General features: G+C 43.5%; 56 protein-coding genes (1 of these 56 cut by a window edge). 26 read left to right on the top strand and 30 right to left on the bottom strand.

From position 1 onward, the window contains the following. Positions 1-115 precede the first annotated feature (115 nt). On the top strand, positions 116-1,768 hold the full coding sequence (gene recN, locus ACFQZS_RS19335; protein ID WP_377102690.1) for a DNA repair protein RecN: 1,653 nt from the start codon (positions 116-118) through the stop codon (positions 1,766-1,768). 146 nt (positions 1,769-1,914) lie between these two features. After that, positions 1,915-2,727 carry an enoyl-ACP reductase FabI gene (locus tag ACFQZS_RS19330; RefSeq protein WP_377102689.1) on the top strand — a complete coding sequence of 271 codons (813 nt, stop codon included), beginning with the start codon at positions 1,915-1,917 and terminating at the stop codon, positions 2,725-2,727. A 73-nt stretch (positions 2,728-2,800) separates the two neighbouring features. Here the strand turns inward: ACFQZS_RS19330 and ACFQZS_RS19325 are convergent, their stop codons facing one another. From ACFQZS_RS19325 to ACFQZS_RS19305, 5 genes are all read right to left on the bottom strand, one after another. Further along, positions 2,801-3,196 (bottom strand): hypothetical protein, encoded by a 396-nt coding sequence (locus ACFQZS_RS19325; protein ID WP_377102688.1) that lies wholly within the window; start codon positions 3,194-3,196, stop codon positions 2,801-2,803. A 143-nt stretch (positions 3,197-3,339) separates the two neighbouring features. After that, a complete protein-coding gene (locus ACFQZS_RS19320; RefSeq protein ID WP_377102686.1) occupies positions 3,340-5,874 on the bottom strand; it encodes an ATP-dependent Clp protease ATP-binding subunit in 2,535 nt (844 codons plus the stop codon). Between the two features lie 394 nt (positions 5,875-6,268). Further along, complete coding sequence (locus tag ACFQZS_RS19315; protein WP_377102685.1) at positions 6,269-7,594, bottom strand: ATP-binding protein; 1,326 nt, start codon at positions 7,592-7,594, stop codon at positions 6,269-6,271. 5 nt (positions 7,595-7,599) lie between these two features. Beyond that, positions 7,600-9,162 carry a hybrid sensor histidine kinase/response regulator gene (locus ACFQZS_RS19310; protein WP_377102684.1) on the bottom strand — a complete coding sequence of 521 codons (1,563 nt, stop codon included), beginning with the start codon at positions 9,160-9,162 and terminating at the stop codon, positions 7,600-7,602. Positions 9,163-9,415: 253 nt separating this feature from the next. After that, the gene (locus tag ACFQZS_RS19305) at positions 9,416-10,102 is read right to left on the bottom strand and encodes a hypothetical protein (RefSeq protein ID WP_377102683.1); all 687 of its coding nucleotides are present in this window, start codon (positions 10,100-10,102) and stop codon (positions 9,416-9,418) included. Positions 10,103-10,317: 215 nt separating this feature from the next. Here ACFQZS_RS19305 and ACFQZS_RS19300 point away from each other — a divergent pair, with 215 nt between their 5' ends. Continuing rightward, on the top strand, positions 10,318-11,571 hold the full coding sequence (locus ACFQZS_RS19300) for an alpha/beta hydrolase (RefSeq protein ID WP_377102682.1): 1,254 nt from the start codon (positions 10,318-10,320) through the stop codon (positions 11,569-11,571). 248 nt (positions 11,572-11,819) lie between these two features. On the opposite strand, the gene lepB is transcribed toward ACFQZS_RS19300, so the two are convergent. The 4 genes from lepB to ACFQZS_RS19280 all read right to left on the bottom strand — a co-directional run bounded on the left by lepB (position 11,820) and on the right by ACFQZS_RS19280 (position 15,020). After that, a complete protein-coding gene (lepB, locus tag ACFQZS_RS19295) occupies positions 11,820-12,929 on the bottom strand; it encodes a signal peptidase I (protein WP_377102680.1) in 1,110 nt (369 codons plus the stop codon). A gap of 201 nt (positions 12,930-13,130) precedes the next feature. Further along, the gene (locus tag ACFQZS_RS19290) at positions 13,131-13,910 is read right to left on the bottom strand and encodes an exodeoxyribonuclease III (RefSeq protein WP_377102679.1); all 780 of its coding nucleotides are present in this window, start codon (positions 13,908-13,910) and stop codon (positions 13,131-13,133) included. 52 nt (positions 13,911-13,962) lie between these two features. Beyond that, entirely contained in the window at positions 13,963-14,679 is a 717-nt protein-coding gene (locus ACFQZS_RS19285; protein ID WP_377102678.1) for a peptidylprolyl isomerase, read from the bottom strand. After that, a complete protein-coding gene (locus ACFQZS_RS19280; RefSeq protein WP_377102676.1) occupies positions 14,676-15,020 on the bottom strand; it encodes a hypothetical protein in 345 nt (114 codons plus the stop codon). The genes ACFQZS_RS19285 and ACFQZS_RS19280 overlap by 4 nt, the downstream gene beginning before the upstream one ends. 93 nt (positions 15,021-15,113) lie before the next feature. Between ACFQZS_RS19280 and ACFQZS_RS19275 the strand changes: the two genes are divergently transcribed. After that, positions 15,114-16,229: a DUF1624 domain-containing protein gene (locus ACFQZS_RS19275; protein WP_377102675.1), complete on the top strand. Its 1,116-nt coding sequence runs from the start codon at positions 15,114-15,116 to the stop codon at positions 16,227-16,229. Between the two features lie 16 nt (positions 16,230-16,245). On the opposite strand, the gene ACFQZS_RS19270 is transcribed toward ACFQZS_RS19275, so the two are convergent. The 7 genes from ACFQZS_RS19270 to ACFQZS_RS19240 all read right to left on the bottom strand — a co-directional run bounded on the left by ACFQZS_RS19270 (position 16,246) and on the right by ACFQZS_RS19240 (position 21,280). Continuing rightward, a complete protein-coding gene (locus tag ACFQZS_RS19270; RefSeq protein WP_377102674.1) occupies positions 16,246-16,917 on the bottom strand; it encodes an SGNH/GDSL hydrolase family protein in 672 nt (223 codons plus the stop codon). Between the two features lie 4 nt (positions 16,918-16,921). Continuing rightward, complete coding sequence (rbfA, locus tag ACFQZS_RS19265; protein WP_377102673.1) at positions 16,922-17,293, bottom strand: 30S ribosome-binding factor RbfA; 372 nt, start codon at positions 17,291-17,293, stop codon at positions 16,922-16,924. 77 nt (positions 17,294-17,370) lie between these two features. Beyond that, positions 17,371-17,745 (bottom strand): hypothetical protein, encoded by a 375-nt coding sequence (locus ACFQZS_RS19260; RefSeq protein ID WP_377102672.1) that lies wholly within the window; start codon positions 17,743-17,745, stop codon positions 17,371-17,373. A gap of 9 nt (positions 17,746-17,754) precedes the next feature. Further along, positions 17,755-18,981 (bottom strand): FtsX-like permease family protein, encoded by a 1,227-nt coding sequence (locus ACFQZS_RS19255; protein WP_377102671.1) that lies wholly within the window; start codon positions 18,979-18,981, stop codon positions 17,755-17,757. A gap of 124 nt (positions 18,982-19,105) precedes the next feature. Next, positions 19,106-19,744 carry an MBL fold metallo-hydrolase gene (locus tag ACFQZS_RS19250; RefSeq protein WP_377102670.1) on the bottom strand — a complete coding sequence of 213 codons (639 nt, stop codon included), beginning with the start codon at positions 19,742-19,744 and terminating at the stop codon, positions 19,106-19,108. 142 nt (positions 19,745-19,886) lie between these two features. Further along, positions 19,887-20,507: a gliding motility lipoprotein GldD gene (gene gldD, locus ACFQZS_RS19245; RefSeq protein WP_377102669.1), complete on the bottom strand. Its 621-nt coding sequence runs from the start codon at positions 20,505-20,507 to the stop codon at positions 19,887-19,889. Next, a complete protein-coding gene (locus ACFQZS_RS19240) occupies positions 20,480-21,280 on the bottom strand; it encodes a shikimate dehydrogenase family protein (protein ID WP_377102668.1) in 801 nt (266 codons plus the stop codon). Before ACFQZS_RS19240 ends, gldD begins: the two co-directional genes overlap by 28 nt. A 201-nt stretch (positions 21,281-21,481) precedes the next feature. On the opposite strand from ACFQZS_RS19240, the gene ACFQZS_RS19235 reads away from it, so the two are divergent. The 3 genes from ACFQZS_RS19235 to ACFQZS_RS19225 all read left to right on the top strand — a co-directional run bounded on the left by ACFQZS_RS19235 (position 21,482) and on the right by ACFQZS_RS19225 (position 23,376). Continuing rightward, a complete protein-coding gene (locus tag ACFQZS_RS19235; RefSeq protein WP_377102667.1) occupies positions 21,482-22,291 on the top strand; it encodes an SDR family oxidoreductase in 810 nt (269 codons plus the stop codon). 98 nt (positions 22,292-22,389) lie between these two features. Beyond that, a complete protein-coding gene (gene trmB / locus ACFQZS_RS19230; RefSeq protein ID WP_377102666.1) occupies positions 22,390-23,040 on the top strand; it encodes a tRNA (guanosine(46)-N7)-methyltransferase TrmB in 651 nt (216 codons plus the stop codon). 3 nt (positions 23,041-23,043) lie between these two features. Beyond that, positions 23,044-23,376: an MGMT family protein gene (locus tag ACFQZS_RS19225; protein ID WP_377102665.1), complete on the top strand. Its 333-nt coding sequence runs from the start codon at positions 23,044-23,046 to the stop codon at positions 23,374-23,376. Positions 23,377-23,523: 147 nt separating this feature from the next. On the opposite strand, the gene ACFQZS_RS19220 is transcribed toward ACFQZS_RS19225, so the two are convergent. Together ACFQZS_RS19220 and ACFQZS_RS19215 are read right to left on the bottom strand one after the other, a co-directional pair. Next, on the bottom strand, positions 23,524-24,000 hold the full coding sequence (locus ACFQZS_RS19220) for an SRPBCC family protein (RefSeq protein WP_377102664.1): 477 nt from the start codon (positions 23,998-24,000) through the stop codon (positions 23,524-23,526). A gap of 74 nt (positions 24,001-24,074) precedes the next feature. Continuing rightward, a complete protein-coding gene (locus tag ACFQZS_RS19215; RefSeq protein WP_377102663.1) occupies positions 24,075-24,548 on the bottom strand; it encodes a ribonuclease H-like YkuK family protein in 474 nt (157 codons plus the stop codon). A gap of 509 nt (positions 24,549-25,057) precedes the next feature. Here ACFQZS_RS19215 and ACFQZS_RS19210 point away from each other — a divergent pair. Next, positions 25,058-25,264: a hypothetical protein gene (locus tag ACFQZS_RS19210; protein ID WP_377102662.1), complete on the top strand. Its 207-nt coding sequence runs from the start codon at positions 25,058-25,060 to the stop codon at positions 25,262-25,264. 53 nt (positions 25,265-25,317) lie between these two features. Here ACFQZS_RS19210 and ACFQZS_RS19205 read toward each other — a convergent pair whose 3' ends face one another. From ACFQZS_RS19205 to ACFQZS_RS19195, 3 genes are all read right to left on the bottom strand, one after another. Beyond that, complete coding sequence (locus tag ACFQZS_RS19205; RefSeq protein ID WP_377102660.1) at positions 25,318-26,067, bottom strand: zinc ribbon domain-containing protein; 750 nt, start codon at positions 26,065-26,067, stop codon at positions 25,318-25,320. Next, positions 26,067-27,164: a Nif3-like dinuclear metal center hexameric protein gene (locus tag ACFQZS_RS19200; RefSeq protein ID WP_377102658.1), complete on the bottom strand. Its 1,098-nt coding sequence runs from the start codon at positions 27,162-27,164 to the stop codon at positions 26,067-26,069. The genes ACFQZS_RS19205 and ACFQZS_RS19200 overlap by 1 nt, the downstream gene beginning before the upstream one ends. A 304-nt stretch (positions 27,165-27,468) precedes the next feature. Next, a complete protein-coding gene (locus tag ACFQZS_RS19195) occupies positions 27,469-27,831 on the bottom strand; it encodes a TM2 domain-containing protein (RefSeq protein WP_377102656.1) in 363 nt (120 codons plus the stop codon). A 261-nt stretch (positions 27,832-28,092) separates the two neighbouring features. On the opposite strand from ACFQZS_RS19195, the gene ACFQZS_RS19190 reads away from it, so the two are divergent. Further along, positions 28,093-29,106, top strand: coding sequence for a dipeptide epimerase (locus ACFQZS_RS19190; RefSeq protein WP_377102654.1), 1,014 nt, complete (start codon positions 28,093-28,095; stop codon positions 29,104-29,106). Here ACFQZS_RS19190 and ACFQZS_RS19185 read toward each other — a convergent pair. The 3 genes from ACFQZS_RS19185 to ACFQZS_RS19175 are packed head-to-tail and all read right to left on the bottom strand — an operon-like array spanning position 29,099 to position 31,013. Continuing rightward, positions 29,099-29,548, bottom strand: coding sequence for a 3-oxoacyl-ACP synthase (locus ACFQZS_RS19185; protein ID WP_377102653.1), 450 nt, complete (start codon positions 29,546-29,548; stop codon positions 29,099-29,101). The genes ACFQZS_RS19190 and ACFQZS_RS19185 overlap by 8 nt on opposite strands. 3 nt (positions 29,549-29,551) lie before the next feature. Beyond that, positions 29,552-30,334 carry a molybdopterin-dependent oxidoreductase gene (locus ACFQZS_RS19180; protein WP_377102652.1) on the bottom strand — a complete coding sequence of 261 codons (783 nt, stop codon included), beginning with the start codon at positions 30,332-30,334 and terminating at the stop codon, positions 29,552-29,554. After that, a complete protein-coding gene (locus tag ACFQZS_RS19175; protein WP_377102651.1) occupies positions 30,315-31,013 on the bottom strand; it encodes a cytochrome b/b6 domain-containing protein in 699 nt (232 codons plus the stop codon). Before ACFQZS_RS19175 ends, ACFQZS_RS19180 begins: the two co-directional genes overlap by 20 nt. 293 nt (positions 31,014-31,306) lie before the next feature. On the opposite strand from ACFQZS_RS19175, the gene ACFQZS_RS19170 reads away from it, so the two are divergent. Continuing rightward, entirely contained in the window at positions 31,307-32,695 is a 1,389-nt protein-coding gene (locus tag ACFQZS_RS19170; protein WP_377102650.1) for a hypothetical protein, read from the top strand. An 81-nt stretch (positions 32,696-32,776) separates the two neighbouring features. Here ACFQZS_RS19170 and radA read toward each other — a convergent pair whose 3' ends face one another. Continuing rightward, positions 32,777-34,258, bottom strand: a complete 1,482-nt coding sequence (radA, locus tag ACFQZS_RS19165; RefSeq protein WP_377102649.1) for a DNA repair protein RadA — start codon at positions 34,256-34,258, stop codon at positions 32,777-32,779. 169 nt (positions 34,259-34,427) lie between these two features. On the opposite strand from radA, the gene ACFQZS_RS19160 reads away from it, so the two are divergent. Next, positions 34,428-36,368 carry an SMP-30/gluconolactonase/LRE family protein gene (locus tag ACFQZS_RS19160; RefSeq protein WP_377102647.1) on the top strand — a complete coding sequence of 647 codons (1,941 nt, stop codon included), beginning with the start codon at positions 34,428-34,430 and terminating at the stop codon, positions 36,366-36,368. A 442-nt stretch (positions 36,369-36,810) separates the two neighbouring features. Here the strand turns inward: ACFQZS_RS19160 and ACFQZS_RS19155 are convergent, their stop codons facing one another. Beyond that, complete coding sequence (locus ACFQZS_RS19155; protein WP_377102645.1) at positions 36,811-37,272, bottom strand: hypothetical protein; 462 nt, start codon at positions 37,270-37,272, stop codon at positions 36,811-36,813. Between the two features lie 134 nt (positions 37,273-37,406). Between ACFQZS_RS19155 and ACFQZS_RS19150 the strand changes: the two genes are divergently transcribed. The 3 genes from ACFQZS_RS19150 to ACFQZS_RS19140 all read left to right on the top strand — a co-directional run bounded on the left by ACFQZS_RS19150 (position 37,407) and on the right by ACFQZS_RS19140 (position 39,527). After that, positions 37,407-38,498 (top strand): Mrp/NBP35 family ATP-binding protein, encoded by a 1,092-nt coding sequence (locus tag ACFQZS_RS19150; RefSeq protein ID WP_377102644.1) that lies wholly within the window; start codon positions 37,407-37,409, stop codon positions 38,496-38,498. A gap of 24 nt (positions 38,499-38,522) precedes the next feature. After that, positions 38,523-38,801: a NifU family protein gene (locus ACFQZS_RS19145; RefSeq protein ID WP_377102643.1), complete on the top strand. Its 279-nt coding sequence runs from the start codon at positions 38,523-38,525 to the stop codon at positions 38,799-38,801. A 99-nt stretch (positions 38,802-38,900) separates the two neighbouring features. Then, the gene (locus tag ACFQZS_RS19140) at positions 38,901-39,527 is read left to right on the top strand and encodes a hypothetical protein (RefSeq protein WP_377102642.1); all 627 of its coding nucleotides are present in this window, start codon (positions 38,901-38,903) and stop codon (positions 39,525-39,527) included. On the opposite strand, the gene def is transcribed toward ACFQZS_RS19140, so the two are convergent. Together def and ACFQZS_RS19130 are read right to left on the bottom strand one after the other, a co-directional pair. Continuing rightward, entirely contained in the window at positions 39,528-40,100 is a 573-nt protein-coding gene (gene def / locus ACFQZS_RS19135; protein WP_377102641.1) for a peptide deformylase, read from the bottom strand. It lies immediately after the preceding gene. Between the two features lie 44 nt (positions 40,101-40,144). Beyond that, on the bottom strand, positions 40,145-41,419 hold the full coding sequence (locus tag ACFQZS_RS19130; protein WP_377102639.1) for a M16 family metallopeptidase: 1,275 nt from the start codon (positions 41,417-41,419) through the stop codon (positions 40,145-40,147). A gap of 57 nt (positions 41,420-41,476) precedes the next feature. Between ACFQZS_RS19130 and ACFQZS_RS19125 the strand changes: the two genes are divergently transcribed. The 9 genes from ACFQZS_RS19125 to ACFQZS_RS19085 all read left to right on the top strand — a co-directional run bounded on the left by ACFQZS_RS19125 (position 41,477) and on the right by ACFQZS_RS19085 (position 49,506). Beyond that, the gene (locus ACFQZS_RS19125) at positions 41,477-41,683 is read left to right on the top strand and encodes a hypothetical protein (protein ID WP_377102638.1); all 207 of its coding nucleotides are present in this window, start codon (positions 41,477-41,479) and stop codon (positions 41,681-41,683) included. Between the two features lie 22 nt (positions 41,684-41,705). After that, a complete protein-coding gene (gene hpt, locus ACFQZS_RS19120) occupies positions 41,706-42,245 on the top strand; it encodes a hypoxanthine phosphoribosyltransferase (RefSeq protein WP_377102637.1) in 540 nt (179 codons plus the stop codon). A gap of 159 nt (positions 42,246-42,404) precedes the next feature. Beyond that, the gene (locus ACFQZS_RS19115) at positions 42,405-42,788 is read left to right on the top strand and encodes a transmembrane 220 family protein (protein ID WP_377102636.1); all 384 of its coding nucleotides are present in this window, start codon (positions 42,405-42,407) and stop codon (positions 42,786-42,788) included. 4 nt (positions 42,789-42,792) lie between these two features. Then, positions 42,793-43,650 (top strand): EboA domain-containing protein, encoded by an 858-nt coding sequence (locus ACFQZS_RS19110; RefSeq protein ID WP_377102635.1) that lies wholly within the window; start codon positions 42,793-42,795, stop codon positions 43,648-43,650. Positions 43,651-43,669: 19 nt separating this feature from the next. Further along, complete coding sequence (locus tag ACFQZS_RS19105) at positions 43,670-44,659, top strand: TatD family hydrolase (protein ID WP_377102634.1); 990 nt, start codon at positions 43,670-43,672, stop codon at positions 44,657-44,659. A gap of 1 nt (position 44,660) precedes the next feature. After that, complete coding sequence (gene eboC, locus ACFQZS_RS19100; protein ID WP_377102632.1) at positions 44,661-45,566, top strand: UbiA-like protein EboC; 906 nt, start codon at positions 44,661-44,663, stop codon at positions 45,564-45,566. A gap of 146 nt (positions 45,567-45,712) precedes the next feature. After that, positions 45,713-46,879, top strand: coding sequence for a 3-dehydroquinate synthase (locus tag ACFQZS_RS19095; protein ID WP_377102631.1), 1,167 nt, complete (start codon positions 45,713-45,715; stop codon positions 46,877-46,879). Positions 46,880-46,941: 62 nt separating this feature from the next. Continuing rightward, positions 46,942-48,147 (top strand): metabolite traffic protein EboE, encoded by a 1,206-nt coding sequence (gene eboE, locus ACFQZS_RS19090; RefSeq protein ID WP_377102630.1) that lies wholly within the window; start codon positions 46,942-46,944, stop codon positions 48,145-48,147. 9 nt (positions 48,148-48,156) lie between these two features. Next, positions 48,157-49,506, top strand: a complete 1,350-nt coding sequence (locus ACFQZS_RS19085; protein ID WP_377102628.1) for an alkaline phosphatase family protein — start codon at positions 48,157-48,159, stop codon at positions 49,504-49,506. A gap of 3 nt (positions 49,507-49,509) precedes the next feature. Here ACFQZS_RS19085 and ACFQZS_RS19080 read toward each other — a convergent pair whose 3' ends face one another. Together ACFQZS_RS19080 and ACFQZS_RS19075 are read right to left on the bottom strand one after the other, a co-directional pair. Beyond that, a complete protein-coding gene (locus ACFQZS_RS19080; protein ID WP_377102627.1) occupies positions 49,510-51,477 on the bottom strand; it encodes a tetratricopeptide repeat-containing sensor histidine kinase in 1,968 nt (655 codons plus the stop codon). An 82-nt stretch (positions 51,478-51,559) separates the two neighbouring features. After that, positions 51,560-53,494, bottom strand: a complete 1,935-nt coding sequence (locus ACFQZS_RS19075; protein WP_377102626.1) for a tetratricopeptide repeat-containing sensor histidine kinase — start codon at positions 53,492-53,494, stop codon at positions 51,560-51,562. A 244-nt stretch (positions 53,495-53,738) separates the two neighbouring features. On the opposite strand from ACFQZS_RS19075, the gene ACFQZS_RS19070 reads away from it, so the two are divergent. From ACFQZS_RS19070 to ACFQZS_RS19060, 3 genes are all read left to right on the top strand, one after another. After that, entirely contained in the window at positions 53,739-54,263 is a 525-nt protein-coding gene (locus ACFQZS_RS19070; protein ID WP_377102625.1) for a hypothetical protein, read from the top strand. 184 nt (positions 54,264-54,447) lie between these two features. Continuing rightward, the gene (locus ACFQZS_RS19065) at positions 54,448-55,119 is read left to right on the top strand and encodes a response regulator (RefSeq protein WP_377102623.1); all 672 of its coding nucleotides are present in this window, start codon (positions 54,448-54,450) and stop codon (positions 55,117-55,119) included. Positions 55,120-55,327: 208 nt separating this feature from the next. Further along, positions 55,328-56,844, top strand: partial view of a PAS domain S-box protein gene (locus ACFQZS_RS19060; protein WP_377102622.1) — the 5' portion only. The gene runs 814 nt beyond the window's last position; 1,517 of the gene's 2,331 nt are visible here — the first part of the coding sequence; its start codon is at positions 55,328-55,330; its stop codon lies off the right edge, out of view.

The raw sequence follows: 56,844 nt of genomic DNA, 5'->3' as shown, positions 1-56,844 counted from the left end.
TGATAAGGACCGGCCCGTACGCCGGTCCTTTATTTTTTAGATTTAATTTCTGCATCACCTGAACAAAACAGAGGTTTTTGTACTTTAGTAACCTAAAACACAGAAGCCGTTTTATATGCTGCAAAAGCTAAGTATCAGTAATTACGCTTTAATTGATGACCTGGAAATTGTTTTCGACAAGGGCCTGAATATCCTTACCGGTGAAACAGGCGCGGGTAAATCAATCGTGTTGGGAGCACTGTCGCTTATTTTAGGTCAGCGGGCAGAGAGTCGTTACTTTTTCAATCAGCAAAAAAAATGCATTATTGAGGGTTTGTTCAAGATAGACCAGTTCCATTTAAAGGCTTTTTTTGAGGAGAACGATCTGGATTACGAGGCAGAAACCGTTTTGCGCCGTGAGATCTCTGCCGATGGTAAATCCCGTTCATTTGTAAACGATACGCCTGTTAATCTTACCGTTTTAAAAACATTAGGCGAGAAACTCATAGATATCCATTCGCAACATGCTACGCTGGACATCAACAACCCGCTGTTTCAATTAATGGTGGTAGATGCTGTAGCTAAGCACCCTGCTTTGCTGGATGATTATCGTACAAAATTCAGTCAGTATAAAAAAGGCGGTAGCCGCTTAAAGCAACTGATAGAAGAAAGTGAAAAAGCAAAAGCTGATCTGGATTACTATCAATTTCAGTTTGATGAATTAGAAAAGGCGTCGCTTGTTGCCGATGAGCAGGAGAAATTAGAAAAGGAACTTTACACGCTTAACAACGCCGAAGAAATTAAGCGCAACCTGTTAAGCGCAGGTTTTTTATTGCAGGATAGTGAGACCGCAGCGCTATTGCAACTACGCGAGGCGATGAACCAGTTAGCAACGGCTGGTAAATATAATGCAGATATAGATAGCTTGCGTGAGCGTATAAATAGTTCAATTATTGAATTAAAGGACATAGCCGCCGAAGTTGAGAATATTGAACAGCGCACCTACACTGACGAAGCGAGAGCAGAGGAGATCAACACCCGGCTTACCATTATTTACAACCTGCAAAAAAAGCATCGCGTAAGCAGCAATGCAGAGTTGCTGGAATTACAGCAAGAGCTATCAGCCAAAATACAACAAGCTGTTTTTGGCGATGAAGCCATTGAAAAACTACAGCAGCAATTAGCGGCTGAAAGAAAAGAGCTGGAGCGGCTGGCGGGTCAGTTATCAGCTAATCGTGCTAAGGCCATACCCGGGATAGAGAAGCAGGTGGTACAAAGCCTGTCAGAAATGGGCATGGGTAACGCCGCGCTTAGTATTAATTTAAGCGATACCGAGCTGGATAAAGATGGCGCTAATGCCGTTCGTTTCCTGTTCTCGGCCAACAAAGGTCATGCACTGGCCGAGATGAGTAAAGTTGCTTCGGGCGGTGAGCTTTCGCGATTGATGCTGGCTATCAAATCGCTCATTGCAAAAAATACAGCCCTACCTACTATCATTTTTGATGAGATAGATACAGGAGTATCCGGCGAGGTTGCTAACCGGGTAGGCATTATTATGCAGCAATTGGCCCACAACTTACAGGTAATTACCATTACCCACCTGCCACAAATAGCCAGCAAAGGCGAGGCGCATTATTACGTATATAAAGATGATAAGGCAGCAAGTACCTACACCCGCATAAAGCAGCTGAATAATGATGAACGTGTGATGGAAATAGCCAAAATGCTGAGCGGCGATAAACCAGGTGAGAGCGCATTGCAAAACGCGAGGGAACTGTTGGCCCCCTAACCCCCTGTAGGGGAAACGATGGCGGCTTAGTGTTTAACTTGTGCTCGTCTGCTACGGGCTTTTAATATCGTTAAGCGGCCACAATTGCCTATTATACTATTTAAATAATTACATACATTTGCCCCATTATAATCAAACTTAAATAAATGGCTTATAATTTATTAAAAGGAAAAAAAGGCATCATTTTCGGTGCATTGAATGAGCAGTCTATTGCCTGGAAGGTTGCGCAACGCGCGGTTGAAGAAGGTGCACAAATTGTATTGAGTAACGCTCCAATTGCATTACGTATGGGCGAACTGAATAAACTTGCTGAAGAATGCAACGCCCCTGTTATTGGTGCCGATGTTACCAATAATGACGACATTAACAATCTGCTAACCCAAACCATGGACCATTTTGGTGGCGGCGTTGATTTTGTCCTGCACTCTATAGGCATGAGCGTAAACGTGCGTAAGGCTATCCCTTACACCCAAAACAATTATGATTTTACCCACAAGGGTTTTGATATATCGGCATTAAGTCTGCACCGCGTATTGCAGGCCGCCATGAAAATGGATGCGATAAACGAATGGGGATCTGTAGTGGCGCTAACCTACATCGCGGCCCAGCGTGTATTCCCTGATTATAATGACATGTCTGACAACAAGGCTGTTTTAGAGAGCATTGCACGCAACTTCGGTTACTTTTATGGTACACAAAAGAAAGTGCGTGTAAACACAGTATCACAGTCGCCAACCCGCACTACTGCAGGCTCAGGCGTTAAAGGTTTTGACGGCTTTATTAACTACGCAGAGAAAATGAGTCCGTTGGGTAATGCCGATGCAGATCAATGTGCTGATTACTGCGTGTCGTTGTTCTCAGACCTTACCCGCATGGTAACCATGCAGAACCTGTTCCACGATGGTGGTTTCTCTTTTACCGGAGTAACTAAAGAGGTAATAGAAAGAATGGGAGAATAATTGTATATCAATTGATAAAGAAAAAGCCCTTTCGATGATGAATCGAAAGGGCTTTTTCTTTGTGCAGTGCAGGTTAATAGACAGAATCTATCAACACAATTTTAACGTTAAAATCTGTAGACGGTTTTACAGGCGTGTTACCCGGTGTTTGGGAATAAAGCACAATTTTACCTGTTTTGTGATAATAGCTATAAGATATACCATCATAAACCTGCGGAATTTGCTCGTAAACACCAGTGCCAAATGATCCATAAACCAAAACGGCCCCATCATTATTATAATAGTTATCCAGGTCGGCTACCAGGATCTCGGATTCATACGATTTACCGTCGGCACTTAAAACCCACGAACTCGCCTTTACCGTACCCTTTACTGTTACATTTGTATTAGGTGTAACGTACTTCTTTGTACAAGATGATATAGCCACAACAAACATCATGGCTATTGCTATAAATAAACTTCTTTTCATAGTATGTGCTATTATTTAACTGTATGATTTAATTTGAACCAAAAGGTTTAGCCATTGGTTTTAATTTTTTAAATTTTGTACAACCGGACAAAAAAAAGCCCTCCCGCTATGCGGGAAGGCCTGGTAGTATATTATCAGTTAACTTAATTCTGTTCTTCCTGCTTAGGCTTTTTGCCCGAAGCTTTTTTGCCGGTCACTTTTATCTCGTTGGCTTCCTTGTCGTAGTCAACCACCATTATCTCGGCATCACCCAACTCGCCTTTTAAAATTTCTTCGGCAATTGGATCTTCCAGGTATTTCTGGATAGCTCGTTTAAGCGGGCGGGCGCCAAACTGCGAGTCGTAACCCTTATCGGCAATAAACTCTTTTGCCTCATCGGTCAACTCAATTTTGTAGCCCAAGCTATGAACACGGCCAAACAACGCAGCCAATTCGATATCAATGATCTTGAAGATCTCTTCTTTACCCAATGAGTTGAATACGATCACATCGTCAATACGATTCAAAAACTCCGGAGCGAAGGCACGTTTTAAAGCATTTTCAATCACTCCCCTTGCATGCGCGTCGCTCTGGCTGTTTTGCGCGTTGGTACTAAAACCTACGCCCTGGCCAAAATCTTTCAACTGGCGTGCGCCGATGTTTGATGTCATAATGATGATCGCATTCCTGAAATCAACCTTACGGCCCAATGAGTCGGTCAGCTGTCCTTCATCCAATACCTGTAATAGTATATTGAACACATCCGGGTGAGCTTTCTCAATCTCATCCAACAACACAACAGCGTATGGTTTACGGCGTACTTTCTCTGTTAATTGTCCGCCTTCTTCATAGCCAACATAGCCCGGAGGCGCTCCCACTAAACGAGACACCGCGAATTTCTCCATGTACTCGCTCATATCAATCTGTATCAGCGCGTCCTCGGTATCAAACATAAAGCGTGCAAGCTCTTTTGCCAGCTCGGTTTTACCCACGCCTGTAGGGCCCAGGAATATAAACGAGCCGATAGGCTTTTTAGGATCTTTCAGTCCGGCACGCGTACGTTGTATGGCACGGGCCAGCTTTTTAACCGCATCATTCTGACCGATAATTTTCTCGCCTATCTTTTCAGACATGTTGAGCAATTTCTGGCTATCAGCCTGGCCTACCTTCTGTACCGGTATGCCTGTCATCATAGATACCACCTCGGCAACATTTTCTTCTGTTACGGTGTAACGCTTTGATTTTGTTTCGGCTTCCCAAACGCCTTTGGCTTGCTCTAATTCTTCAAGCAAATGCTTTTCGGTATCCCGCAATTTGGCCGCTTCCTCATACTTCTGGCTGCGTACCACCTTGTTCTTCTCTACCTTTATTTGCTCAATTTTATTCTCAATATCCAATATTTCCTGCGGAACGTGGATATTGGTTAAGTGCACACGCGAGCCTGACTCATCCAACGCGTCAATAGCCTTATCAGGCAAAAACCTGTCGGTAATATAGCGTGTGGTTAAAGTAACGCAGGCTTCAATAGCTTCCTGGGTGTAAGTTACACCGTGGTGCTCTTCGTATTTATCTTTTATGCGGGTCAATATCTCTACCGTTTCATCAGGTGTGGCCGGTTCAACCATTACCTTTTGGAAACGACGGTCTAATGCCCCATCTTTTTCAATGTACTGACGGTACTCATCTAAAGTAGTAGCACCGATGCATTGTATTTCGCCCCTGGCCAAAGCCGGTTTAAACATGTTTGATGCATCTAACGAGCCTGAAGCACCGCCTGCACCCACAATAGTGTGGATCTCGTCAATAAATAAGATAACATCCGGAGATTTTTCAAGCTCGTTCATAACGGCTTTCATACGCTCCTCAAACTGGCCGCGGTATTTTGTGCCCGCTACCAGCGATGCCAGATCCAGCGTAACTACACGTTTGTTAAACAAAACGCGCGATACTTTACGCTGCACTATACGCAAGGCCAAACCTTCTGCAATGGCGCTTTTACCAACGCCGGGCTCACCTATTAAAATAGGGTTGTTCTTTTTACGGCGCGATAAGATCTGCGATACCCGCTCAATTTCTTTCTCTCTTCCAACAATCGGGTCCAGTTTGCCATCTTCGGCAGCGCGGGTTAAATCGCGGCCAAAATTGTCTAATACCGGTGTTTTTGATTTTATGTCTGATACCTTCTTAGGCTGATTAAATGCTTCTTCTTCTTTAAAGTCATCATCACCACCTGTAGGTGATCCCGGCATTTCATCGGTTACGTTATTTTTGTGCGATTCTACTTCGCCTTTAAATATCTCGTAATTAACATTAAACTGCATCAATATCTGCGAGGCGATATTATCCTCATCGCGAAGAATAGACAACAGCAAATGCTCTGTACCTATTACATCACTTTTAAAAATTTTAGCTTCAAGGTAAGTTATCTTCAATACTTTTTCGGCTTGCTTGGTAAGCGGAATGCTTCCGATATGTACGTTAGTTCCTATAGTTCCTTTAACTGCATCTTCAACAGAACGGCGCAGTCTTGCTGTATCAACAGCCAGTTCCTTAAGCAGCTTAATAGCCACCCCGTCGCCATCCCTTATAAGCCCCAGTAGCAGATGTTCTGTACCTATATAGTCGTGCCCAAGGCGCAAGGCTTCCTCTCTGCTGTATTGTATTACATCCTTTACCCGCGGCGAAAATTTAGCTTCCATATATACTCCTATGTTAATACGCCCTAATATACCAAAATGTTTTTAGATGTTATGACGCGTGTTTCCAACTTATCAACAATATTATTGCCAGCTTTTTTAGTCAACCAAAAACAGACATTATTATGATGTGCAATCTATTAAAAGTTAAACTTTGTGCAATAGTATTTACGTTAAAAATAGTTAACGAGTGTTGATTTTTTACATTTAATACATGTTAACTGCTTGTTTGATACATATTAACACGTAAAGTTTAACACATACGGCATTATTTGCCTGCTTTGGGGAATAACAGGGCAAATAGTCAGTAGTATGACAGAAAGGCGGTATGCTTAAGTTTGCAGTGGGCGGCTGGCGGTGGCAGTATTAAGCGGAATGAAATAAACGAATTTTACCGCTAATTCTCTTCCTGATTAAATACGATATTTACCTCGGCGCCATGATCTACACCCGGGCTTGCTATATTAAACTCCCCGGCATGGCTTTCAATAATTGAGCGGCAGTTGTATAAACCGAGGCCCGTACCGTTGCTTTTAGTGGTAAAGCCCCGCTCAAACAGGCGCGCGCCTGTTTCGGGCGAAAAGCCTTTACCATTATCTTTAACTTTTAGCTCAATTAAAGTGCCGTCTGCCCGCAGCGATATATTGATATCTTTTTCATCCGCTTCCATATCAATGGCTTCAACGCTGTTTTTTAGCACGTTTAATATCACCTGCATCAATTTGGTATGATCGCCTTTTATAATAAAAGTGCCGGGCGCTATGTTGGCATGCAGCTTTATGCGTTTCTTTTCTAATGATGCCAGCAACATTGAACGGCAATCGCTAATGATGTTAACCAGGTTTACCGGCTTGCGCTGCTGCTGCCCTTCGCGGCCTGCTACAAATTGCCGCTGGATATTTAATATCTCCTGAATGTGCGCGGTAATATTAAGCAACTCATTCACCGAGGCCGAAAACTCGGCATTATTTTCTGTTTGCGTTTTGGCTATTCCTTCGGTAAGTGCAAGTAAAGCATTGGCCTTATCGGCACCTAACGCGTTGGCAAGCACCCCTTGCTGGTTGCCAATAAACAACGACAGGTTAGTTACCGCTTTAAGATTGCCTTTTTCTAAAATGCGGTTAATGCGATTAAGATATGCTCCAAAGCCTACCAATGCATTACCAATATCGTGCAGTATTTCTGATGCGATCTCAAACTTACCTTGTGCTATCGCCTTCTCTGTTTCCTGTTCTTTTTGCAGGGTAAGCTGTTCATTCAGCTTGGTTAGCTCTTCTGTCTGACTGCTTAATTCGTCATTCAGTTTCCTCAACGATTCCTCGTGCTGTTTTCGCCGGGTAATGTTATGCCCTATTCCCAGTATATGGCTTGTTTTGCCACCCGCGTCCTGTACGGGTATCTTTGTGGTTAACAGCCATTGTTGTTTGCCATCGGCATCAAAAAAAAACTCCTCTTTATTAACTATAGGCTTGCCGGTGCTTATAATATCCATATCATCCCGGTAACACCGTTCGCCTACACTCCCCTCCAACAGTTCAAGGTCAGTTTTACCTATTACCTCCTCTTCGCCTGATAAGCCTAAAGAGGCTACATCAGCGTGGTTAGCAATTATTTTTCGTCCCTTATCATCCTTTACATAGATCACGTCGGGCAAGCTATCTATCAGGGTGCGCAGTAGCGCACTTTCTACCTGGCCTGCATTGTTTTCAGAAGTTTGGCTCATTTGGTTTACAGGGGCAGGGTTAAGGTAAATACAGCGCCCGGATCATTCTTAACCTCAATACTACCGCCGTGCGCTACAACAAATTGCTTTACTATCGCCAGGCCCAAACCTGTGCCCTTTTGCTTCTCCTTGGTAACAAAGGGGTCAAAAAGTGTCCGCTGAATTTCTGCAGGAATACCGGGGCCATTATCCTGCACCTGTATGCTTACACTATTCCCAGCAACATTGGCGCTTATGCTTACTTTTCCATTCGCCACTTTACGGTCATGCAGCGCATCTACAGCGTTGGCAGTTAAATTGCTAAATACGCGGCGTAATTTGCTCTCATCGCCTTGTACCATAAGGCCATCAGCAACATCAACCTGTATGGTAACGGTTTCCAATCCCGGGCGGCCTTCGTTGGTGGCTACGGCATCCTTTACAATTTTAAGCAAAGGGATAGCAGATTTTTTTACCGGCTCGTTTCTTATAAAATCCAGAAAATCATCAAATATTTCTGATGCCTGCTCCGCACATTGGTCTATTAAACCTACCCATTGGCTCTCCACGCCATCGCGTCGTAAAAAATCTGTAAGCGTTGTAATACTTTTTATAGGCGACCGCAGATCGTGCATTACCATACCTATTACCTGCCCTACGGCAGAAAGCTTTTCATTCTGAATAAGTTTTTCATTCAGTTCGGCATTGCGTATGGCCTGCGCGGCATTTTGTACAAAAAGCCTTAGCAGGTACATTTTCTCCACCTTTAGCCTTTCCTGTTTTTTCAAAATGGCAAACACAATATAGTCGTCCATTCTGGCTAAAAACAATTCATCTATCTGCACAACCTCGTCTTCGGGCACATCTATCTTCTGTACCCTCGCTATCAGCTCATCAATATTCACATTATTTTCCAACGCGCCTATAGACAGTATCTTTTCGTAGGTAAGGTTATCATGCAGCTTACCTATTAATGCAATGTCTGTATCAACAAAACCCGCCAATTGGTCCAGTATGTTTTTTAACAGCGAGTTTAGCTGGTTTTTGTTAAGGCCGATGGTAGAAATAGATTCTATCAGTTTCTCCAGATTACGCAGCTTATTATAATCTGTTACCGCTTTGGTTGCTATCTGTATAATCTCTTCGGGTGCGTAAGGTTTGCAGTGGTAACCCACGTTTTGACCGGCCTGCTCCACTATCTCATCAATAGACCGGTCGCTGTAAGCGGTAATGAAGATGATCTCCACCTTCATATCGTGTTTTCTTATCTCTACTGCCGCTTCCAGTCCGCTTATGCCGGGCATGCGCATATCAAGAAAGATAACAGCGTACGGGCGCCGCTCTTCAACCGCTTTTTTTACCATTCTTATCCCCTCGGTGCCGTTGGAAGCCTTATCTACAGTAAAAATGGGAATGGCGGGCGTTCGGGTTGCCAATATGGGCTTTGGCGCGTCAAATAACACGTCAAGGGCGTCGTTCATGTTATCGTAATCTTCAAAAGACGATTGCGGCATCAATATATCGGCAATATTGTCCCGCACCATTTCCTCATCATCTATAATGAGAATGGAAGTGTTCACTTCGTTCATAATTGGGTTTAAAAAACAGCTTACTAGGTTATTTACGAAATTGGCGGCGCGTTAGTTTCGTAATAAAAATGTTGCCTAAGTTAATAAACTATCTGAATATTTATTATAGTTTACAAATTTCAGTTTGCAGTAGTAAGTCTTCAGTGGGCAGTTTGCAGTGGGCACGGCAGTACTAAGGCCGTTTAATAGTGATATCCACCTGATTATGCAAATTAAAATTGGCATCTGCGAACTAGATACTGCAAACTGCAGGCTACCTATACGCCTCGTGGCGGATCTTTAATATCTTAAGTGATAAGCCAACTAAAAAGATCAGCGCGATGCAGTAACGTGGCAGTGTATGGGGTGTACTATCCGGGGCTTGCTTTTTCAAACGCTCTTTTTCACGTTCACTATTTTCCAGCTTATCGGCAAAAAGCTTTATGTTCTCTTTAAATGCAATGTCATCACTTTTAAAATCGGGGTTTGCCGGCCAGGCATAGCGCAACGCTTCTGAACGGGGTTTAACCGGGAACTCCTTGCTTTTAAAAACAAAACCCTCGGTGTAATTTACAAACCCTTCCCAGCGTGGCGACTCATAGCCCTCATCCATCAGGTCGGCTACTTTATGGAACCATGCTAAACCTACCTGCTGCCCTTCTGATGCCTTTGTTAAATTAAACATAGGGACATGTTCTCCTAATAGGATCTGCGCTTCCTGAAATTCCAAACGGGCAACATCCAGTCGCTCGTCGTACTCTCCCTTTTTATCTATACCCAACACCTCTATAGTGCCATAAATTACACCCATAAATGATATCAGCACCCAAAAAAGCTCAACCTTGGCCCAAAATACTACCGGGATGTTTTTAGGTATAATGGTATAAAAAAACAGCAGTAGCAGAATTTCTGAAACAATCGCGACGAGTATAATTATCATTATGCGAACCAGATTTAGCATGAAAATTAATTATTTCTTATCAGCATAAACACAGAACACGTAAACTTAACCTATTAATAACATTAAGATAATATATTGATAACCTTAGGTTTAAAAACCGACACCCGTCTTTCGCTCGCCTAACTTCTACTAATTAAATTGTAATAAAGCTATCATGCATTATCGTTATTAATATAGGCGGGATTTTGCTAACTTTATTTATAAACCTGATTTAAATGAAATTTTCCCGATTGTTATTTGCTGTGGCTATTACAGCAATTTCGCTTAACGCCGCTGCCCAAAAACTGGCCGATCCGATACTTTTATGGCCCGCCGGCGCACCCGGCGCTACAGGCTCGAGCGATGAAGATAAACCTGCTGTAATTCCCTTTATCCCTGAAGCGGCAAAACGTAACGGCGCTGCCGTGCTGGTGGTACCCGGCGGTGGTTTCACCATCCGCGCGGTTGACCATGAGGGTGTGCTAATTGCCCAATGGCTAAAAGAACACGGCATTACCGCGTTTTTACTACGCTACAGGTTAAGGCCAATTTATACCCGTAACGAATGGGTATTAGATGGGCAGCGGGGTATGCAATATATCCGTGCCCACGCCGATGATTATAAAATATCGCCTGACCGTGTTGGCGCGATAGGCTTTTCTGCCGGCGCTACATTAATAGCCGATATGGCACTGAACCCTATAAAGATCAACGCGCCAGATATGTTAAGCACAATGCCATCAAAGCCCAACTTTTTGATCCTGGGTTATGGCTCTACCCGCATTACCGACAATACAGATCAGGCCGCATTAGCCGCTATGCCGCCAACATTTATGTATGGCACGGTGGAAGACCGGGGCAGCCAAACCGGCATGCTGGATATGTACACCCGTTTGTATAGGGCAAACGTACCTGTGGAAGCGCATTTTTTCAGGAATGGCATACACGGCACCGGCTTCGCCCTGGGCGACCCAGTGCTTGGCCAATGGACAACCCTGTTGCATAACTGGATGACCGGAGGCGGTTACCTTAGCGTAAAACCGCAGATCAGCCTGGCGGGTGTGGTTAAATTAGATGGCTCACCTTTGCTGGATGGTATGGTGATATTTACTCCTGTAGATAATAAAGATGCCCCACCAGCAATTGTTTTCATCAGAAATACCGGAACGGGCGAATTGGGCCGGTTTTTAGTACCCAAAAACCAGGGACCAGCTGAGGGCCGCTATAAAGTTGAAGTCAGGCAGGATGCTACCCGTTGGACCAGCAACTCGCGCGAACCATTTATGATCAGCATGATGGATAAACAGAGTCGCAATACTTTGACAGACGACGATAAAAAAGCCTGGGCAGACTACATCCGCAAACGCGACCTATCGCCAAGTATTTATAAGCAGCGCGTTTTTTCGCATAAACGCCCGGGTGATAAGGGGGATTATATAGTTGATATAAAGAGCGGCAAGGAAGTTTTGATAGAGGTGTTTAGTAAGTAAGAGGAAGCCGGCGCTTATTGCGCTTGCTTAGGCAAATGCTCGTTACAATGCGGCTGGCTGGATGCATAAACCCGATAGTCCGATGTGATTACGTTAACGATAAGTCAGCGAGAATGTCATCTCGACCCAAGGAGAGATCTATACACCTGCTAAGCATGGCGGAGTAAGTGTGTATAGATTTCTCGCTATCGCTCGAAATGACAAATCTTAACTTACTAACATTATGGTAGCCCCTATTATGCTATACTTCAATTTATAGGACGCAGCAACCTGTCCCAGCGGATGCCGCCGTTTAGAAGATTTTTGGTTGAGTCTGTACTGAGCCAGGTTACCTTTGCCTTGCCTATTATATGGTCTTCGGGCACATAGCCCCAGAAACGCGAGTCTAACGAGTCGTGGCGGTTATCGCCCATCATCCAGTAGTAATCCATTTTAAAAGTGTAGGTGCTGGCCTTCTTACCGTTGATGTAGATGTCTTTGCCTTTTACGTCCACCGTGTTATTTTCATACATTTCAATGGCGCGGCGATACAAGGCAAATGTGGAGTCGTTAAGCGCTATGGTCCAGCCTTTTGCAGGCATTTTAAGCGGACCGTAATTATCCATATTCCATTTAAAATGGTCGTTATGCGGAAATATTTCAGCATCATACACCCCAGCTGGCTGCACAATAGGTTGAACGCCTTTTATATTGGCTATACTTTTAAAAGCCGCCATCTGCTCGCCGGGAATGATCATCTCGAACGTATTAGCGCTGAATTGCTGGCGTACGGTAATGCGCATATCGGCTAACATTTGGGGGTTAAGCTCTGCTCCATCCGTAACTACGGCGTAGGATGTTTGGGCCTTAGGCGCGTTAGCCATGGGCTTGCCATTAATATAAACCTGAGAATTTATAATCGTCAGTACATCGCCGGGTGTGGCCTGGCAGCGCTTTATTAAGGTGGTGCGCTCATCAATAGGTATGTTATATTCCGGCCCGGCTTCGTCGGGTTTGTTAAAAACCACTATATCGCCTTTTTGGGGTGATGAAAACCCCGGCAGGCGCATGTAAGGTAATTGTATGCCGCCCCAATAAGTTTTTACGCCGCCAACAACAGGCTCGGTAAACGGAAATGCAATTGGGGTAATGGCAATCCGCGGCCCATAGCTTATCTTACTAACAAACAAATAATCTCCCGGAAGTTGCGTGCCTTCCATAGATCCCGATGGGATAGCATAGGCCGAAAATAGCAGTCCCCTTATTACAGTTGATGCCACCAGCGCGAACACCAAAGCATCTACCCACTCGCGGGTTTTGCTTTTTTTGGCCTTAGGTTGAGTGTTATTTTTCCTGAAAAAATTGAGCTTCCAATTCATAAGCAAGGGTTTGGTTAGAGATTGGACTGCGGGCGGGAGGAATTGTTACAAGTAAAAAGCTGTCATTCAAACGATAATGCAGAATGACATAACAAAAAGTGTCATTGCGAGGTACGAAGCAATCGCGAACTTTGCATAGCCGCTTTTCTACGTGCGATTGCTTCGTACCTCGCAATGACAAAACAGATATTAGCTCCCCCTTTAGGGGGCTGGGGGGAACTCCATCTCCAGCAAAACCGGACAATGATCTGAATGCCTGGCTTCCGGTAAAATGGCTACGCGCTTTATGTTCTCCTCCAGCTCTTTGCTGGCCATGGCATAATCAATGCGCCAACCCAGGTTTTTAGCGCGGGAGTTAGCACGAAAGCTCCACCATGTATAATTATGCGGTTCCTTATTCAAATGCCTGAAAGTATCTACAAATCCCGATTCGATAAAATTCTCCATCCACTCGCGCTCCTCGGGTAAAAAGCCTGATGAATTAGCATTTGATTTTGGGTTATGAATATCAATAGGGCGGTGACAAATATTATAGTCGCCACAGATGATGAGGCGGGGATGCTCTACCTTAAGCAGTGTTAAATATTTACCAAATTCATCCAAAAAGCGGAACTTAAAGATCTGCCGCTCCTCGCCGCTTGATCCCGATGGGAAATAAACGCTCATTACAGATACCTCGTCAAAATCAACGCGAATACAGCGGCCCTCGAAATCAAAATCAGCAATGCCACAACCGTACTCAATATGATTGGGGATTCGCTTGGTTAAAATAGCCACACCGCTATACCCTTTTTTCTGCGCCGGGAACCAGTAATGCTGATAGCCTAAAGCCTCAACCAGGTGCAGATCGGTAAGCACATCGGGCGTAGCCTTAATTTCCTGCAGGCAAACCACATCGGCATTGGTAGCCTGCAGCCATGCCAGCCAGTCTTTGCTGATAGCCGACCGGATGCCGTTAACGTTATAGGTAATGATCTTCATGCCCCCTGACCCCCTAAAGGGGGAATTTGTTTAGCGGGCTAATATAAGAAAACTATCGCTCCGCCTTTAGGGGGTTGGGGGGCAATATTTTATCCAGCTGTCTGCGCTCCCGCTTTTTCAAAAGGGATACCGTCATAGCTACATCAGCCAGTGGGCGGTCATTTTTATCTTTCTTCACCGCGGCAATCAGGTCAACCATATCCAGCCCGCTCACCACTTCGCCGTAAACGGTATAGTTTTGGTCCAGGTGAGGCGAACCTCCCACCGATTTGTAAACCTCTCTTTGCGAAGCAGGGATCTGCCTTCCTTTTAAACGGGTTTGAATAAGCTTATCCAACTCCTCATCAGTAAAGCGCTTACCTTCTATAATATAAAACTGGCAACCGCTTGAAGCTTTGCTCGGCAGGTCATCGCGCGCGGCAGCCAATACGCCACGTTTATGGAAAAGGCTGTCTCTAAACTCGGCAGGGACGGTATAACCAACATCGCCGTTACCCAGCTCCATGCCGGGTTTGTTTTTGGCCGGGTTGCGCGAGTCGGGGTCGCCGCCCTGTATCATAAAGTTTTGTATCACCCTATGAAATAGCGTGCCGTTGTAATGCCCTTTTTTAATCAGTTTAATAAAGTTATCGCGGTGCAAAGGCGTTTCGTTATATAGCCTTATAATACATTCGCCATAAGTAGTTTTTATACGAACATAATAGTTGGGCCTTTTGGCAAAGCTGTTAAATGCGATGAATAACAAACAAAGGGCAAATACCTTTTTCATCCTTCTAACTCTTCAAAATAGCTTATTATTAACGATTTCATCATCATCTCCTGCTCCAATAGCGTGTAGTTGGGTATGGTTTTAATCAGTTTCCAGTGTGGCCAGCCATCCTGGTCAAGCCCCTCTAATTCATAAAACCCCATCATGCTCATTAATTTGCAGGTGGCAATATGCATCAGCTCTTCCTTTTGCCGCTTGCTGAATTTTTTGGGGCCCTGCCCCAACTCCTGCACGCCAATTAAAAACAGCATCACTTTAACATCAGGCGTATCGCTGTCAAAATCAAGCGCTATGCGTTCCTGTAATTCTTTCCATTTCTTGTTGATCTCCGCGGGTGTCATGGTGGCAAATATATTGATGTTTTGTGCAACATTTAGTAAACGCCCTACAATACTAAACCAGCTGTAAATATTATATTTGTTAAAACCACACCGATGAACACAATTGCCGCTGCTGCCAAAAAACGTATTAATTCTATTGACGTTATGCGGGGCATTGTAATGGTAGTTATGGCGCTGGACCATACCCGCGATTTTTTCAGCGATTCATCTTTTGATCCGAGTAATTTGAGCAGAGCTTCTACCGCGCTGTTCCTTACGCGGTTTATAACACATTACTGCGCGGCTACATTTGTTTTTTTGGCAGGAACCGGCGCATTTCTGTCTATTAACCGGGGCAAAACCAAATGGGAGGCATGCAAATTTTTAGTATCAAGGGGCATCTGGCTCATCATTTTAGAGCTTACCATAATTAACTGGGGCTGGGGCTTTGGCTATTTTTTACAGGTGATATGGGTAATTGGCCTAAGTATGATCATTTTGGGCATACTGGTTTATTTGCCCTTGCCGCTTATTACCGGCCTTGGCTTGCTGTTGATTTTTGGCCACGATGCTTTTGATAAGGTAAGGCCGGATAATTTTACGGGTTGGGCAAGCACGCTTTGGTATTTTCTGCATGTGCAGGGCTTGATAAAGCTATTTGGCCGGGATGTGTTTGTGTTATACCCGCTGGCACCATGGGTAGGCGTAATGATGGCGGGATATGGTTTTGGCAAATTATACACCTTAGATGCAGCAATACGTAAAAAATATTTAATAGGGATAGGCTTATCGGCTATAGTCTTATTTATTGTTATCCGCTTTTTTAATGGTTATGGCGATGTATCTCATTGGGCGGTACAGGGAAGCCTACACCGCAGTATTTTGTCATTTATTAATGTATCAAAATACCCGCCTTCGTTGGATTATCTGCTGATAACTTTAGGTCCGGTTATTTTGCTTCTGGCTTTTTTAGAAGATGTGCAAAACGGCTTAACCAATTTTTTTGTACTATTTGGCCGGGTAGCACTGTTTTACTACATATTGCACTTATATCTGATACATGGCCTGGCCCTGCTGGCAGCAAAAGTTACGGGCACGCAGAATTTGTTATTTAGCTTGCCTGTAGTGTATGCTTTATGGGCGCTGGCAATATTTATACTTTACTTTCCGTGCAGGTGGTTTATGCGTTATAAACGCGAGCACAGTTATTGGTGGTTAAGCTATTTATAGCGGGTAATAGCCGGGGCTATTTACCGTACAACGTTTGTTGCACTGATTTAAAAATAACATAAGCGATAGTGGCCATCCCTTTGTCTGACGGATGGCTGGCAACGCCCGGGTCAGTAAATTTCCCAAAGGCATAATTAGACAGATCGTTCTGCATAAAAACCAGCGGAACAAATTCAGAATACTTCTTCATTACATTAGTAGGCATATCCCTGTCGGGCCATACAGAGCCTACTGCCAGTATTTTAACAGATGGATTGTCTGTTTTGAAATAATTTAAAAGCTCCTGGTATTTTTGCTCAAAAAGCGCGGCTTCGGTGTTGCGGGTAACGTTCTCGCCAATGCGCAGTACTATAAGCGCGGGTTTAGCGTCGCGCAAAGTTTTAAGATTAGCATCAAAGTTATAGGTGTCAAAATTAACCTCAAACTCGGCAATGTTTTTTGACAATACTTCGTTAGCAGGATTAATTTCTTTTAAGCGTTTTGTAAATACATGCACAAAATCACTGTCGGCTACGCTGGCAGCCATACCCCAGCTGCCATGCCAACCGATTGACGGGTTAGCGGGTGAGTAGGTTATGCTGTTGCCTAAAACAAGTATTCGATAAGCGGGGGGAAAGGGCGGCGCGGGTTGTTTATTGCAACCTGCAAAGGTTAGCAAAAGCAAAACAGCCAGCAAAATGCGTTGCATAATTCTATTCACTATCCGGTTGACGCTCTTCTTTGCTTATTTTGTCGAAGATCTTATCCATGCGCTCAACATACTCGCTGGTGTCATCAACAAAAAACTCCAATTGCGGTACAATCCTTACCTGGTCTTTAATACGTGCGCCCAATTTATAGCGAATTTCTGACGCGTGCGATTTTATAACATGCAGCGCCTGCGCGATGTTGGCGTTATTAAAAAAGCTTAAAAAAATGCGGGCAATGGCCAAATCCGGTGTAACACGCACTTTGGTTATAGTTACCAGCGTGTTTGGCAAATAATTCATGCCTTCGCGCTGAAATATGGCCGCAAGATCTTCCTGAATTACCCCGGCAAATTTTTGTTGACGTTTAGATTCCATAGTACATTATTTAACGCCAAACAGGCAAATGAGTTTTTACACAAGTAAAGCAAATAAATCCAATTTTAAAAACAGATTTACTTACAAAGGCCGTTTGGAATGTCTTTTTTTATAGCGATAAGTTTTCTTACGGTTAGCGTGCTATCAAAAGCTGATGCCGGTCCGTTTTTTATCGACGGCTTTATTTCGCCCTCTACTTCTATATAAACTGAGGCATAAGGTTTATCTGTGTTTAACTGCGAATATTGCAGCTCTAACTGTGCCGAACTATCGGCCGCCCAGTATTCCTTGCCGGTTTTACAATTAATAAAAAGCGCCGCCTCCGGCCCAAAGGTGTAAAGGCCCTTTATAAAAACCGGCTTTTTTTTATCAACCTTTTTATCACTATGGCATGCAGCCAACAGCGTTATAAAAAAAGCTATACCCAAATAACTAAAACGTATACCGCGCATAAGGTAAAATTACAAATCGTGTTTGATATCGTCTAATCCTTTAACGCTTAAACGTGCGCTAACTGCAGATGCTATTACAGAAATAATGCTTACAGTAAATAATACTAATACAAAGTCGCGTGCTAATAACTTAATAGGATAACCATCTATCAGCGCCACATTCTGGCTCATCTTTATAAAACCGAAGTGTTGCTGCAATAAACAAAAAACAAGCCCTACTGCAAGCCCGGCCACACAACCTATCATGGCTATCATCATACCTTCAAAAAAGAATATGCGCTTTATAAGGCTTTTGTCGGCACCAATACTGGTTAAAATGGCTATATCCTGCTTTTTATCAATAACCAGCATGGTAAGCGTGCCTATTATATTAAAAATGGCAACTATCAGCACAAAAGTCAGGATCATGAAAATAGACCAGCGTTCAAAATTGAGGGTTTTGTATAGTTCAACATTTTGTTGCTTACGGTTCTTTACGGTAAACGCTTCGCCCAGTTTTTCCTGTATTTCATCCTGCATCTGGTCTATGCTGGTGCCTTGCTTATAGGTGAGTTCTATAGACGATACCTGGTTGGGCTCTCCTAACAGATCGCGCGCAAAATCCAACGAAACAACAACGATATCATCAAACTCCTGTTGTATGGCAAATACGCCCGAAGGATAAATAAAAGCTTGTCTAAATGCATCCATGGGATTTATGGAGGAGCCCATTGTGGGCCGGGGCGAATAGATGACCATAGGTGTCAGTTCATCGTGAACGTTAACAGACAGGCTGGTTTGCACAGCAGTACCAATTACGGCAAATGGTTTATTGCCCGCCTTTAAAATAAATCCCCCGTCTTGTATGGCGCTGTCAAGATTGCTGTTTTTTAAAAAATCATCGCTCATACCTTTTATATTGGCTATAAAGGTTTTATCGCGATACTTGACCATCCCTTTCTCTTCTAATGCCTCGGTAAAGGAGTAAATACGCTTATCTTTTCTGAGCGCGTTAAAATATGGCGTTTCAGGATTAAACGTTTTACCCAGGCGGGCTTCGATTTTTATTTCGGGAGTAAAATTGCTGTAGAGTCTTAAAATAACATCTTCAAGACCGTTAAATGCCGACAGGATGATAAAAAGTGTAGCGCTGCCAATAAACACCCCAACCATTGAAATACCCGAAATGATATTTATAGCGTTGGTTTTCTTCTTCGCAAAAAGATACCGCTTGGCTATGTAGATGGAGGTGTTCAAGTTTTGTTGTAAGTTGTGGGTTGTAAGTTGTATGTATCAGAGCAGGGTTGAGCCTAAAGCTAAATAACATGAACCTTAAGTGGCAAACCTACAACTTATAACCTACAACTTACAACCCTCTATGCTAAGAAAAAAACGGATTGTATTGTTTTTCAAAACCGATAGTGGTTTCAGGCCCGTGACCGGGGTAAACCACGCAATCATCGGGCAGGGTAAACAGTTTCTCGCGGATATTGGCGAGCAATTGCTCGTGGTTACCGCCGGGTAAGTCGGTGCGGCCTATGCTACCCCTGAATAAAACATCGCCGCCTATCAGTTGATTCGCCTTTTCATCATAAAAACACAAATGCGCAGGCGAATGGCCCGGACAGAAAATAAGCTGCAACGCGGCATTCCCGAAAGTTATCCAGCCTTCTTCTGATAAAAACTCATCGGGCACGGGCGATGGCTCGTAATACAGGCCGAACTGCGGGGCATAAGCAACAACAGCTTCCAGCACCTCCAGTTCGCCATGATGAAATTGTGGTTTAAGTCCGTAAAGGTCAAAAACCAGCTTGTTGCCTAACACGTGGTCTATATGGCAATGGGTATTAAGCAGCCCTACGGGTTTTAAAGCATTATCCTTAATAAAATTAACCACCGCGTTTTGCTCCGGCGCTGTGTACATACCCGGGTCAATAATTACACATTCGTTGGTCTCGTCGTATAAAATGTAAGTGTTTTCTTCGAAGGGGTTGTTGGGGAATACTTGTATGGCAGCCATATTTTATTTCGGATTTCGAATGTTCGATTTCGGATTTGTGATTGTATGCTTAACTACTGTTTATAGCTAATAAATTATAAATTTTTTTGTTGCGTTAAAAAGAAAATAAATCCGAAATCGAACATTCGAAATCCGAAATCATTCATTTCCATTTAAAACTCTTTATCATCCTATCCACATCCTGTTTTACAAAATTGAGTACAGGCTGTATAGAATCCAGCCGGGGTTCGCTGTTAAAATACAAGGCACCCCTTAAGTAGTTTTTAACGCTGTCTGTTAAAAAGAATTGTACAGACGATGCCGCATTGCCATCAATAGTATAATAAATGCCGTAAACCTTGCGGTCGGGGTAGTGTATTACGCCCTCGTCAATACTGGTTGCCTTAACAGTATGCTTAAAGGCAAATTTGTGGGCATCTTCTACCAGCTCATTAAATATTTTTTTGTTGGGGATGGTCTCGTAGCTAAGGTGAAGGGTAGCATTAAACTGCTTAAACTGCATATTAAGCAGCGTTTGCATGTTTACCAGTTTTCCTGTTGGGCGGGATAGCGTATCACGTTCCATTACAGCATATTTAGGATACTCAAACGTAAACGGATTGTTGGATACATACTGCTGATAGCCCCGTTGCGGAAAGTTTATTCTGTAAAAACCCCGCGGTTTAGGCGCATAGTTTTCTTCGCCGCTGCATGCGCTTATAAAAAGCACCCCTATAAATATCAAAAACGCCCACCTCACGGGTGTTTCTCCTCCGAGTTCCATATCTCCCATGATTTTTCGGCCTGCAACAGCAGCATCTCATAGCCATTTTTGGTAGCAGCGCCCTGCTCCCGGCCATTTTTTAAAAAAACCGTTTCTTCCGGATTGTAGATCAGATCATACAGCAAATGGTCCTCCGTTACACCTTCATACGGAATAGGCGGAAACTCATCAACATTAGGATAAGTACCCAACGGCGTGGTGTTGATAATGAGCTTATGGTTTTTTATATCGTTCGGCGTAAGGTCCTTAAACAAAATATTACTGCCGGCCGCCTTACGGGTAACTACCCTAAAAGGTATCTCCAGGTTCTCTAACACACATTTTACGGCTTGCGCCGCGCCGCCATCGCCTAATATCAATGCCGTTTCGTGGTGCCTTTTAAGCAATGGCCTTAAAGACATCTCAAAACCATACAGATCTGTATTATATCCCTCGATCCTGAAGTCGTGATCTTTAACGCCAACCTCGCCGGAAAAAGCTGCCAATACCGGGCTTTCTTTTTTAATGCGCAGGCAATTAACCGCGCCGGCCTTACGGGCATCGTGCTCTACCCAATCCAGGTATTTTAATACATTTTTTTTATGCGGAACGGTAACGTTTAAGCCGCTAAGCTGGGGGTGATCATCCAGCAGGTCCTGTAAACCTTTAATGTCCTCCAACGGATAATTATCGTAAACAGCATCGGTAATATTTTCCTGCTTGAATTTTTCAGCAAAATACTTTTTTGAGAAAGAATGCGAAAGCGGAAAGCCGATCAATCCGTAATATTTCATGCCGTAATATTAGTGATTTTAGTTGGCAGTTTTTCAGTGGGCGGTTGGCAGTTAGCAGTAGGCTGTTGTTTGATGTCTATCTTAAAAAAGAAATATTGCCACTACTAACTACACATAGCCAACTAAATTTACTGCCAACTATTTACTGCCCACTGCAAACTCATATATTTGGGCCACCAAACATCAAACAACACCTCCAAAATGAGCAAAGTTATCCTGGTTACGGGCGCATCATCGGGCATAGGCCTGGCCAGCGCTACCGCGCTGCACAACGCAGGCCATACCGTTTATGGCACTTCACGCAATATTGCCAAGGCAAAAAACGTCCCTTTTAAGCTAATAGAACTGGATGTAACCAGCGATGAATCTGCAGACGCGGCCGTAGCGGCTATAATTAAAGCAGAAGGTAAAATTGATGTGTTAGTTAATAATGCCGGCAACGGCATTGCAGGCCCTGCTTACGCTATGCCTGTTGACAAGGCCAAACAACAGTTTGAGGTGAACTTTTTTGGCGTTGTACGCATGTGCAGCAAAGTAATACCCGAGATGCTGAAAAAGAATAGCGGCACGGTAGTTAACATCAGCTCGTTAGGCGGCTTGTTTGGTTTGCCTTATCAAAGCATGTACAGCGCATCAAAATATGCTATAGAGGGTTACTCAGAAAGTATGCGTATGGAACTGGTTAAAACCGGGATAAAAATTGTTACCATTAACCCCGGCGACTTTAAATCAGACTTTAGCAGCAACCGCGAGAAGATAGCTTTTACGGTAGATAACTCTGCCTTAAAAAGCCAATACGATACAGCTGTTGCCAGCATGGAGAAAGATGAAGCCGCAGGCGCCGACCCGGAGGCGATAGGTAAGCAACTGGTTAAAATTGCGGCCAAATCAAGCCCATCGCATCAATATTTGGTGGGTGCTATAGGGCAAACTATTGCGGTAACGCTCAAAAAGGCATTGCCGGGCGGTTTGTTTGAGAAATTGATGGCTGATCATTACGGGATAAAGTAAGGGCCCCTCCAACCTCCCCTAAAGGGAAGGCTTTTGATGAGGCTAATAATATAACATTTAAATAAAAGTCTCCCCTTTAGGGGAGATTTAGAGGGGCTATGGGAAAAGACAAACTAAGGCGCTTTGCTGAGATAGAAGATTTCAGCAACGTTTTTCAGTTAGATGAAGGTAAGCCGTTAAAAGGCGCGTGGGCCAAGACATTTTTTAAGAACGATCATCCGGTTGTATTAGAACTGGCCTGCGGCAAAGGTGAATATACCGTTAACCTGGCCCAGCTATTTCCTGATAAAAACTTTATTGGCGTTGATTATAAAGGCAACCGCATTTGGCGCGGCGCCAAAACCGCTTTGGAAGAAGGCGTTAATAACGTTGGCTTTCTGCGGATACAAATAGAAAACCTTATCGATTATTTTTCAAAAGGAGAGGTGGACGAGATCTGGATCACCTTCCCCGACCCGCAGCCGCAGGTAAGCCGCGAAAAGAAGCGCCTTACGTCGCCGCGCTTTTTAGATCTGTACCGCGAAGTACTAAGGCCCGGGGGCTTTATTAATCTTAAAACCGATAATGACGGCTTTTATGCCTACACGGCCGAAAAGATTGATGAGTTAGGTTTAAAGCTACATGTAAACACAAACGATCTTTACAATTCTGAGTTTGCCGACGAGGTTTTGTCAATAAAAACCTATTACGAGAAAAAATATTTGGCTCATAATAAAAATATTAACTACCTTAAGTTTTCCTTTCAATAACTGATGCCTGATTACGGGTTTTTTGATAATGTATATGATGTGGCCCGTCAGATACCGGCTGGTCGTGTCACATCCTATGGGGCAATTGCCAGCTATCTGGGCACAAAAGGCTCATCGCGTATAGTAGGTTACGCCATGCAGGCAGCAGGCGCAGCCCACCCACCCGTACCGGCGCACCGGGTAGTAAACCGGCAGGGTTTATTAACAGCAAAATTTCATTTTGGCGGCGATACTATGCAGCGCCTTTTAGAAGCCGAAGGCATTAAAGTAAAAGACGACCAGGTGCAGGATTTTAAAGCCGTTTTTTGGGACCCGAATATCGAGCTGGCGCTGTAGCCATTTTAGGTGTATACACTCTTGTATACCGGCTACACCATTTTCACAAATTCTTGCTAATCAATAAATTGAATATCAGACTTATCCAGCAATCCGGCTAAAAAACCGCCAAACAACCTTTAGTTGTATACACTTATAGTGGGGTAGCTACACCTCTTTATACAGTCCAAACAGGTCATTTATTGCCTTTTCCCGGTAGGTAAAAATTTTATTTACCTCATTACCCACAAACAATGTATTTGCCAATCTGCCTATCGGCCCATAGGGGATAGCGTAGTTTAAAATATCGGTCATGTGTACACCACCCTTAATTTCTTTAAAGTGATGCTCATGGTGCCACATGGCATACGGCCCAAAGCGTTGCTCATCTACAAAATACTCATGCTCTTTAACCTGGGTTATCTCCGTCATCCAATTCAATTTAATACCGAAGAGCGGCGCCACCTTATAGGTAATAAGCATGCCGGGATAAACCTTAGTCTCCGGCGCAAAAACCGAGGTTACCTTAAAGGCCATATCGGGCGGCGTTATTTTAGCGAGATTTAAAGGCGAGGTAAAAAAATCCCAGGTTTCGGCTAATGGGATAGGCAGTTTCTGCTCAAATTTTAGATGGTACGTTTTCACGGCCGAAAGTGCACAAAAACTCAGCCACTAATACCCTGTTACGGCAATAGCAATAGAATAAAGATCAAATAAAATTACTGCACTATCTTATTTGCACAATAACTGCTGGCAAATGCCTCCGGTTTAGCCTTAAACACAAAGCCCATACTTAAAATGTAACCCATTGCCTCGTGCAGGGCCTGGTTTGATTTAAACATAGGGTTGGTGTTAATGTCGGCGTGCACTTCCAGGTCCACATCATACAGATCAAGCAGGTCGCAAAGGCTGTAGGCGGTGTCAATTGATTTTTGCACTTCTGATAGCATGCGCTCTTTAATGCTCATTTTTTGGCTGGTACGTTCCTGCTGAATAAACATAAAGCCGCCACGTGCTTCGCGTAAAAAAACAATTACGGTGGCAAAATCCGTTACGGTGCCTTTCACCTGCGAGTCTGTGCCAATGCATACCTTAAGTTTGTTACCTAAAAGTGTTTCGCGTTCAATAGCTGCTTCAACTTCTTCAATAATTGGCGCTTGGATAATCTCGCCGCTAAATTTTCTCCAGGTCATAAAAGATGATTTTAACAAACCTTGGATTGAGGTTTATAAAAATAAGGCATAACAATCCGTATTAACGTAATGCCTACATCATTTATTTGTTAACATTGCGCTAAATGTCAACAGTTTAGCAGGTTTATGGCATTGGTAAACTTTAAATTCCGATTGCAAAAAGTGTTTGCCGTGCATTATTATCTTTGTATACAGATCTAAGCAATGATTAAAATAGATGCTATTACTTCTGGTGATGTTATTACTTATTTAGCGGCTGACGGCAAATACAAAGCATTTATATGTACCAGTATACATAACGAGCTTAGCTCAGCCCATTATATCTTTGCCCTAACTACATATGATGATAATGTAAAGCCTCGTTTAGAAAATATTACCAGCTCGGGTTTTTATGGCGTAATAAATATGCGAAACGAATACTTCCCTTATTCCGAATCGGAAGTAGACGTAATGTGGAAGATGCATCCTGAAATTAAACCGAATATTTTAGGCTCGTACGGATTTATTATATGGAAAAAGATTTTAAGGGTTTTAAAAACAACCTTGAAATTATAGGAAATATCAAAATAGTAGCTAATCTTGACAATAATGGTAACGGCAGTGTAAACGCCGGTAGTTGGGAATACCTTAATGGAATATCTGCGGAAAGCAAAGAAAAAATAGTCTACAGAGGGCAGACGGTTTACCACATAAAAGCTGTTATAAAACAAGATTAACAAAAAAGGCGATAAGTTTTCACTCATCGCCTTTTATAAAATGCATTTATCGCTTATGCGTTAGCTTCTTCTGCTTCTAAAGCCATTTGCTCATCAATCAATATACGTCCGCAATGCTCGCAAACGATGATCTTTTTACGCTGACGGATGTCTGACTGGCGCTGAGGCGGGATCTGATTAAAGCAGCCTGAGCATGAGTCGCGCTGAATGGTTACTACAGCTAAACCGTTCTTAGCGTTTTTGCGCAAACGGTTGTAAGCAAATAATAAACGCTCCTCAATATTCGGGATAGCCTTATCAGCTAAAGCTGTTAATTCGTTCTCTTCTTTCTCAGTTTCAGCAGTGATCGTATCCAATTCTGCTTTTTTAGCGTCAAGGTCGCTTTTGCGCGCCTCTAATTCCTCTAAAGCTTTTTCGTAAACCTGGGTTTTTGAAGTGATCTCAAAACCAAACTCACGTATTTTTTTCTCGCTCACCTGTATGTCAAGGCCCTGGATCTCTACTTCTTTAGAGATAGCATCGTACTCGCGGTTATTCTTTACCTCGTTAAGCTGAGTTTCGTATTTTTTAATATTGGCCTGCGCATCACGAATAACGTTTTTGCGGGTAACTATATCATCCTCCAGGTCATCCAGCTCACTTTTAATTTTTTGAATGCGGGTTTCCAAACCGGCAACGTCATCCTCAAGGTCGGCAACCTCCATAGGCAGCTCACCTCTTACCTGGCGTATCTTATCAACTTTGCTGTGGATGGTTTGAAGTTCGTATAAAGCTTTAAGCTTTTGTTCTACGGTTTGTTCCATTAAATATAATATTTGACAGGGTTTGTATTTGTTTCTGTTAAACGGACGGCAAAGTTACTAAATTTTTTCTGAATTATTTCCAACAATAGTTGCTGTGTAAATTGCTCACTTTCAAAGTGTCCAACATCGGCAATAACTATCTTTCCGTCGGCATCAAAAAACTCATGATATTTGTAGTCGGCAGTAACAAAAAAGTCGGCCCCGGCAGCTATGGCCTGTTTCAATAAAAAGCCCCCGGCACCGCCGCATACAGCCACTTTTTTTACACTTTTATGGCGAAGCTCAGTATGCCGTATCACCTGTGCCTGTAGCCTGTCTTTCACTAAAAACAAAAACCTTTCTTCGTCCATAGGCACTTCTAACTCGCCCACCATGCCTGATCCTATCTGCTGGTGTTGATTGGTAAGGTTATATAGATCATACGCCACCTCTTCGTAAGGATGTGCTAAAACCAGCGCCATCAATATTTTACTTTCCAAATTAGCCGGGTATACCGTTTCTATTTTTATCTCGCTTTCGGTATGGCGCTCGCCCGGCTCGCCAACAAAGGGGCTGGTGTCATCGCCGCCCTTAAAAGTGCCGCTGCCGGCGCTGCTAAAGCTGCACTCGCTGTAATCGCCAATATTACCTGCTCCGGCATGGAACAAGGCATTGCGCACCCTATCGGCATGCGCGTTGGGCACGTAAGTAACCAGTTTTTTAAGCAATCCATGTTTGGGTGACAGTATATGGCAGTTTTGCAGGCCCAAAGTTTGGCAAATGCGGGCGTTTACACCGGTGTGTATATTATCTAAATTGGTATGTATGGCGTAAAGGGCTATATTGTTCCGAATGGCTTTTTCAACCACGCGTTCCACATACGTTTTACCGTTAAATTTTTTAAGCCCTTTAAAAACTATAGGGTGGTGGGATATGATGAGCTGACAGCCGGTGGCTATGGCTTCATCAACTACAGCTTCAATACAATCAAGCGATATTAACGCCTGGTGTATTTCCTGATCGGGATGGCCCACAATAAGGCCGGCATTATCATAGTCTTCCTGGTAAGCCAGCGGGGCCAGGCTTTCAAGGTAAGCGGTGAGCTGCGATAGTTTCATAGTGCACTAAGTTAACAATGCGGCCTGATGTTTTAAAATAGGGCGGCGCAAAATAAAAAAGGAGATCAAAACAACAGGTAATATTTTCTGTGGCCCTAACCTTGCGGTTTACCACGGCTTACCTTGTTTTGATCTCCCGGAAGGATATGATATCCTTACTATTGTATTATTTTCTCTTTGCTCTTGCGCCTTTTAATTTGTTAAGGTCGTTCTGCAAAATGCTTTTCAACTGTTTATCAAAACTTGTTAAAAGGCTATTGGCTAATTGTTGATCTACTATTTTCATTGTGTTATGGTTAAAATATTATATGCTCATTTTTGTTATCTGGAAACTTTCGTAAGCCATTTTGCGGTTAAAATCTGTTGCTAATTGTTTGTGGTTAATAAGGTCAACAAGGGTTCCTATACCACAAAATCCAAAGGTTACAAGATAAAGAATACCCATGCCGGTCTGTCCTAAAATAAAGCGCTGAATACCAGCTACACAGAAAAAGCCTATTATGGTAAATATCAATACATCTTGCGGGCTTTTGCGTTTACCGGTGTAGACCAGGTAAAAATGTTTCTTTTGATCTTCACTAAGCTCGGCAGTGGCCTGTTGTAAAAAGGTAAGCTCTTCTGTTGTTACGCCTGGTAATGACATGTATGGGTTGTTGTAAAAGTCCATGTTAGTATGTTTTTAATTTGTTTGTTTTAGTTTGTTGATTCAAAAGTAAGGTACTAACTAAAACCAGGACATGCAAAATAGGTCAGGTTGTTAAACATCTCGGTGAAAATGGTTTTTTAAGCGGTGAAAAATTATTGGGCAGATGTATCATCGGCGAATTACTCCATTTTCATCCATAACCATGGGTTTGAAACCCATAGCTATGGATGAAAGAACAGCACGATACATTTTGAAAAGAATATTTAGATTTGATGCTGTACTATGACGCTAAGCTACCAGCCTTTTGATCTGTTACTGAAACACCCTTTTACTATTTCCGGGCATTCGCGGGTATCAACGCCTTTAATGCTTGTTCAATTAGCGCACGAAGGAATTATAGGTTACGGCGAGGCTTCAATGGTGCCTTATCTGGGCGAAAGTATTCAAACAGCCACTGATTTTCTTAGCAGAATAGAAACCGAAAAGCTTACCATTCCATTTGATCTTGCAGCTGCACATACTTACCTGGATGGCATTGCACCGGGCAACACGGCCATTAAAGCGGCGCTTGACATCGCTCTGCATGACCTTCATGGCAAATTAACCAATACGCCATGCTGGCAATTTTTGCAAAGCAAGCCAACGCTTATGCCCCCCACCAGCTTTACCATTGGCATTGACACACCCGAGGCCATGCGCCAAAAAGCCATTGAAGCAAAAAATTTTAACGTAATTAAAGTTAAGCTGGGGAGCGATGACGATAAACTACGAATAGCGGCTATCAGATCTGTAAGTGATGTGCCTTTGTACGTTGATGTGAACCAGGGCTGGACAGACCGCAACCTTGCTTTAGAAATGATTTGGTGGCTGTTTGAGCAGGGTGTGGTTTTGTTAGAGCAGCCAATGCCTAAACATGACGTTGAGGGTAACGCCTGGGTCACATCGCAGAGCCCAATGCCCATAATTGGTGATGAGTCGGTTCAGCGTTTAGCTGACGTGGAAAAGGCCGTTGATGTTTACCACGGAATAAACGTTAAGCTGATGAAATCGGGTGGGATGTTTGAAGCCAAACAAATGATAGATAAAGCAAGGCAATGCGGCCTTAAAGTATTAATAGGCTGCATGAGCGAAAGCAGCTGCGCCACACTGGCCGCCGCGGCCCTGGCCCCCCAATGCGATTGGGCCGATATTGACGGACCATTCCTAACCACCAACAACCCCTTTGCCATGCCCGGTTTTGGCGAGGGAAAATATTTGCTAAGTAATGATTCCGGTTTGGGCTTGAAGTTTAAATAACCTGCTTAATAGTATAGTTTTTGCCGTTCAGACTAAAGGCATCATCTTGCTTTAACCCCTTCATTTTTTGCCCAATGGGCGATGCCAGCGAAATGGCAAAATAGTTTATCCCCTCAATCAATAAGGTTCCCGCGCTAACGGCCATGTAAAAACTACCCGCGTCGGTAATAACAACGCTGCCATTTTCAACAACTTTTGATGCGTTAACCGGTACCTGGCTAAGCTGTATTTTTAACTTATTAGCCTCGTGCACCTGCGCTATATTCCGGTTGCTTTCCTGCTGTGCCATTTCGCGACCGGTCTCATACTTATCGCCGGCGCTGCTTTTTGTATCGTCTTTAGCGGCCTGCTGGGCCTCATTTATTGCCTGCTGGGCGGCATCAATACTGCGCTGCACATAGGCAAGGCATGCCTGGTAAAGTTTTTGTTTTATATCGATCATTAATTATAAACCCGAGTAATAATCATAACCCCTTTCGGCCCAATAATCGCGTGGGCGATTGTTGCTAAAGCTGATGGTGCCGATGCGCTTTAAATTTTTTATGCCGTATTTAACCGGGATGATCAAGCGGAGCGGTGCGCCATGTTTAAGCGGCAGCGGCCTGCCATTCACTTCGTACGCCAGCAAGGTTTGGGGGTGAGTGGCGCTGGGCATATCCAAACCAACATAGTAACTTTTATCCGGCGTTTCCAGTCCTACGTAAGCCAATTCGGTTTCGTTATGCAGTTTATAGTGATCTATAACATCAGTAAATTTTACACCGCCCCAATGCGAGATCTGATCCCATCCCTCAACACATTTAAATGCGAAAACTATTTCTGTTTTGGGCAAAGCCTTTAAATCATCTAAGGTGATAGTCAACACATCGCCTGATAATTTCTTTATCTGCAATCGCCATGCGGCAACGTCAAACGGGGCCTTCAGGTTCATCCCTATTGAGCTGTTGTAGCGCACCTGCTTTGCCGCCATTGATCTTGGATAGGTTTTTACCAGATTTTTATGGCTGAACGTTTTTCTGAATACCTGCTCATTATTGTTCAATACCCTGCGCAACGGAGCGTGTGCTCCTTTTGTAATGCCGCCAACTTCTTTAGGCGAATTGTACAACCATCGCCATGAAAAGAAAGCGCCTGCCGATAAAGCGGTAAAAGCCCCAAACGAAATAAAAGTTCGCCGGCTGATCTTCTGATCAATTGTAAGTGGCTTCTTAATTTTTTTCGTTCTCATCGTTCTTTATCTTAGCTGAAACCTTCTTTCTCTCCACCACCTCAAACCCTGTAATTACCGAACTGAAGTTTCTCCATCCGGCTAAAATTACCTGTACTATATGTATCACAAAAAACAATACATAGCCTATTGTCAAAACAAAGTGCAATATGCGTGCAAAATGATACCCTCCGCATAACCAGGCGAGGTAATAAAACTGCACCGGTTTGTAAATAGCCAGTCCGGTTATAACCGAACCAAATCCCATTATAATAATGGCTGTGTAAGCAATGCGTTGTGCGGCGTTATACTTATCCTGCGGCGGGGCTGTTTTGCGGATATGCAGATCATGCAGCAAAACCAGCCAGGCCTCTTTAAACGAATGTTTGTTGGGCAACAGTTGCCGCCACTCGCCCGAAATGGCGGTATATAACACATAAAATATCCCGTTCAGCGTAAAAAACCACATAAACAGGAAATGAAAGGCCATCCCTTCTGATAAACGGTGCGGTATACTTAAAGCATCATAAAACCATTTGGGGAAAAAGCGCACATACGTATGGCCAAAAAGCGTAACAGAATAAACATCATTGGCCCAATAAATAAGCAATCCGCTCCATATCATAATGGTTAAAAGCGGAAAGTTTACCCAATGGGTCCAGCGCATGGCTAAAGAATGTTTTTCTTTAATTTTTTTCATGGCTGCGCGTTATGATGATAATTGCATTTGTAAAGCTACAAAATGGGCGTTAATAAATTCTCACCCTTATATACGTTGAAACGCGATATTTAAGATGGCATCACACACGGCAAAAAATGTTAATATATGTTAAATTAACCCACCCCGCCTTTAATAGTTATTGATTTGAAATACATTTAACAAATTTATTGTAGCATGCAGGTGGGCAAAACCGTTTAAACAACTACTTTTGCATCCGGGCCAAACGGTTTTTGCAATGCTATACCCTGTGCCGAAAGTATATAAACGTGGACATGAAGAGATCTTTATCAAATAATTTAACGTGTTTTTTAATATTGGCAGCTATATTAACAGGCTGTAAAAAAACGGAAGAAGTACCTGTAGCCGCCCAGCTTATTACTGTGCCGGTATTAACCGAGGTAACGCCTACTTCAGTAAGACTTGGCGGAGAGATAATAGTAGCCGGGAGCCCTATAACTTCAAATGGCGTTTGCTGGAGCACAACCAACGCCAACCCCACGGTGAATGATTCAAAAGCGGTATTAGATTCTATAGTAGCTGCGTTTAGGGGTAAAATGACCGGATTAACGCCTGTTACAAAGTATTATGCAAGGCCCTACGTAGTTAATAAAGCGGGTACGTTTTATGGCGAGGTAATATCGTTCACTACACCTTCAACCACGTTTAAAATTGATGTTGCAGCAAGCACGCTGGCGGGTAGTGCAACGGGTAGTTTCGGTTATAACGATGGGCCCGGAACAAGCGCCTTGTTTAGCGGCCCCGACGCTATCGTTTTTAATAAAACTACAGGATTATTACAGGTTGGCGATGTGATCAACAATACCATAAGGTCCATTTCAACCGTTGGCAATGTACGTACAATAACCAGCACCGAAAGGGGTTACACGGACGGACCATTGCTTAATGCCCGCTTTTATGGCGCGCGCGGTATGGCTGTTGATGCAGCAGGTAATACATATGTTGCTGATGCAGGTAATAACGTGATCAGAAAAATTACCGCTGCAGGTGTTGTAAGCACCTACGCCGGCTCGCCTACAGGCGATTACGGTTATGTTGATTCAACAGATCCGTTAAAGGCCCAGTTTAAAAACCCGAGAAGCGTTGCTTTGGACGCGGCAGGTAATTTATATGTGGCTGATTACGGCAACAACCGTATCCGCAAAATAACCACCACCGGTGTGGTAACAACCCTGGCAGGCGATGGTGTTGCGCGCTATATTAACAGCGCTACAGATAATATAACAGCATCATTTAACGGCCCGATAGCAGTTACGGTTGACGCGCTGGGTAACTTGTACGTTGCCGACCTGAACAATTATGCCTTACGTAAAGTAAACACAAGTACCGGTGCGACATCAACTGTAGCGGGCGGTCTGAATATTACGGCGCAATTAGGTTCTCCCGTTGCTATTACTACCGATGCGCAGTCTAACGTGTATATAGTTGATAAAAACGGCCGGGTTTTAGAACTGGTAACAGCAAGCAAGACTTTGTATACGCTGGCCGGTAAATTGGGCGGGGTAGGATTTGTAAATGGCACAGGTGCTGATGCACGCTTTAATGCACCCGGCGGGATAGCATTAGATGCTACAGGAAATGCTTACGTTACAGATTTTAACAATAACGTTATTCGCAAACTGGCAATTACGGTTACACCGTAATCAGGCAGTGTTCAACCCAATAAAACTTGATGTCATCCTATGTTTAGGATGACATTTTTATTAGGGTAATTTTTCTAACTATCAGCCAAACAACAAGCCAAATACTTCTTCAATATTGGCCACAGGTTTTATCTGGATGCTGTAACGCGAAAGATCAATACTCATTTGCTTGCCTTTTCCGCCCTGCGGCAAATTGTATTTTGATATAAATATTTGCTCGAAACCGAGTTTTTGCGCTTCGGCAATGCGTTGTTCAACACGGTTAACCGCCCTAATTTCTCCTGATAAACCAATCTCGCCTGCAAAACAGGTTTTAAACGGAATAGGGATATCCTCATGCGATGAGATGATGGCGGCGGCCAAACCCAGGTCTATAGCCGGATCTTCAACCCTTATGCCACCCGTAATATTTAAAAACACATCTTTAGCGCCTAGTTTAAATCCACAGCGTTTTTCTAAAACTGCCAACAGCATGTTCATGCGTTTGGTATCAAAACCATTGGCGTTACGTTGCGGTGTTCCGTAGGGCGATGTGCTTACCAGCGCCTGTGTTTCAATCAGCATGGGCCGCATTCCCTCCAGCGTTGCCGAAATGGTGATGCCGCTTAAAGGTTCATCGCGTTGCGAAAGCAAGATCTCTGAGGGATTAGATACTTCGCGCAGCCCCTCGCCCAGCATTTCGTAAATGCCTAATTCAGACGAAGAACCAAACCTGTTCTTCACCGTGCGTAAAATGCGGTAAACGTGATGCCTGTCGCCCTCAAACTGCAAAACGGTATCAACCATATGTTCCAGTATTTTGGGTCCGGCTATCATACCATCCTTGGTTATATGGCCTATCAGGAAAACAGGCGTGGCGCTCTCTTTGGCAAACCGCAACAGCTCGGCAGTACATTCCCTCACCTGCGATACACTGCCGGGTGTTGATTCAATATGAGCAGAGTGCAACGTTTGGATAGAATCAACCACCACCAGATCAGGCTGCAGTTCTTCTATTTGTTTAAATATGTTTTGGGTGGAAGTTTCGGTAAGGATGTAGCAGCCCAAGCCCCCCCCGCCCCCTAAAGGGGGAGCTTTAAGCGTGACCGCCAACTCGGTGGCTCCCCCTTTAGGGGGCGGGGGGGGCAGTAGGTTTGATAGTCGTTCCGCCCGCATCTTTATCTGCTTGTCACTTTCCTCGCCTGATATGTACAGCACTTTTTGCCCGGGCATATTCAGCGCCAGTTGCAGCATCAGTGTGGACTTGCCAATACCCGGCTCGCCACCGATGAGTACCAATGACCCGGCCACAATACCGCCGCCTAAAACACGGTTAAACTCCGCGTCGGGAGTTAACAGGCGGTGTTCTTCGGTAAAAGTTATATCTGCAACAGCTACAGGCTTGTTGGCGCGTTGCTGGGTGGTTGATGTGCTGATCTTCCAGGTAGGGACAGATGTATTGGGTTTCTCCAACACCTCCTCAACAAAAGTGTTCCACTGCTGGCATGATGGGCACTTGCCCAGCCATTTGGCGCTCTCAAAGCCACAGCTTTGACAAAAATATGCGATCCTAGTTTTAGCCATTGGGTTGATGTGCCGATATGATGATGTGCAAATGTGCGGATAAAAATACCATAATTAATAAATTATTGCTAATTAAATTAGCACAACCTCTCTTTTTGTAACAAAAAAGAAATTTGGCACTTGAAAACGAAATAGTTAATTTTCCCATCAATTATCACCAAACTAAACTATGAGACGATCATCAATCCACAGTAGCATTTTTAAATGCCTGCTGGCCATGTTTGCGGTTGCACTGGTACAGTGTAAACCCGCCCCGACAACTGAGTGGGAAAAAAAGAATGAGGAACTTATTGAACAGTATAAGTTAACCAAACGCGAGCTTTCCGGCCTGCCGCAAAACGGCATAGCATCTAACCTTGCTGAAGGCAAAGTTGTAGCTACCAGCACTTTAGACAGCGCACAACTGTATCCAGGCGTAAAAGCAAAATTGTTTTGGGGAACAGGCTTAATGAGTTGCCTAATCACCCTTGATGCTAACGCCAAGATACCTGAGGAAACATTGCCCGCCGACAGACTTTTGTTTGTTATAGAGGGATCAATTGACCAAACCATTAATGGCGCTGCTGTTAATATGACGGCAATAAAACGCGCCGCGCCTACCGGCGAACAAGCCGGCACACCACGTACCGACTTTGTTTACCTGCAAAAAGGCAGTAAAAATGCTGTTACAGCAGGTGCAGCAGGTGCTAAAATATTAGAAGTATACAGCCCTTTCCGTTTAGATTATTTAACCAAAGCCGGTGTAAAAAACTTACCTGCCGAAGTTAAAGATGTTGACGCTACGCTTGAGCCAAACATTGCTCCAAACAAGGTTTACGATCTGTATGATATTCAGCTTACACCAATTGCAAAAGGCGCGCACACCCGTTTAATATCTACTAAAAACGTGCAGCTGAGCTTTATTTCAATGGACCCGGGTTCTACTTTTGAGCGCCACATTCACCCTGAAGAGCAAATGATGTTTGTTTTACGTGGTGGCTGCGATGAAATATTGCTTGACGGCGAGCAAGCCATGAAACCGGGTGATGTTGTACGTATACCATATAACATGGTGCACGGCGCTAAAATTGGCGATTTGGGTTGCGATGCTATTGATATGTTCTGGCCTGCACGTGCAGACTACTTAGAGAAAGAAAAAACCGCTGCCGCTGCTTACAACGCAATTATACCTGCAGGCGCTAAACCTGAGTTATTTATAGATGGTAGCAAAACCGGCCCCGGTCTTATCTTCAGCGAAGGCCCTAAATGGATGAACGGCAAGATCTACATGTCAAGCATGTTCTTTGATAAAGACTTTAATGCTAACCCTAAAAAGAGCTCAACTGTAGAGATCGATCCTAACGGAACTTACAAGGCTATTTCTGCCGGTAAAATGCAAACCAACGGTTTGTATCCTTACAAAAACGGCAACCTGGTAGTTTGCGATATGATGGGCCACCAGGTAGTTGAAATGACCACCAAAGGCGAAGTTGTAAAAGTTATTGCCAACAAATACGACGGAAAATCAATTGACGGACCAAACGACGTTATTACCGATGCAAAAGGCGGAGTATACTTTACAGATCCGCAATTTACTATGGAGCCAACCAAGTTCCAGCCCGGTCGTGCGGTTTATTACGTATCGCCTACTGATGGTAAAGTTACCCGCTTAACCAAACCTAATGAGTTTGCCATGCCTAACGGTATTTTATTATCGCCTGATGGCAAAACGCTTTACATTAACAATTGCTATGACGATGAATCATGGTACCCTGTTAAGAGCGAGAAAGACAACTACATATGGGCATATGATGTTAACCCTGATGGAACCATCAGCAATGGCCGCCAGTTTGCTAAATTGTTCCTGGTTGATCTGGTGTTAGACAGAAAAGGCCGCTCATCAAGTGCTGACGGTATGGCTATTGATAAAAATGGCAATATATATGTAGCCACTTATTACGGTGTACAAATATTCAATAACAAAGGCGCTTTTGTAGGCATGATCAACCTGCCGCAGTTCCCGGTAAGCCTTTGCTTTGGCGACAAGGACATGAAAACCCTTTACATTGTAAGCTTAAGCAAAGTTTATAAGATCCGTACCAATGCTACGGGTTTTATTAACTATCTGTAAGCGTAAATACTTTTAACAAAAAAGGCTCTCATCCTACCGGGTGAGGGCCTTTTTGTATTGTAAAAGTGTTGCAATCCGATTTTAAAAACGCGTCAATTTTGTCCATTTGTAATTAGCTGTAAATCAGCTTATTAAAAGTAATTTACAGCTAATTTTCCTGACGAATATGTCTGTTGCAAAGTGTTGCGTGTTTAAACATCAATAACTCACAAACAATTAATTAACAGGCGTTTACAAAAAACGCTGTTGCAAGTGTTGCAAAGCGTTGCATATATTCCTGCAACACCGTGTGCTGCCCGCGCTGTTCGAAGTTTTTAACTTAGAACGATTATGCTGATAGTCTTCTGACTTTTGTGTCTTAGCAAAGCCGCTACAATGTAGTCATAGACTACTTGCGTATAATCCGAAGTTGAAACTTCGGATAGCGGGGAAAATAGATGCATTAATTTTGATAATACTCCGCTTTAGTTATTGACACATTGTAGTAAAGGCCTTTATATTCTACCCAGAACCCCGATGCCAATACTAAAGTAGTTTGCATCGACTCATACTTACTCCCTTTGTTTTTTACTGTGCGCAATGTTCGGCTCATTGATATATCTTCATTTAGTAAAACAGGTATAGCTAGTGCATCACTAACTTTAATATACCTATTAGAATTTTTAATCAGATCAGCAAGCGCTGTAAATTCCTTCCCGTAAGTAGTTACCAGAATTGATGTAGTATCACTATGGTTATGAAAAATGGCATACACCAACCCTGGGCGGGTACTTGTCTTCAAATACTCTACTATTTTTTGATTTACACTTTCAGGCGTAACATAGATAATTGAATCTCTGCCTTGCGTAAAACCATTCAAACTAAAAAACAGGCCACTTATTAAAATAAAAAAGGTTATACGCATCTATAAATATAGCCTCAAAATAATATCGGTCCAAATACTATTGACTACCGTAGCCATTCACTATTCAACCCCCTCGCCATATTTATCATTACCATGACAAACCCACCCATAATATTTTGTTAATTTTGTCCTCAATGACAAATCTTACCCGCGATACAGTTTTACAGGCACTTGGCAACGTAGAAGAACCCGACCTGAAAAAGGACCTGGTTACCTTGAACATGATACAGGATATTGTGATTGATGGTAATCGCCTCAGTTTTTCCGTTGTGCTTACTACGCCCGCCTGCCCCTTAAAATCGCTTATTGAACATGCCTGCCGTAATGCTATAGGTCATTTTATAAGTAAAGATGTTGAAGTAACCATCAACATGACCTCGCGGGTTACCACCCAGAAAAACACCGGCGTACCGGGGGTGAAAAATATAATCGCGGTAGCGTCGGGCAAAGGTGGTGTGGGTAAATCAACCGTGGCGGCTAACCTGGCCCTCGGGCTGGCTAAAAGCGGCGCGAGCGTAGGTTTAATAGATGCTGATATTTATGGGCCATCGGTACCAATTATGTTTGGCCTTGAGGGTGCCAAACCCCAGGCCAGTAATGTAAACGGTAAAACCCGCATTGAACCAATTGAAAAATACGGCATTAAACTGCTTTCCATAGGTTTCTTCACCGACCCCAACCAACCCGTGCCCTGGCGCGGACCAATGGTATCAACAGCCGTTAAGCAACTGTTTAATGATGCTGATTGGGGCGAACTGGATTACCTGGTAGTTGACCTACCACCCGGTACGGGCGATATACACATCACCATAACACAAACCTTCCCTATAACCGGGGCGGTTATAGTTACCACACCACAAAACGTGGCCCTGGCTGATGCCAAAAAGGGGATAGGTATGTTTTTAATGGATGCTATTAACGTACCGCTGCTGGGGATTGTAGAGAACATGTCGTACTTTACCCCTGCAGAACTGCCGGATAACAAGTATTATATATTTGGCCAGGGCGGCGGTAAAATGCTGGCAGAACGTTTGGAAGTACCCTTTTTAGGCGAGATCCCATTGGTTAAAAGTATAAGTGACAGCGGCGATGCAGGCAAACCGATAGTTTTAGCAAAAGAAAATGAACTAATGGTTAAAGCCTTTACCGAGATGGCTAATCGTGTGGCGCAGCAGGTATCAGTAGCTAACGCGTTGGCAAATAGCGTTAATATTGTAAATAATTAATAACTTTACTTTAAAATAGTAATAATGACTTTATTAGAGCAGGTAGAAGCAGCGTTAGATAGTATCCGTCCGTATTTGGAAACGGATGGCGGCAACGTTTCGGTTGAGGAAATAACGGCTGATAATGTAGTCAGGCTTAAGCTGCTGGGTTCGTGCGGCTCGTGCCCCATGAGTATCATGACGCTTAAAGCCGGCATTGAGGGGGCTATTATAAAAGCCGTACCACAGATCACTGCTGTTGAGGCGATAAACCTTACAGATATTGACGACCCGAACGCGGTGTTACCCGAAAATTTAAGATAATTGTTAATGATTTGTTAAAGTGGCAGCAACCTTGCTGTACCTTTAAAACTAAAAAGTATTTTTATACGTTTTAACAGGCATAAGAGACTGAAAAAAATAATGAAATACCTTATTGGCATATTGCTATTGGCCTGCAGCCTGGCTTCGTTCGCTCAAAATGCGGAGAAGCCTTTGGTGCAATTCAGTGGTATTATATACAATGCCGATAACAGTTCTGTTGTACCCTACGCAACCGTAACCAACGTTACTACCGGTAAAGAGGTAGGCGCGGCCAATTACGAGGGCTATTTCTCGTTTGTGGCGCACGAGGAGGATAGCCTTAAGTTTACCAGCGTAGGCTATTTTCCTACTACTGTTGTTATCCCTAAAGACATAACCAAAAAGAGTTTAATAGTTGAGATACGTATGCGTGCGCAGGTGGTTAATCTACCAATGGTTCGCATTTTTCCATGGGCAACTACGGATGAGTTCAGACATGATTTTCTGGCCATGAAAGTAGCCGATGACGATCTGGAAATAGCACGTAAAAACCTGAGTGCAACCTCCGTAAGCAACCTGAAGAGAACCCTGCCGTTAAGTGGTTATGAAAGCTTTAACGCGCAGGACAAGCATAATGCCGTAGTTAACTCGCACTCGTTTACCAACCCTTTACTTAACCCGTTTGCATGGGGCAGTTTGATAAGGGATATTGCCGAGGGTGATAAAGCCCGTAAAGAGAGTAATTAATTACCGCCCTTTTTTTACTGCCGGGAACTTCATCTTATACTCAACGTCAACTATTCCGCGCGATATATCGTTTAGTTTTTTCTCCAGCATACGCTTGCGTAAGGGGCTTAGTTTATCAGTAAACAGCTTACCTTCTATATGGTCGTACTCATGCTGTATAACACGGGCGGCCAGGCCTGAAAAAGTTTCTTCGTGATGCTTCCAGTTTTCATCGTAGTACGATATCTTAACAACAGGTTTACGCATTACATCCTCACGTATCTCCGGGATACTTAAACAGCCTTCGTTAAATGACCACTCTTCGCCGGTCTCGTCTAATATGGTGGCGTTAATAAATACTCTTTTGAAATCCTTTAGCTCCGGCTCATCATCATCAAACGGGGTAGCATCAATTACAAACATGCGCATGCTAAGGCCTATCTGCGGGGCTGCCAAACCAACACCACGGGCGCCATACATGGTTTCAAACATATCGGCAGCCAGTTGTTTTATATGTGGATATTCAGCAGGTTCTATCGCAGTTGCTTTTTTGCGTAAAACCGGGCTTCCATAGGCGATAATAGGATATTTCATGCCGCAAAATTACAGGTTTATTTTAATAATTTGATAATACGCTATTATTGCTCAGGTTCAAACAAAAGCGTGGTTAGCTTATTCGTATCAAAAACATCGTTGCTTATTTCTAACAGCTGCGCGGCTGTTACCTTATTTATCTTATCAAATAATTGCTGCAAAGTATCGGCACAATTAAAATCGAGCACGCTTTTAGCAATGGATAAGATCAGGCTCATGCGGTTTTCTTCGGCTAAGGCTATTTGCCCTATAAACTTTTGCTTAGCCTGGTGCAGTTGTAAAACCCCCAGCGGCTGATCGCGCAGTTTCTTCAATTCTTTATGCACCAGCTTTATAGCCTTTTCGGCTTTTCCTGCATCGGTACCAAAGTAAACTGAAAATATGCCCGTATCTGTAAATGATGTGTAATTAGACTCAACGGTATAGGCTATGCCGTGTTTCTCCCTTATCTCTAAATTTAAACGGCTGCTCATACCCATGCCGCCCAAAAGATTATTGAGAAGCAATAAGCCCGTTTTATTGGGGTGCATGGCCCTGTAGGCCTGGTTGCCCATAATACAATGTGTTTGCGATATGGGTTTACGCACTGTACTTTTATCCAGGCCATGATTTTTAGGCGCTATCCTGTTTTTTACCGGATGATTAGCCGGAACTTGTCCCCAATACTTTTCGCCAAGCTTTATTACCTTTTCAAAGGTATAATCGCCAAAAACAGCGAAGATCATTTCGGACGTATTATAATTATCCTTTATAAACTGCCGGATATCATCTTTATTAAAAGCCGATACGGTTTGAGGCGTACCCAGAATGTTATTACCCATGGCATGGCCCTTAAACAGCATCGCTTCAAAATCATCCTGAATAGCTTCTTCGGGCTGGTCAAGGTACGATGCAATTTCATCCAATATCACGCCGCGCTCCTTTTCCATTTCATCCTGCGGAAAGGTGGAATGGAAAATGATATCCTCAAACAGATCAATTGCCCGCTCCAGGTGCGGATTTAATAACGACGCGTGCACGCAGGTATACTCTTTGGTGGTATAAGCGTTCAGGTCGGCACCTACCAGTTCCAGCCGGTTTAAGATCTGGCTGGTGCCGCGGCGTTCTGTTTCTTTAAACAACAGGTGTTCAATAAAATGCGCAAGCCCCTCTTTGTTTTCGGGCTCATCGCGCGAACCCGCATTTACCATAAAACAGCAATGCGTAATGGCCGATGTGCTGTGTTTATGTAATATTTTTATGCCGTTGGCAAGCGTATGCACCTGGTATTCCGTCATGGGTGGCAAAGATAGCGATATTGGTGTGTTTTTGAGTTGCATAAACTTTGAGGGCAATTCCGTCAAAATAAGTACATTTACCGCCATAAACAAACAGATATGAGAGTTGGCAGATTTCCGTTAGCATCTTCCATTTTGCTGCTGATCTTTGGTGCTAAGTTTATAGTAAATCGTTTCTTTCCCGAAAAATCTTCCACTTTTGATCCGGTGTTTACCGGCATATTAGAAATTGCCATAGTAGTGTTTGTGATCTATTACCTTAGAATGTTTATAAAGTGGATCTATAATAATCGAAAAGCCGCTTAGTAGCTGATATAACCTAAACCAAATGAAAACCACCGTAGCCGACCTTGAATTCAAATTAATTATTGACGCCGAAGAGATAAAAACCCGGGTGGATGCCATAGCCGGGGCTTTGAACGCCGAATACGCGGGCAAAAAGCCATTAGTTGTAGGCGTACTTAATGGCTGCTTTATATTTATGGCCGACCTGGTACGCCAGATGAACATGCCTTGCGAGGTGGCTTTTACAAAGGTGGCATCGTATCACGGTGGCATGAAAACGACCTGGCAGTTGCGTAATGACCTTGATCTGGCTGTTGATATTGAAGGCCGTGATGTGATATTATTAGAGGATATAAGCGATACCGGCAATACCCTGAGCTTTTTGATAGAAGATCTTAAACAAAGAAATCCGGCATCTTTAATTGTATGCGCCTTATTGGTTAAACCCGCCGCCCAGCAATACCATATTGCCGAGCTTAAATATGTTGGCTTTGAAATAGAGGATAAATTTGTTGTGGGTTATGGCCTTGATTACAAAGAACAGGGCAGAAACCTGAACGGCATTTATCAGCTTGTAGTTTAAAAAGTGATTACTATCACGGTAATCTCATCCTCATTTTTACGTTATTTACTTTGATTATCTCCACATCATAGTAAATTTGCCTGTTGACTTTTAGTACACCAGGTTGATTGGTTGTGGCTGAAGCTCAAAATAAACCTGTTTTGCTTAAAATATACTGTCATGCTGGCTTTTGTTATTGTTAACATTATTTTCTGTCTGTCGTTCCTGGTATTTGCTTACCTGAATTTTAACGACCCTGACTGGTACTTGTGGGTACCTATTTATGTAGCAGTGGCCGCCTGTTGCGGTTTGGCCGCATATGGCATGTATTATCCTAATACTTACCTTGGGCTTACCGCGTTCTATCTTATTTACGCGGTTAAATTATATTTTGATAAGGATGGCGTGCGCGACTGGATTATAAAGTACCGCACACCCAGCCTGGTGGAATCTATGAAAGCCGAGAAGCCCTTTATTGAAAACACCCGCGAGTTTTTTGGGTTATTGATAATATCTACCGCGCTTATTATTGATTATTTTGTGGTGATGAACATTGCGGCTTAATATTATGTACAATTACGATGTAGATTCTTTAAGGCAGCTTTTTGAAAAAATATTAGCTAAAGATGTGTCTGCCGATGTATTTATTTGGCTGAAACAAAAAGGCAATTTTAATACACAGTTTGTATTGGTGCCTCGCAAAACGGGCAAGGCTGCGCTGCACATCAGCGAAGAGGAAGACAGACAACTTGATGAGATCATCCCCGGCTTTACCTTAAACGGCTGGAGCATTGATATGCTGGGCCGGGCCTATTTATTGCTTGAGCTTGATGAAACCGATACAGAAGCCTATTTCCGTAAAATAGAAAATTTGTTTTCAGCGGCGGAGGTTAATGAATTGGTGGCGCTTTATTCGGCATTACCCTTGTTGGCGCATCCGGAGAGGTGGGTTAAGCGCTGTGCAGAAGGCATCAGAAGCAACATTGGCAACGTGCTGGAAGCCATAATGTACCAAAACCCCTATCCGCAGAACAACCTTGACCAAAGCGCCTGGAACCAATTAATACTTAAAGCCTTTTTTACCGGCAAAGATGTAGGCAAAATTCAAGGCATTGATACCCGGGCCAACAAAGAACTGGCTTATGTAGTAAGAGATTATGTGCACGAGCGCCGCGCCGCGGGCCGCGATATTAACCCTTCGCTCTGGCGCTTGGTTGGACCGTTTATTGATGATAAGGTGTTTGAGGATGTTAAGTGGGCCATGGAAAGCGGTGTATATGTTAATCAAAAAGCCGCGGCACTTGCCCTTTCGCAATCCAACTATCAGCCTGCCGTTGAACTGCTGAACAGCGAGCCGCGATTAAAAGCGGCTATTGAACAAAAAGAATTAACCTGGGATAGTTTAACGATTGAACATCAGCATTAAATCCTTTAAATATTATAATATGTGTTGTACCCATTCATTTGAAGACAGGATATCACAAGATAAAGACACTACGCCGGTTGACCTGAGCGGAATAAAGGGAATGAAGTTTTTTGACCCGCATGTGCACATGACGTCGCGTACTACTGATGACTACCAGGCCATGGCCGATGCGGGTGTTGTAGCGTTGATAGAACCTGCCTTTTGGCTGGGGCAGCCACGTACCGGGCTGGACAGCTTTCGCGATTATTACAGCAGTTTGATAGGCTGGGAACGTTTCCGCTCGTCGCAATTTGGTATTAAACATTATTGTACCATCGGCCTTAACTCGCGCGAGGCCAACAACGAAGCCCTTGCTGAGCAGGTGATGGAAATGTTGCCGCTGTTTATTTATAAAGAAGGTGTTGTAGGCATTGGCGAAATAGGGTTTGACGACCAAACCGCCGCCGAAGAAAAATATTACCGGGCTCAGTTAGAACTGGCCAAAGAAGCCGGATTACCGGTGCAGATCCACACGCCGCACCGCGATAAAAAAGGCGGCACCACCCGCAGCATGGATATTGCGCTGGAGCATGGGCTTGACCCGCGCATGGTAATTGTTGACCATAATAACGAGGAAACGGTTAAAGAAGTGCTTGACCGTGGTTTTTGGGCGGCTTTCACCATTTACCCTTTTACCAAAATGGGTAACGAGCGCATGGTTGAGATAGCCAGGCAGTACGGACCTGAGCGCATTATGGTAAACTCTGCCGCCGATTGGGGTATAAGCGATCCGTTGGCGGTGCCTAAAACTGCTGCCCTGATGAAGATTCGCGGCATAAGTGATGAAGATATTCGCTTGATAACTTATCAGAACGCTATAACCGCATTTGCGCAAAGCGGGCAAATTGACGAAGCCGATTTTGCAGGTGGGGGCAGCACAATAGATCAAAGTCAGCGTTTTGAAGGCAATACCGTATTGCGCGGCGGACAGCAACCGCGGGTAGATAAAAACTCCATCATTATCAGTTAAAATGGCATCAAAAGCTATCACCTATTTGCGGCTGATGAGGCCGGCCAACATTGTAACCTCGGTTGCTGATGTGTTGGCGGGGATAGCTATTGCAGGTTATTTTACCGGGCTTCCAATTGTTACTAATAGTTTTTACCCCATAGTTTTACTATGCCTGTCAACCATGGGCCTTTATGGCGGCGGCATTGTATTTAACGATGTTTTTGATGCTGAGCTGGATAAGGTGGAGCGCCCCGAAAGGGCCATCCCCAGCGGCTTGGTTAGCAAGGGCGAGGCGACAGCATTAGGTAGTTTTCTTTTACTATGGGGAATAGGTTTTGGGTACGCGCATAGTCCGCAATCGGGTTTAATCGCTGTTTTTATCGCCTTTTTTGCCTTGCTATATAATCGCGTAAGCAAACATAACCGCTTTTTCGGGCCATTAAATATGGGGTTTTGCCGTGGCCTTAATTTGTTACTGGGCATAAGTATAGTAACAAGCGCGCTGGTACAATGGTATTATGTAGCTGTTGTACCTCTGCTTTATATTTTTTCTATTACGATGATAAGCCGCGGCGAAGTACACGGCGGTGATAAGAAAAACCTGTATACGGGTGCCTCGCTCTATTTAATAGTGATCTTCGCTATACATTTCTTCTCTGCGCATCAGGGCGTGCAACCAAAAAATATGCTTTATACCCTTATGTTTTTAATTCCATTTGCATGGATGATCTTCAAACCTTTATCCGTTGCTATACAAGACCCCGCAGGAAAAAATATTGGCAAAGCGGTTAAAGCCGGCGTTATTTCGCTGATACTGATGGATGCCGCCTGGGCGGCTGCCTTTGGCGCTATTTATCCGGCAATATTAATTGCCTGTTTGCTGCCGGTATCCATAAGTTTTTCTAAGTGGTTTGCGGTTACGTAAAATCCTTCAATCATTCGGTATTCAACCTGTCATTGCTGACAAATAAGCGATAGATCAATTATCCCCTCCCAAAAACCTCAATATTTCCGTCAAATTTTTGATAGGGTTGCGCGTTTACTAATATCTTTTAGATATTAGCTTTTTATATGGAATATTTGCAGCAGACCTTTAGTGTAAAGTTTGAGTACAAGGTCTTTTTTACTTCGGGTCTTTTTGAACTTTCAAATACGTGTATTGATGATTTCCTGCTGGACAATGCAACGTCAGAGTCGGTAAAGAAAATACTTTTTGTAATTGACCAGGACGTAATGAAAGCCACGCCCGGGCTGGCTGATAAAATAAGGCGTTATTTCTCTATACATACGGGCGCGCAACTTATCCCCGACCTAATATTGGTTCCGGGCGGCGAGGGCGTTAAAAACAACGAGGATAACTTTCATAACCTGTTAGATACCATTAATAAATATGGCATAGACAGGCACTCGTATGTGGCGGCAATTGGTGGCGGCTCCGTACTGGACATGGCGGGTTACGCTGCGGCCATTGCACATCGGGGCATTAAACATATCCGTATACCCACAACCGTACTTGCCCAGGACGACTCTGGCGTGGGGGTTAAGAACGGCATTAATTTTTTTGGCAAGAAAAACTTTCTGGGCACGTTTGCTCCACCGGTGGCGGTTTTTAACGACGACCGTTTTTTACTTACTTTAGGAGACAGGGACTGGCGATCAGGCATAGCAGAAGCCATAAAGGTATCGCTGATAAAAGATCCTGAGTTTTTTGAGTGGCTGGAGCAAAATGCCGGGGCATTAACCAACCGTGATATGGATGCCATGCGGTATATGATAAAACGTTGCGCGGAGCTGCATCTTAACCATATTGCAAGCGGCGACCCTTTTGAAAAAGGCTCCTCGCGTCCACTTGATTTTGGCCACTGGAGCGCTCATAAACTGGAGCAGCTTACTAACTTTGCGGTACTGCATGGCGAAGCCGTTGCTATGGGCATAGCGCTGGATACCGTTTATTCTAATCTGGCAGGCCATCTTTCAACAGAAGAAACAAAACGCGCTATAGCGTTGATTAAAAAAATAGGTTTTGAAATAACACATCCCTTACTGGAAGTGTCCTCAGCGGATAGCCCGATATTAGTTGGACTGAATGAGTTCAGAGAGCACCTGGGCGGGCAATTAACCATTATGCTGCTTAAAAAAATTGGAGAAGGATTTGAAGTGCATGATATTGATAGCAGCATACTAAAAAATGCGGGCGAAGCGTTAAAGAACCACTATGCGGCGTTAAACCCCGCATAAACCATATATAAACCAATAATCGCATCTGCAAGTCTCTCACCGGGAGATCCAGACGAGCTAATATGCAAACAGACCAGGGCTATCTAACTTATTGCACCAATATTCACCCAGGCGAAAATTGGTCGGATCATTTTGCTGCTTTACAGCAAAATTTCCCCTCTATAAAAGCGCAGGTATCTCCTGATATTTTAATGGGTATAGGTTTACGTCTATCGCACCAGGCAAGCGAAGAATTGCAACATGCTGATAACCTGACCGAGCTTAAGCAATGGCTCAGCGCCAATAAGGCTTATGTTTTTACCATGAATGGATTCCCTTATGGGGAATTTCATAATACCGCGGTTAAAGACCAGGTGCATGCCCCGGATTGGACCACACATGAGCGGTTGGATTACACCCTGCGCCTATTTGGTATACTAAAACAACTATTGCCCGGGGGGATGGAAGGCGGCATCTCAACTTCGCCTTTGAGTTACAGATATTGGCATAACACGCCGGAATTGCTAAAAAAAGCCACTGATGTAGCCACAGCCAATATATTAAAGGTGGCAAAAGAACTGATCAGCATTGATCATCAAAGCGGCATATTTATGCACCTGGATATTGAACCCGAGCCGGATGGCATTATAGAGAACGGGCCCGAATATATCACCTGGTATACCCAGGTGCTGCTGCCACAAGGTAAACCCCTTATTGCAGAAACTTTTGGTGTAACGCACGACGAGGCGGAGCGGTTATTAAAAAGACACATCTGCCTTTGTTATGACGTTTGCCATTTCGCGATAGGTTACGAACCGCATCAGCAAATAATTGCTGAACTGGAGGAAAAAGGTTTAAAGGTTGGCAAGATCCAGATCAGCGCTGCGTTAAAAGCTGCTCTGCCATCAGATACAAAATCGCGCAAGCCTATACTGGATACTTTTGAAAAATTTAACGAACCTACTTACCTGCACCAGGTGATAGCAAAAACCCAAAACGGGCAGCTATTGCGTTACCGCGACCTTCCTGACGCTTTGAACGATGGCGCTAATGCTGCTGTTGACCAATGGCGCGCGCATTTCCACGTACCCATATTTACTGAAGAGTTAGGATTGTTGCAATCCACGCAAAGCGATATTGTGGAAGTATTGCAGATCAATAAAAACAAACGTTTCAGCCAACACCTTGAAGTTGAAACGTATACGTGGGGCGTATTGCCCGATGAGAAAAAGTTGCCGATAAATGATTCGATAGCCCGGGAATTGAACTGGGTAAAAGATATATTGTAGATAGAGACCATGAAAAAAACTGTAGTAATAGACGTTGTTGGGTTATCCAAATCGGTAATTGGCGATCATACGCCTTTTTTAAAAAAGTATATTGCCGAAAGAAGCATTACTACTATTGAACCCGTGCTGCCTGCTGTTACTACATCTGTACAATCTACTTATCTTACCGGAAAATGGCCGTCCGAGACCGGCATTGTTGGCAACGGATGGTTTGACCGTACCGATTCTGAAGTAAAATTCTGGAAACAATCTAACAAACTGGTTAACGGCGAAAAGATCTGGGATAAAGCAAAAAAGCAAGACCCCGCTTTTACCAGCGCCAATATGTTCTGGTGGTATAACATGTACTCCTCCGCGGATTTTTCGGTAACGCCGCGACCGCAATACCTGGCTGATGGGCGTAAAATGCCCGACTGTTATTCGCAACCCGCTGAGTTGCGCGATGTATTGCAGGAGAAATTGGGGCAGTTCCCCTTGTTTCAGTTCTGGGGGCCGGGTGCCAATATCAAGTCGACCCAATGGATTGCTGACGCGTCTATGCTGAACGACGACATGAACGACCCGACGTTCACCGTTATTTACCTGCCGCACCTTGACTACTGCCTTCAAAAATTCGGGCCCGACTTCTCTAAGATCAGCACTGAGCTGGGCGAAATAGATAAAGTGGTTGAACAATTAGTCAGCTTCTATCAGAAAAAAAATGCGGAGATCATTATACTTTCAGAATATGGTATAGCGCCGGTAAACAACCCCATACACCTTAACCGCCTGCTGCGCAATGAAGGATTAATACAGGTACGTGTAGAGCGCGGCCTGGAGCTGCTGGATGCCGCCGCATCAAAGGCCTTCGCGGTTGCAGATCATCAGATAGCGCACATTTATATTAATGACCCGGCTGTTACAGAGCAGGTAAAATCGCTCTTAAAATTTATTAATGGTGTTGAGCTGGTATTGGACCGCGAAGAGCAAAAACAATATCACATTGACCATGAACGCGCCGGCGACCTGGTTTTAGTAGCCAACGAAAATAGTTGGTTTACCTATTATTTCTGGATGGATGATGCCGTGGCTCCCGATTACGCCCGCTGTGTGGATATTCATAAAAAACCCGGGTACGATCCTGTAGAAATGTTTATGACATCAAAAGCAAGGGCCGGGTACAAACTGCTTAGAAAACTGGCCGGCTTTAGGTATGTGATGGATGTTATACCTTTGGATGCTACATTAATAAGAGGCTCGCATGGGCGCACCAACATTGCTGATGAGTACAAAGCCGTTTTAATTACTACCGACCCGCAGGATAAAAGTGTTCAGCCTACTGATATCTTTGATATTATGTGGAAACACCTTAATAAATAAACGTTATACAACCGGCACCCATACCCGTAAGCTGGTACCCGCGCCGGGCGCAGAGCGAAAGTTTACTGTACCTTTTAGATACTCCACCCGTGCAGCAATGTTCTTTAGCCCTATGCCGCTAAAGCTTTCAATTGCCGTGGTGTCAAAGCCAATACCGTTATCAATAATTGTAGCGCTTATTCCTGATGTTTCGCGGTTTAGTTTAATATCCAGCAGAGTAGCGTTGGCGTGCTTTATAACGTTATTCACTGCCTCTTGTATAACCCGGTAAAGCACAATTTCCACATTGCTTTCCAGTTTATCCTTAAATCCATTAGCTTCTACTTTAACTTTTAGCTTTTCAGAATCTATTTTCTCTATAAAGCTTTTCACATCAGAAGCTATACCCGACCGCAACAACATATTAGGCATCATCTGATGCGATATGTATCGCACCTCTTTACAACTCTCTTCAACCAGCGCCAGGGTTTTTTCGGCCAAAAAACGGTCCTCATCACGTGGCATATCCACCCGTTCAATCAACCCGTTCAAATTCATTTTAACGGCCGAGAATAGTTGTCCCACACCATCATGCAGATCACTGGCAATGCGTACGCGTTCTTTTTCCTCAGCTTCAATCACCGCCTTGGTAAGTTCTGCGCGTTGCTCTAACCTATGTTCCTGCAATACTATTTTTTGTTTGTTTTTATTACGATTATATAACAGCGCGGCAAATGCAATTACGGTAATTGATATACCCACAACTATTCCCATTGTGGTTTTTTGCTTAGCAATAGAAAGCTTTTGAATAGTGTTTTCTTTGTTTAGGATATTTATTTGCTGCTCCTTTTTCTCCGTCTCATATTTACGGGTCATCTCTAATACCTTATCAAAGTTTTTGCGTTCGGTAAGTGAGTCTTTCGCATCCATCCATTTCTCGTGCGAAGCAAGGGCAGCGGCGCTGTTACCTGTTAACTTATAATAATTATATAACGATTCGTAACTCTCTTCTATATGTTGCAGATACTGTTCGGCAATTGCCGCTTCAAGGGCTCTGTCAATGTATTTTTTAGCTTCTGCAAAGCGTTTAAGGTTTAAATAACATTGGCCAATTGCCCTGTATAGCGCTCCGAGCTCCTGTTTATAATCTATCAACTTAAATCGTTCCTCGGCAAAATTCAGATACTGCAAAGCGGTATTATAATCCAGTTGCTGCAGGTAAGTTACCCCTATTTCTTTGTCAATAAGCGCTATATTACGCGTCAGGTTGGCATTAATAAACACCTTTCGCGCTTTCATCATGTATTGTATGGCCAGTTTAAAGTTAGTGTCATCATCGCCTTTGCTATAGATCTGCATATTTCTATAAGTAAGGCCAATACCCGCAAGCGATTGTGCCGCTTTATCGGGCCTGTTGATCTTTATACGTAAAGCATACGCTTTTTTATAGGTAGCCAGGGCCTTATCAAACTCAAGCAGCTGATTAAAATTATTGGCTATCAGCGTAAGGCAATCAGAGCTTCCTAACGAATTATTCACCTTTTCAAACATCGTAGCGGCCTGCTGAAAATAAACGATAGCTTCACTTTGCTTGCCTTGTATCCTAAGTAAAGTACCCATTTCATTGTAAGCCTCTGCCAGGCCCGATAAATGTTTCTCCTCCCGGTAAATTACTATTGCGTTTTGCAGATCACTTCGAGCAGAATCTACTTTGTTGGTACTAAGTAACATAATCCCCCGGTTGAAGTAGGCTGTTGCGAGGCCCCTATTAAAATTTACTTTCTTACTTAGCGCAATAGCTTGCCCGGCATAATTAAGGCCCTCATTGGCTTTATCCCGTTTAAGCAAGCCGCTTATCTCGTTTAAAATATTAATTTTCGCAGTATCTTCCCGGGTGGTAGGGAGTATAGACTTTAAGCTATCAACAGGGTCACGCTGTTGGGAAAAGCCAATAAAAGGCACAGACAGTAATAGCAGAAGTAACCGGTTCATTTGCAATTATCTAATTGGGGTATTTAGCCCCTAATTGACGCTAATTGCAAAAGGCCATCAATAATGCATATGTGCTATTTATTTATACAGGCACCCATACCTTAATACTGGTGCCTGCGCCTGGGGCCGAGCGGTAGTCTACAGTACCTTTTAAATAATCAACGCGCGCTGTTATATTCTTTAAGCCAATTCCGCCCGATGCTTCAGCTACTGCCGGGTCAAAGCCTACACCATTATCAGTAATTGCCACGCTTATGCCGGTGGCCTCGCGGTCCAGTTTAATATTTAATAGTGTGGCGCGTGAGTGTTTAATTACATTGTTTACAGCCTCCTGTATAACGCGGTAAAGCACCGTTTCTACATTGCTTTCCAGTTTATCTTTAAAGCCGTTGGCCTCCACCTTAACTTTTAATTTTTCAGAGTCAATTTTTTCGATAAAGCTCTTCACATCCGATGCTATACCCGATTTTAACAGCATATTCGGCATCATCTGGTGTGATATGTGCCGTACTTCTTTACAGCTTTCTTCTACCAGGGCCAGGGTTTTCTCAGCCAAAAAACGATCCTCGTCACGCGGCATATCCACCCGTTCAATCAATCCATTCAAATTCATTTTAACTGCCGAGAATAGCTGCCCCACACCATCATGCAGATCACTGGCTATACGGGTGCGTTCTTTTTCCTCAGCTTCAATAACGGCCCGGGTAAGCTCAGCGCGTTGCTCCAGCTTATGGTCCTGCAGTATTATTTTTTGCTTGTTTTGATTACGATTATATAGCAGTCCCGCGAAACCTAACAATGCCACTGCAGAGCCTGCTACTATTCCTAATGTGGTTTTTTGCTTGGCTATTGAGAGCTTTTGTATGGTGTTCTCCCTATTTAACAATGTTATTTTCTGCTCCTTCTTTTGCGTTTCGTAATTGGTTTGCATAAGGGCAATTTCCTTGTCATTGCCTTCATTAATTATATCCTCATTAATAGCCTGATAATTTTGATAAGCAACAAGCGCCTCTTTATATTTTCCCCTCTTTTCTAAAACATTCTCCAACATTTTCCAGGCGTCTCTCTGGCCTTTTTTTGAGTCGGTGGCTACGCTTAGTTCTAAAGATCGGTTTAACCAATCGGTAGCCTGCTCATATTTTGCCTCTCTCCAAAATAACCTTCCTATATTTAAATAAGTATCGCTTATCCATTTTTTTGATTCAAAATACTTATCACTCTCCAACACCTTCATTTGATACTGACGAGCTTTTTCCAGGTCATTCATGGCCTCATAACAATTAGCCATATTAGAATAAATTTGAGACAGCCCCCTTTTATTGTTATCGGCCAAGCAAAGTGGAAGGGCTTCGCGGTCAAATGCCAGCGCCCGCTGGTACTTTTTTTGCGCGGCATTTATATTAGCAAGTATATGCAGGCAATTAATTGTAACATAATTCTCTTTTAATTTTTTGCATAGGGCCAATCCTTGCAAAGCATAATACTCAGCTTCTTTATATTTTTCGTTATCAAGATACACCTGCCCCAGGTTTCCTAATGATTTTGATATACCCACACTATCATTAAGGCGTTCGCGCACTTTTAGCGCTGCCAGGTGCATTTCAACGGCCTGCGCATAATTACCGGTTTGCCAATAATATATTCCGAGTGTGTTTTTGGCTATTGCTTCAATAGGCCCTAATTTGTATTTGAGCGAAATGGCTAATGCCTTTTCGGCATTATTTTTTGATCCGGCATAGTCGCCTTTATAATTAGCTTGTATGGCATTGAAAGAAAATACGTAGGCCATACCCGGGTTATACCCTTCCTTTACAGCTATACGCTTTGAAACAGCCATTACTTTCTCGGCCTCTGCAGGGGCCATGGTAAGCAACTCTATCGCCAATAGATAGTAGATCTGGCACTTAGCTGTATCTGTACCGGTGTTTGCAAGCACCGTTCTAAGGCTGTCTATGCGCCTGCTTTGCGGGAAAGCACACAGAGGCACTAACAATATAAACGTTATAAAACGCTTCATTTGCAGTAGTTTAAATAGGGTATTAATTAGCTAATGTAGTTATTAAAAGCATATTATTTATAAGCGCTATTTATATATTATTAAACAAATTTTGTTTGCCGAGTTTTTATTAACCCTGATGAAATTTTGCTCTTCATCAAAATAACACAAATGTGTTATTGATACCCGTTTTCAATACCCTCAACTTAGCATCATCAACCACTAATTAATTTAAACTATTAACTCACTCAAAAAACCAATTACAATGAAAACAAAATTTACAATTATGATGCTGATGCTGATCGCGCTGGGTACAACAAAAATGTATGCGCAAAGCGATTACAAAAAAGTTCGTATCGGCCTTGGCCTTGAAGGCGCATTGCCTGTGGGTGCAACAGCTAACGCGTATAACGTTGGCGCGGGTGCAACCTTCCGTGTGGCTATCGCATTAAACGAAACAAGCGCTTTTACCGGCACAACCGGCGTTATAGCTTTTATACCTAAAAGCATGACGGGCGTTAACACCAAAGCGCAATTAAACATCCCAATTAAAGCAGGTTACAAACACATGCTTGGCGAAACATTATATGGCCTGGGCGAGGCTGGTGTTACCATGGCACGTACTTACATTCCAAGCACAGGTTCTGGTAGCTTATCATCAGTAAGCAGCTCAGAGTTTACTTATTCAGTAGGTATTGGCGCACACTTAGGCGGCTTTGATCCGAGCTTACGTTACGAAGGTTACAGCGGTTCAGGCTTTATCGGATTGCGCGTAGGTTTCAATTTCTAAACCTAACGGCGCACCGGAGATTCCCGGTTGCAATAGTCAGGGGCCCCTCAGGCCCGGCTAAACACTGTTACCATACTATAGGGGTTGAGTACGGTGTTAAGGCTGCACCAAATGGTGCAGCCTTTTGCAGCTAATAAAAAATAGCTTAGGTTTATGTAATTTATTGGTTAAAAATATTACTGCAATGGGTATTCGCATAGCTATAGTTGATGATAAGCGCTTGATGCGCACAACGCTATTTGAACAGTTGTCTTACTACGAAGAACTGGAAATAGGGTTACTTGCTGCCGACGGAGACGAGTATCTGACAAAGATGAAAGAACTGCCGGCTGACCAACAGCCGCAGGTAGTATTAATGGATATTGAAATGCCGGTGTTGGATGGCATTGAAGCGGTAGCAATTACCAAAGAAATTTATCCGGATGTGTTGTGCCTTATGCTAACAGTTTTTGATAATGATGATAAATTGTTTGAAGCCATAAAGGCCGGAGCCTGCGGGTATTTACTGAAGGACGAAAAACCGGTTAATATTTTAAGAGCCATAACAGAAGTGGTATTTGAAGGTGGCGTACCCATGTCGCCGCGCATAGCGCAAAAAGCGTTGTTGCTATTACGCAATACTAATAAACCTGTTGAAGAAAACAGGGCAGACCAAGCCGAAAGCCTGCTATCGTTACGCGAAATAGAAATATTACAAAGAATTGTTGATGGCTTAAACTACCAGCAAATTGGCGAACGTTTGTTTATAAGTCCGCATACCGTACGCAAGCATACAGCAAATATTTACGAAAAGCTGCACGTTTCTAACAAAGCGTCGGCAATTAAACTGGCCCTGCATAAAAAGTGGTTCGCCTAAAATTTTAAAAATTAACTGATCTTTTTTTGATACTGGTTGCTATTATATTATAGCGCCGGCCCTGCAAAGCCTCCCTTTTCCCAGGGGAGGCTTTTTGCGTGTGTTATGTTGTTAATAAGGAGATATTTGGCGTATATTTAGGCTTCATTAACTGAGCTTTTACCTTTTAAAACAAACAGCAAGGTTTGCCTTGTACCCTCTGCTATTTATGAACTCAACATCTGTTAACGCGCAGGAAAGTTCTGAAAATCAACTGCAACGATTTAAAAAAATTATAGATGGTGCCGGCATGGGCACGTGGGAGCATAACCTGCAAACCCATGAGTTAATTTATAACGAACATTGGGCCAACATGATTGGCTACAGGATAGCCGACCTGCAACCTATTACGGTTGAAACCTGGCGCACCTTGATTCATCCCGAAGATCTGCCCCGCGCGCGGCAGAAAATGTATGAGCATTTAGAAGGGAAGGCCCGTTTTTATGAAATTGAAGTGCGTTTTAAGCACCGCGACGGCCGCTGGGTGTGGGTATTAGACAAGGGTAGCGTGGCCACTTTTACTGCTGATGGCAAGCCCGAATGGATAATGGGCTCGATACAGGACATAACCGAACGCAAAAACAATGAGTTGCTTTTAACACATTACCGGGACCTGCTCCAAAGCACTAAGAAGGTTGCGCAAATTGGATCGTGGGAGATGGACCTGGTAGAGAAAAAACTGGATTGGAGCTCAGTTACCAAGAGTATATATGGCGTTACACGGGATTACGAACCCGCATATGAGGATATTATAAACTTTCACCCCGATGGCGAAAACAGGCAAAAGATAGAGGAAAAAATTGCCTCCCTGGTAAAAAACGCTGCCCCCTTTGATGAAGAGTTGCAAATAACAACACCCGGTAACGAACTTAAATGGGTTAGGGTAGTAGCTACGCCCGTTATAACGAAAGATAAATGTATTCGCATTTATGGCCTGTTGCAGGATATAAATGGGAAAAATACCGCGCTTAAAAAACTGGCCTTGCAGGAGGAGCAATTCAGGCTGACATTTGAATTTGCCCCTAATGGCATGGCACTGGTGAGCCCGCAGGGCAAATGGCTAAAAATAAATAAAAACCTATGCCGGCTGTTAGGCTACACAGAACAAGAGCTTTTTGCAAGTGATTTTCAGCAGTTAACACATCCGGATGATCTGGAGGCAGACCTGATTTTAATGCATGAGGTGCTTGCTGGCGTGCGCGATGGTTATACCATGGGTAAAAGGTACCTCCACAAAAATGGAAGCATGGTGCATGCATTGCTGTCAGTATCGCTGGTTAAGAACGAACAAGGCGAGCCGCAATATTTTATTTCGCAGATTAATGATATTACCCAACTCAAATCGCTGGAGTTTGCATTGAAGGAATCGCTTGATAAAATGAAAAGCATCCAGGACGCATCAACCCGCGTTGGCATTATTGAAACCGACAGAGACGGGTTGATCCGTGTATTTAATGTGGGCGCAGAGAACCTTTTGGGGTACAAAGCAACAGAGCTGTTAAATACCGCCACTCCGCTTTTATTCTATAATAAAACCGAGATAGCAGACAGGGCTACGTATTTGGCGCGGTTGTACGGGCAACCAATAACAGGTTTTAACACCCTGACCGTTAATTTGCAAACCAATACATTTGAAACGCTGGAGTGGACGCTATCCCGTAAAAACGGATCAGAATTTATTGTACA

The sequence above is a fragment of the Mucilaginibacter calamicampi genome (assembly GCF_042676765.1).
In the GTDB taxonomy this organism is placed as follows: Bacteria; Bacteroidota; Bacteroidia; order Sphingobacteriales; family Sphingobacteriaceae; genus Mucilaginibacter; species Mucilaginibacter calamicampi.
The sequence above is the reverse complement of the archived record's forward strand: the minus strand, read 5'-3'. Positions and strand labels throughout refer to the sequence as shown.

Bases quoted from the DNA above. Each gene is read 5' to 3' on its own strand.
- recN (WP_377102690.1), top strand. From the start codon at position 116: ATGCTGCAAAAGCTAAGTATCAGTAATTACGCTTTAATTGATGACCTG.
- ACFQZS_RS19330 (WP_377102689.1), top strand. From the start codon at position 1,915: ATGGCTTATAATTTATTAAAAGGAAAAAAAGGCATCATTTTCGGTGCA.
- ACFQZS_RS19325 (WP_377102688.1), bottom strand. From the start codon at position 3,196: ATGAAAAGAAGTTTATTTATAGCAATAGCCATGATGTTTGTTGTGGCT.
- ACFQZS_RS19320 (WP_377102686.1), bottom strand. From the start codon at position 5,874: ATGGAAGCTAAATTTTCGCCGCGGGTAAAGGATGTAATACAATACAGC.
- ACFQZS_RS19315 (WP_377102685.1), bottom strand. From the start codon at position 7,594: ATGAGCCAAACTTCTGAAAACAATGCAGGCCAGGTAGAAAGTGCGCTA.
- ACFQZS_RS19310 (WP_377102684.1), bottom strand. From the start codon at position 9,162: ATGAACGAAGTGAACACTTCCATTCTCATTATAGATGATGAGGAAATG.
- ACFQZS_RS19305 (WP_377102683.1), bottom strand. From the start codon at position 10,102: ATGCTAAATCTGGTTCGCATAATGATAATTATACTCGTCGCGATTGTT.
- ACFQZS_RS19300 (WP_377102682.1), top strand. From the start codon at position 10,318: ATGAAATTTTCCCGATTGTTATTTGCTGTGGCTATTACAGCAATTTCG.
- lepB (WP_377102680.1), bottom strand. From the start codon at position 12,929: ATGAATTGGAAGCTCAATTTTTTCAGGAAAAATAACACTCAACCTAAG.
- ACFQZS_RS19290 (WP_377102679.1), bottom strand. From the start codon at position 13,910: ATGAAGATCATTACCTATAACGTTAACGGCATCCGGTCGGCTATCAGC.
- ACFQZS_RS19285 (WP_377102678.1), bottom strand. From the start codon at position 14,679: ATGAAAAAGGTATTTGCCCTTTGTTTGTTATTCATCGCATTTAACAGC.
- ACFQZS_RS19280 (WP_377102676.1), bottom strand. From the start codon at position 15,020: ATGACACCCGCGGAGATCAACAAGAAATGGAAAGAATTACAGGAACGC.
- ACFQZS_RS19275 (WP_377102675.1), top strand. From the start codon at position 15,114: ATGAACACAATTGCCGCTGCTGCCAAAAAACGTATTAATTCTATTGAC.
- ACFQZS_RS19270 (WP_377102674.1), bottom strand. From the start codon at position 16,917: ATGCAACGCATTTTGCTGGCTGTTTTGCTTTTGCTAACCTTTGCAGGT.
- rbfA (WP_377102673.1), bottom strand. From the start codon at position 17,293: ATGGAATCTAAACGTCAACAAAAATTTGCCGGGGTAATTCAGGAAGAT.
- ACFQZS_RS19260 (WP_377102672.1), bottom strand. From the start codon at position 17,745: ATGCGCGGTATACGTTTTAGTTATTTGGGTATAGCTTTTTTTATAACG.
- ACFQZS_RS19250 (WP_377102670.1), bottom strand. From the start codon at position 19,744: ATGGCTGCCATACAAGTATTCCCCAACAACCCCTTCGAAGAAAACACT.
- gldD (WP_377102669.1), bottom strand. From the start codon at position 20,507: ATGGAACTCGGAGGAGAAACACCCGTGAGGTGGGCGTTTTTGATATTT.
- ACFQZS_RS19240 (WP_377102668.1), bottom strand. From the start codon at position 21,280: ATGAAATATTACGGATTGATCGGCTTTCCGCTTTCGCATTCTTTCTCA.
- ACFQZS_RS19235 (WP_377102667.1), top strand. From the start codon at position 21,482: ATGAGCAAAGTTATCCTGGTTACGGGCGCATCATCGGGCATAGGCCTG.
- trmB (WP_377102666.1), top strand. From the start codon at position 22,390: ATGGGAAAAGACAAACTAAGGCGCTTTGCTGAGATAGAAGATTTCAGC.
- ACFQZS_RS19225 (WP_377102665.1), top strand. From the start codon at position 23,044: ATGCCTGATTACGGGTTTTTTGATAATGTATATGATGTGGCCCGTCAG.
- ACFQZS_RS19215 (WP_377102663.1), bottom strand. From the start codon at position 24,548: ATGACCTGGAGAAAATTTAGCGGCGAGATTATCCAAGCGCCAATTATT.
- ACFQZS_RS19210 (WP_377102662.1), top strand. From the start codon at position 25,058: ATGGAAAAAGATTTTAAGGGTTTTAAAAACAACCTTGAAATTATAGGA.
- ACFQZS_RS19205 (WP_377102660.1), bottom strand. From the start codon at position 26,067: ATGGAACAAACCGTAGAACAAAAGCTTAAAGCTTTATACGAACTTCAA.
- ACFQZS_RS19200 (WP_377102658.1), bottom strand. From the start codon at position 27,164: ATGAAACTATCGCAGCTCACCGCTTACCTTGAAAGCCTGGCCCCGCTG.
- ACFQZS_RS19195 (WP_377102656.1), bottom strand. From the start codon at position 27,831: ATGGACTTTTACAACAACCCATACATGTCATTACCAGGCGTAACAACA.
- ACFQZS_RS19190 (WP_377102654.1), top strand. From the start codon at position 28,093: ATGACGCTAAGCTACCAGCCTTTTGATCTGTTACTGAAACACCCTTTT.
- ACFQZS_RS19185 (WP_377102653.1), bottom strand. From the start codon at position 29,548: ATGATCGATATAAAACAAAAACTTTACCAGGCATGCCTTGCCTATGTG.
- ACFQZS_RS19180 (WP_377102652.1), bottom strand. From the start codon at position 30,334: ATGAGAACGAAAAAAATTAAGAAGCCACTTACAATTGATCAGAAGATC.
- ACFQZS_RS19175 (WP_377102651.1), bottom strand. From the start codon at position 31,013: ATGAAAAAAATTAAAGAAAAACATTCTTTAGCCATGCGCTGGACCCAT.
- ACFQZS_RS19170 (WP_377102650.1), top strand. From the start codon at position 31,307: ATGAAGAGATCTTTATCAAATAATTTAACGTGTTTTTTAATATTGGCA.
- radA (WP_377102649.1), bottom strand. From the start codon at position 34,258: ATGGCTAAAACTAGGATCGCATATTTTTGTCAAAGCTGTGGCTTTGAG.
- ACFQZS_RS19160 (WP_377102647.1), top strand. From the start codon at position 34,428: ATGAGACGATCATCAATCCACAGTAGCATTTTTAAATGCCTGCTGGCC.
- ACFQZS_RS19155 (WP_377102645.1), bottom strand. From the start codon at position 37,272: ATGCGTATAACCTTTTTTATTTTAATAAGTGGCCTGTTTTTTAGTTTG.
- ACFQZS_RS19150 (WP_377102644.1), top strand. From the start codon at position 37,407: ATGACAAATCTTACCCGCGATACAGTTTTACAGGCACTTGGCAACGTA.
- ACFQZS_RS19145 (WP_377102643.1), top strand. From the start codon at position 38,523: ATGACTTTATTAGAGCAGGTAGAAGCAGCGTTAGATAGTATCCGTCCG.
- ACFQZS_RS19140 (WP_377102642.1), top strand. From the start codon at position 38,901: ATGAAATACCTTATTGGCATATTGCTATTGGCCTGCAGCCTGGCTTCG.
- def (WP_377102641.1), bottom strand. From the start codon at position 40,100: ATGAAATATCCTATTATCGCCTATGGAAGCCCGGTTTTACGCAAAAAA.
- ACFQZS_RS19130 (WP_377102639.1), bottom strand. From the start codon at position 41,419: ATGCAACTCAAAAACACACCAATATCGCTATCTTTGCCACCCATGACG.
- ACFQZS_RS19125 (WP_377102638.1), top strand. From the start codon at position 41,477: ATGAGAGTTGGCAGATTTCCGTTAGCATCTTCCATTTTGCTGCTGATC.
- hpt (WP_377102637.1), top strand. From the start codon at position 41,706: ATGAAAACCACCGTAGCCGACCTTGAATTCAAATTAATTATTGACGCC.
- ACFQZS_RS19115 (WP_377102636.1), top strand. From the start codon at position 42,405: ATGCTGGCTTTTGTTATTGTTAACATTATTTTCTGTCTGTCGTTCCTG.
- ACFQZS_RS19110 (WP_377102635.1), top strand. From the start codon at position 42,793: ATGTACAATTACGATGTAGATTCTTTAAGGCAGCTTTTTGAAAAAATA.
- ACFQZS_RS19105 (WP_377102634.1), top strand. From the start codon at position 43,670: ATGTGTTGTACCCATTCATTTGAAGACAGGATATCACAAGATAAAGAC.
- eboC (WP_377102632.1), top strand. From the start codon at position 44,661: ATGGCATCAAAAGCTATCACCTATTTGCGGCTGATGAGGCCGGCCAAC.
- ACFQZS_RS19095 (WP_377102631.1), top strand. From the start codon at position 45,713: ATGGAATATTTGCAGCAGACCTTTAGTGTAAAGTTTGAGTACAAGGTC.
- eboE (WP_377102630.1), top strand. From the start codon at position 46,942: ATGCAAACAGACCAGGGCTATCTAACTTATTGCACCAATATTCACCCA.
- ACFQZS_RS19085 (WP_377102628.1), top strand. From the start codon at position 48,157: ATGAAAAAAACTGTAGTAATAGACGTTGTTGGGTTATCCAAATCGGTA.
- ACFQZS_RS19080 (WP_377102627.1), bottom strand. From the start codon at position 51,477: ATGAACCGGTTACTTCTGCTATTACTGTCTGTGCCTTTTATTGGCTTT.
- ACFQZS_RS19075 (WP_377102626.1), bottom strand. From the start codon at position 53,494: ATGAAGCGTTTTATAACGTTTATATTGTTAGTGCCTCTGTGTGCTTTC.
- ACFQZS_RS19070 (WP_377102625.1), top strand. From the start codon at position 53,739: ATGAAAACAAAATTTACAATTATGATGCTGATGCTGATCGCGCTGGGT.
- ACFQZS_RS19065 (WP_377102623.1), top strand. From the start codon at position 54,448: ATGGGTATTCGCATAGCTATAGTTGATGATAAGCGCTTGATGCGCACA.